General features: G+C 69.8%; 49 protein-coding genes (2 of these 49 cut by a window edge). 16 read left to right on the forward strand and 33 right to left on the reverse strand.

The window, feature by feature from the left end; all coding sequences use genetic code 11:
• A protein-coding gene (locus AC1DCT_RS09475) for a GlcG/HbpS family heme-binding protein (protein WP_441977959.1) crosses the window boundary here: on the forward strand, positions 1-17 show its final stretch. Its footprint begins 415 nt before the window's first position; the window shows 17 of its 432 coding nt (coding positions 416-432); the start codon falls outside the window, past its left edge; its stop codon occupies positions 15-17.
• Entirely contained in the window at positions 14-2,194 is a 2,181-nt protein-coding gene (locus tag AC1DCT_RS09480; RefSeq protein WP_477428774.1) for a malate synthase G, read from the forward strand. The genes AC1DCT_RS09475 and AC1DCT_RS09480 overlap by 4 nt, the downstream gene beginning before the upstream one ends.
• A gap of 86 nt (positions 2,195-2,280) precedes the next feature.
• Here AC1DCT_RS09480 and AC1DCT_RS09485 read toward each other — a convergent pair whose 3' ends face one another.
• Positions 2,281-2,808 carry a DUF6611 family protein gene (locus tag AC1DCT_RS09485; RefSeq protein WP_477428776.1) on the reverse strand — a complete coding sequence of 176 codons (528 nt, stop codon included), beginning with the start codon at positions 2,806-2,808 and terminating at the stop codon, positions 2,281-2,283.
• A gap of 219 nt (positions 2,809-3,027) precedes the next feature.
• Between AC1DCT_RS09485 and AC1DCT_RS09490 the strand changes: the two genes are divergently transcribed.
• Both AC1DCT_RS09490 and AC1DCT_RS09495 read left to right on the forward strand, forming a co-directional pair.
• Positions 3,028-3,879 carry an exodeoxyribonuclease III gene (locus AC1DCT_RS09490; RefSeq protein ID WP_477428778.1) on the forward strand — a complete coding sequence of 284 codons (852 nt, stop codon included), beginning with the start codon at positions 3,028-3,030 and terminating at the stop codon, positions 3,877-3,879.
• Positions 3,879-4,751, forward strand: coding sequence for an HAD family hydrolase (locus tag AC1DCT_RS09495; protein ID WP_477428780.1), 873 nt, complete (start codon positions 3,879-3,881; stop codon positions 4,749-4,751). Before AC1DCT_RS09490 ends, AC1DCT_RS09495 begins: the two co-directional genes overlap by 1 nt.
• Positions 4,752-4,756: 5 nt before the next feature.
• Here AC1DCT_RS09495 and AC1DCT_RS09500 read toward each other — a convergent pair whose 3' ends face one another.
• The 8 genes from AC1DCT_RS09500 to AC1DCT_RS09535 form a co-directional block, all read right to left on the reverse strand.
• The gene (locus AC1DCT_RS09500) at positions 4,757-5,521 is read right to left on the reverse strand and encodes a hypothetical protein (protein WP_477428782.1); all 765 of its coding nucleotides are present in this window, start codon (positions 5,519-5,521) and stop codon (positions 4,757-4,759) included.
• Positions 5,522-5,610: 89 nt separating this feature from the next.
• Positions 5,611-6,924, reverse strand: coding sequence for a C2 family cysteine protease (locus AC1DCT_RS09505; RefSeq protein WP_477428784.1), 1,314 nt, complete (start codon positions 6,922-6,924; stop codon positions 5,611-5,613).
• Positions 6,924-7,205 (reverse strand): hypothetical protein, encoded by a 282-nt coding sequence (locus AC1DCT_RS09510; protein WP_477428786.1) that lies wholly within the window; start codon positions 7,203-7,205, stop codon positions 6,924-6,926. Before AC1DCT_RS09510 ends, AC1DCT_RS09505 begins: the two co-directional genes overlap by 1 nt.
• A gap of 193 nt (positions 7,206-7,398) precedes the next feature.
• Positions 7,399-9,450 carry a carboxypeptidase regulatory-like domain-containing protein gene (locus AC1DCT_RS09515; RefSeq protein ID WP_477428788.1) on the reverse strand — a complete coding sequence of 684 codons (2,052 nt, stop codon included), beginning with the start codon at positions 9,448-9,450 and terminating at the stop codon, positions 7,399-7,401.
• A 288-nt stretch (positions 9,451-9,738) separates the two neighbouring features.
• A complete protein-coding gene (locus tag AC1DCT_RS09520) occupies positions 9,739-10,356 on the reverse strand; it encodes a dihydrofolate reductase family protein (protein ID WP_440734383.1) in 618 nt (205 codons plus the stop codon).
• A gap of 93 nt (positions 10,357-10,449) precedes the next feature.
• Entirely contained in the window at positions 10,450-11,130 is a 681-nt protein-coding gene (locus tag AC1DCT_RS09525; protein WP_477428790.1) for a winged helix-turn-helix transcriptional regulator, read from the reverse strand.
• Between the two features lie 18 nt (positions 11,131-11,148).
• On the reverse strand, positions 11,149-11,589 hold the full coding sequence (locus AC1DCT_RS09530; protein WP_477230192.1) for a VOC family protein: 441 nt from the start codon (positions 11,587-11,589) through the stop codon (positions 11,149-11,151).
• 92 nt (positions 11,590-11,681) lie between these two features.
• Positions 11,682-12,878, reverse strand: coding sequence for an MFS transporter (locus AC1DCT_RS09535; RefSeq protein ID WP_477428792.1), 1,197 nt, complete (start codon positions 12,876-12,878; stop codon positions 11,682-11,684).
• An 87-nt stretch (positions 12,879-12,965) separates the two neighbouring features.
• Between AC1DCT_RS09535 and AC1DCT_RS09540 the strand changes: the two genes are divergently transcribed.
• The 6 genes from AC1DCT_RS09540 to AC1DCT_RS09565 all read left to right on the forward strand — a co-directional run bounded on the left by AC1DCT_RS09540 (position 12,966) and on the right by AC1DCT_RS09565 (position 19,451).
• Entirely contained in the window at positions 12,966-14,318 is a 1,353-nt protein-coding gene (locus AC1DCT_RS09540) for a sensor histidine kinase (RefSeq protein ID WP_477428794.1), read from the forward strand.
• On the forward strand, positions 14,315-15,019 hold the full coding sequence (locus AC1DCT_RS09545; RefSeq protein WP_477428796.1) for a response regulator: 705 nt from the start codon (positions 14,315-14,317) through the stop codon (positions 15,017-15,019). The genes AC1DCT_RS09540 and AC1DCT_RS09545 overlap by 4 nt, the downstream gene beginning before the upstream one ends.
• A gap of 218 nt (positions 15,020-15,237) precedes the next feature.
• On the forward strand, positions 15,238-16,467 hold the full coding sequence (locus tag AC1DCT_RS09550; protein ID WP_477428798.1) for a benzoate/H(+) symporter BenE family transporter: 1,230 nt from the start codon (positions 15,238-15,240) through the stop codon (positions 16,465-16,467).
• A gap of 120 nt (positions 16,468-16,587) precedes the next feature.
• Entirely contained in the window at positions 16,588-17,472 is an 885-nt protein-coding gene (locus AC1DCT_RS09555) for an ABC transporter ATP-binding protein (protein ID WP_440734439.1), read from the forward strand.
• On the forward strand, positions 17,469-18,572 hold the full coding sequence (locus AC1DCT_RS09560; protein ID WP_477428800.1) for an ABC transporter permease: 1,104 nt from the start codon (positions 17,469-17,471) through the stop codon (positions 18,570-18,572). The genes AC1DCT_RS09555 and AC1DCT_RS09560 overlap by 4 nt, the downstream gene beginning before the upstream one ends.
• Positions 18,573-18,866: 294 nt before the next feature.
• On the forward strand, positions 18,867-19,451 hold the full coding sequence (locus tag AC1DCT_RS09565; protein ID WP_440734391.1) for a nitroreductase family protein: 585 nt from the start codon (positions 18,867-18,869) through the stop codon (positions 19,449-19,451).
• A 77-nt stretch (positions 19,452-19,528) separates the two neighbouring features.
• Here AC1DCT_RS09565 and AC1DCT_RS09570 read toward each other — a convergent pair whose 3' ends face one another.
• From AC1DCT_RS09570 to AC1DCT_RS09580, 3 genes are all read right to left on the reverse strand, one after another.
• Positions 19,529-20,257, reverse strand: coding sequence for a hypothetical protein (locus AC1DCT_RS09570; RefSeq protein ID WP_477230186.1), 729 nt, complete (start codon positions 20,255-20,257; stop codon positions 19,529-19,531).
• Positions 20,258-20,339: 82 nt separating this feature from the next.
• Positions 20,340-20,930 carry a hypothetical protein gene (locus AC1DCT_RS09575; RefSeq protein ID WP_477428802.1) on the reverse strand — a complete coding sequence of 197 codons (591 nt, stop codon included), beginning with the start codon at positions 20,928-20,930 and terminating at the stop codon, positions 20,340-20,342.
• A 138-nt stretch (positions 20,931-21,068) separates the two neighbouring features.
• The gene (locus tag AC1DCT_RS09580; RefSeq protein WP_477428804.1) at positions 21,069-22,931 is read right to left on the reverse strand and encodes a glycoside hydrolase family 15 protein; all 1,863 of its coding nucleotides are present in this window, start codon (positions 22,929-22,931) and stop codon (positions 21,069-21,071) included.
• 92 nt (positions 22,932-23,023) lie between these two features.
• On the opposite strand from AC1DCT_RS09580, the gene AC1DCT_RS09585 reads away from it, so the two are divergent.
• Positions 23,024-24,397 carry a glucose-6-phosphate dehydrogenase gene (locus AC1DCT_RS09585; RefSeq protein ID WP_477428806.1) on the forward strand — a complete coding sequence of 458 codons (1,374 nt, stop codon included), beginning with the start codon at positions 23,024-23,026 and terminating at the stop codon, positions 24,395-24,397.
• Positions 24,398-24,611: 214 nt separating this feature from the next.
• On the opposite strand, the gene AC1DCT_RS09590 is transcribed toward AC1DCT_RS09585, so the two are convergent.
• The 3 genes from AC1DCT_RS09590 to AC1DCT_RS09600 form a co-directional block, all read right to left on the reverse strand.
• Complete coding sequence (locus AC1DCT_RS09590) at positions 24,612-25,979, reverse strand: 8-oxoguanine deaminase (protein WP_477428808.1); 1,368 nt, start codon at positions 25,977-25,979, stop codon at positions 24,612-24,614.
• Positions 25,980-26,280: 301 nt separating this feature from the next.
• Positions 26,281-27,768: a nucleobase:cation symporter-2 family protein gene (locus tag AC1DCT_RS09595; RefSeq protein ID WP_477428810.1), complete on the reverse strand. Its 1,488-nt coding sequence runs from the start codon at positions 27,766-27,768 to the stop codon at positions 26,281-26,283.
• Between the two features lie 287 nt (positions 27,769-28,055).
• On the reverse strand, positions 28,056-30,278 hold the full coding sequence (locus tag AC1DCT_RS09600) for an ATP-dependent Clp protease ATP-binding subunit (protein ID WP_477428812.1): 2,223 nt from the start codon (positions 30,276-30,278) through the stop codon (positions 28,056-28,058).
• A 266-nt stretch (positions 30,279-30,544) separates the two neighbouring features.
• Here AC1DCT_RS09600 and AC1DCT_RS09605 point away from each other — a divergent pair, with 266 nt between their 5' ends.
• Complete coding sequence (locus AC1DCT_RS09605; RefSeq protein ID WP_477230179.1) at positions 30,545-32,203, forward strand: NCS1 family nucleobase:cation symporter-1; 1,659 nt, start codon at positions 30,545-30,547, stop codon at positions 32,201-32,203.
• Positions 32,204-32,452: 249 nt separating this feature from the next.
• On the opposite strand, the gene allB is transcribed toward AC1DCT_RS09605, so the two are convergent.
• The 11 genes from allB to AC1DCT_RS09660 form a co-directional block, all read right to left on the reverse strand.
• Positions 32,453-33,664: an allantoinase AllB gene (gene allB, locus AC1DCT_RS09610; protein ID WP_477428813.1), complete on the reverse strand. Its 1,212-nt coding sequence runs from the start codon at positions 33,662-33,664 to the stop codon at positions 32,453-32,455.
• Between the two features lie 88 nt (positions 33,665-33,752).
• Positions 33,753-34,478: an aspartate/glutamate racemase family protein gene (locus AC1DCT_RS09615; protein WP_477428815.1), complete on the reverse strand. Its 726-nt coding sequence runs from the start codon at positions 34,476-34,478 to the stop codon at positions 33,753-33,755.
• A 17-nt stretch (positions 34,479-34,495) separates the two neighbouring features.
• Positions 34,496-36,025, reverse strand: coding sequence for an NCS1 family nucleobase:cation symporter-1 (locus tag AC1DCT_RS09620; protein WP_477428817.1), 1,530 nt, complete (start codon positions 36,023-36,025; stop codon positions 34,496-34,498).
• 176 nt (positions 36,026-36,201) lie between these two features.
• Entirely contained in the window at positions 36,202-37,215 is a 1,014-nt protein-coding gene (locus AC1DCT_RS09625) for a LacI family DNA-binding transcriptional regulator (RefSeq protein WP_477428819.1), read from the reverse strand.
• A 126-nt stretch (positions 37,216-37,341) separates the two neighbouring features.
• Positions 37,342-38,490 (reverse strand): glycerate kinase, encoded by a 1,149-nt coding sequence (locus AC1DCT_RS09630; RefSeq protein WP_477428821.1) that lies wholly within the window; start codon positions 38,488-38,490, stop codon positions 37,342-37,344.
• 60 nt (positions 38,491-38,550) lie between these two features.
• Positions 38,551-40,338 carry a glyoxylate carboligase gene (gene gcl, locus AC1DCT_RS09635; RefSeq protein ID WP_477428823.1) on the reverse strand — a complete coding sequence of 596 codons (1,788 nt, stop codon included), beginning with the start codon at positions 40,336-40,338 and terminating at the stop codon, positions 38,551-38,553.
• A gap of 129 nt (positions 40,339-40,467) precedes the next feature.
• Positions 40,468-41,346 (reverse strand): 2-hydroxy-3-oxopropionate reductase, encoded by an 879-nt coding sequence (locus AC1DCT_RS09640; protein ID WP_477230172.1) that lies wholly within the window; start codon positions 41,344-41,346, stop codon positions 40,468-40,470.
• Between the two features lie 31 nt (positions 41,347-41,377).
• Positions 41,378-42,178 (reverse strand): hydroxypyruvate isomerase family protein, encoded by an 801-nt coding sequence (locus tag AC1DCT_RS09645; protein ID WP_477428825.1) that lies wholly within the window; start codon positions 42,176-42,178, stop codon positions 41,378-41,380.
• 397 nt (positions 42,179-42,575) lie between these two features.
• Positions 42,576-43,397 (reverse strand): bifunctional allantoicase/(S)-ureidoglycine aminohydrolase, encoded by an 822-nt coding sequence (locus AC1DCT_RS09650; RefSeq protein ID WP_477428827.1) that lies wholly within the window; start codon positions 43,395-43,397, stop codon positions 42,576-42,578.
• Positions 43,394-44,668: a DUF6986 family protein gene (locus AC1DCT_RS09655; RefSeq protein ID WP_477428829.1), complete on the reverse strand. Its 1,275-nt coding sequence runs from the start codon at positions 44,666-44,668 to the stop codon at positions 43,394-43,396. The genes AC1DCT_RS09650 and AC1DCT_RS09655 overlap by 4 nt, the downstream gene beginning before the upstream one ends.
• Before the next feature lie 5 nt (positions 44,669-44,673).
• Positions 44,674-46,065, reverse strand: coding sequence for an NAD-dependent malic enzyme (locus AC1DCT_RS09660; protein WP_477428831.1), 1,392 nt, complete (start codon positions 46,063-46,065; stop codon positions 44,674-44,676).
• A 191-nt stretch (positions 46,066-46,256) separates the two neighbouring features.
• Between AC1DCT_RS09660 and AC1DCT_RS09665 the strand changes: the two genes are divergently transcribed.
• Positions 46,257-47,057, forward strand: coding sequence for an IclR family transcriptional regulator (locus AC1DCT_RS09665; RefSeq protein WP_477230169.1), 801 nt, complete (start codon positions 46,257-46,259; stop codon positions 47,055-47,057).
• A 281-nt stretch (positions 47,058-47,338) separates the two neighbouring features.
• Here AC1DCT_RS09665 and aceE read toward each other — a convergent pair whose 3' ends face one another.
• Complete coding sequence (gene aceE, locus AC1DCT_RS09670; protein WP_477428833.1) at positions 47,339-50,044, reverse strand: pyruvate dehydrogenase (acetyl-transferring), homodimeric type; 2,706 nt, start codon at positions 50,042-50,044, stop codon at positions 47,339-47,341.
• Positions 50,045-50,157: 113 nt separating this feature from the next.
• On the opposite strand from aceE, the gene AC1DCT_RS09675 reads away from it, so the two are divergent.
• On the forward strand, positions 50,158-50,904 hold the full coding sequence (locus AC1DCT_RS09675; RefSeq protein WP_477428835.1) for an SDR family oxidoreductase: 747 nt from the start codon (positions 50,158-50,160) through the stop codon (positions 50,902-50,904).
• Positions 50,905-51,157: 253 nt separating this feature from the next.
• Here AC1DCT_RS09675 and pucL read toward each other — a convergent pair whose 3' ends face one another.
• From pucL to coaBC, 6 genes are all read right to left on the reverse strand, one after another.
• Positions 51,158-52,051 carry a factor-independent urate hydroxylase gene (pucL, locus tag AC1DCT_RS09680; RefSeq protein WP_441977923.1) on the reverse strand — a complete coding sequence of 298 codons (894 nt, stop codon included), beginning with the start codon at positions 52,049-52,051 and terminating at the stop codon, positions 51,158-51,160.
• 12 nt (positions 52,052-52,063) lie between these two features.
• Positions 52,064-52,405, reverse strand: a complete 342-nt coding sequence (gene uraH / locus AC1DCT_RS09685) for a hydroxyisourate hydrolase (protein WP_441977922.1) — start codon at positions 52,403-52,405, stop codon at positions 52,064-52,066.
• The gene (uraD, locus tag AC1DCT_RS09690; RefSeq protein ID WP_477428836.1) at positions 52,402-52,905 is read right to left on the reverse strand and encodes a 2-oxo-4-hydroxy-4-carboxy-5-ureidoimidazoline decarboxylase; all 504 of its coding nucleotides are present in this window, start codon (positions 52,903-52,905) and stop codon (positions 52,402-52,404) included. The genes uraH and uraD overlap by 4 nt, the downstream gene beginning before the upstream one ends.
• Positions 52,906-53,141: 236 nt before the next feature.
• Positions 53,142-53,609 carry a thioredoxin-dependent thiol peroxidase gene (bcp, locus tag AC1DCT_RS09695; protein ID WP_441977920.1) on the reverse strand — a complete coding sequence of 156 codons (468 nt, stop codon included), beginning with the start codon at positions 53,607-53,609 and terminating at the stop codon, positions 53,142-53,144.
• A gap of 20 nt (positions 53,610-53,629) precedes the next feature.
• Positions 53,630-54,502 (reverse strand): HpcH/HpaI aldolase/citrate lyase family protein, encoded by an 873-nt coding sequence (locus AC1DCT_RS09700; RefSeq protein WP_477428837.1) that lies wholly within the window; start codon positions 54,500-54,502, stop codon positions 53,630-53,632.
• Between the two features lie 90 nt (positions 54,503-54,592).
• Positions 54,593-55,810 carry a bifunctional phosphopantothenoylcysteine decarboxylase/phosphopantothenate--cysteine ligase CoaBC gene (coaBC, locus tag AC1DCT_RS09705; protein WP_477428839.1) on the reverse strand — a complete coding sequence of 406 codons (1,218 nt, stop codon included), beginning with the start codon at positions 55,808-55,810 and terminating at the stop codon, positions 54,593-54,595.
• A gap of 188 nt (positions 55,811-55,998) precedes the next feature.
• On the opposite strand from coaBC, the gene AC1DCT_RS09710 reads away from it, so the two are divergent.
• Positions 55,999-56,685 (forward strand): NRDE family protein, encoded by a 687-nt coding sequence (locus AC1DCT_RS09710; protein WP_477428841.1) that lies wholly within the window; start codon positions 55,999-56,001, stop codon positions 56,683-56,685.
• Between the two features lie 35 nt (positions 56,686-56,720).
• Positions 56,721-56,994 carry the beginning of a lipoate--protein ligase family protein gene (locus AC1DCT_RS09715; RefSeq protein WP_441977916.1) on the forward strand. 386 nt of this gene lie beyond the right edge of the window, so the window shows 274 of its 660 coding nt (coding positions 1-274); its start codon is at positions 56,721-56,723; its stop codon lies beyond the right edge, outside the window.

Raw genomic sequence — 56,994 nt, forward strand, 5'->3', positions numbered from 1 at the left:
AAGGAATGGAACTATGACCTCGTACCTCTCCCGCGCAGACCTGTCGGTCGCCGCGCCGATCGTCGAGTTCGCTGAAGCGTCGCTTGCCGATTCCGGTCGCGACGCCTCGGCGTTCTGGGCGGGCGTGAGCGAGATCGTGCACGACCTCGTGCCCCGCAACGCCGCGCTGCTCGCCCGGCGCGACGAGCTGCAGCAGCAGATCGACGAGTTCCACCGGCAGAACCCGGGCCAGCCGGATCCGGCCGCCTACCGCGCCTTCCTCACCGAGATCGGCTATCTCGTGCCGGTGCCGGAACAGGTCGCCGTGACCACCGAGAACGTGGATCCCGAGATCGCCACCATGGCAGGCCCGCAGCTCGTCGTCCCGCTGCTGAACGCGCGCTTCGCCCTGAACGCCGCGAACGCGCGCTGGGGTTCGCTCTACGACGCGCTCTACGGCACCGACGCGATCGAGCGCACCGGCGAGCTCGCCCCGGGCAAGGAGTTCAACCCCGCCCGCGCGGCGGCTGTCGTGTCCTTCGGGCGCGAACTGCTCGACGAGATCGCACCCCTGGCCGAGGGCTCGCACCGCGACGCCACCGGCTACCGCGTCGATGCCGACGGCCTCGTTGTGGCGACCGCGACCGGCGACCGTCGGCTGGCGGATCCGGCCCGCTTCGTCGGTTACACGGGCGAGGCCGACGCGCCCGACACCGTGCTGCTGGTGCAGAACGGCCTGCACGCCGAGATCCTCATCGACCACGACGGCCCCATCGGCGGCACCGACGCCGCGGGCGTGCAGGACATCATCCTCGAGTCGGCGCTCACCGCGATCCTCGATCTGGAGGACTCTGTGGCGGCCGTCGACGGCGACGACAAGGCGCTCGGCTACCGCAACTGGCGCGGCTTCATGGACGGCACGCTCACCGAGTCCGTGACCAAGGGCGGCAAGACCTTCACCCGTGCGCTGAACCCGGACCGCGTGTACCGCACCGCCGACGGCGGCGAGGTGACGCTGCCCGGCCGCGCCGTACTCTTCGTGCGCAACGTCGGCCACCTCATGCGCACCCCCGCCGTGCTCGACCGCAACGGCGACGAGGTCTTCGAGGGCATCCTCGACGCGATCATGACGGCGCTCGGATCCCTGCCCGAGCTCGAGGGCGTGAACAAGGGCACCAACTCGCGCACCGGATCCATGTACATCGTGAAGCCGAAGATGCACGGCCCCGAGGAGGTCGCGTTCGCGGCGGAGCTGTTCGGCCGCGTCGAGGAGCTGCTGGGCCTGCCCGCGAACACGATGAAGATCGGCATCATGGACGAGGAGCGCCGCACCTCGGCGAACCTCGCCGCTTCGATCGCCGCCGCGAGCGACCGCGTCGTGTTCATCAACACCGGGTTCCTGGACCGCACCGGTGACGAGATCCACACCTCGCTGCACGCGGGCCCGTTCCTGCCGAAGGCCGGGATCAAGGCGCAGCCGTTCATGCAGGCCTACGAGGACCGCAACGTCGCGATCGGCGTCGCGAGCGGCCTGACCGGCCACGCCCAGATCGGCAAGGGCATGTGGGCCGAGCCCGACCTCATGCACGACATGCTGCAGAAGAAGATCGCGCACCCGCTGGCCGGCGCGTCGACGGCGTGGGTGCCGTCGCCCACGGCCGCCACGCTGCACGCGCTGCACTACCACCAGGTCGACGCGTTCGCCGCGCGCGCGGCGCTGCCCCCGGTCTCGGCCGAGGCGCTCGACCGGCTGCTGGTGCCGCCGCTCGCGGATCCCGCTGCGCTCACGCCCGAGGTCGTCGCGACCGAGGTCGACAACAACGTGCAGTCGATCCTCGGCTACGTCGTGCGCTGGATCGACCAGGGCATCGGCGTCTCGAAGGTGCCGAACATCCACGACGTCGGCCTCATGGAGGACCGCGCCACGCTGCGCATCTCGAGCCAGCTGCTGGCGAACTGGCTACAGCACGGCGTGATCACCGAGGAGCAGGTCGACGACAGCCTGCGCCGGCTCGCCGTCGTCGTGGACGCCCAGAACGCGGGCGACGAGAACTACGAGCCGCTCGCCTTCGCGGAGGGTGAGCAGCCCGGCATCGCGTTCACCGCGGCCCGCCGCCTGATCACCGAGGGCGCCGCGCAGCCGAGCGGTTACACCGAGCCGCTGCTGCACGGCCTGCGCCGCGAGAAAAAGGCCGAGCAGGCCGCCCGGGTCTGACCCCTCTAACGCTTTCGAAGCGCGCAAATGGCTGCATCCATGCCCTGGATGCAGCCATTTGCGCGCTTTGAACGGACCCGTTCGGGTTACGACGCCGCGTGTGAGTACGTCGCGCGCCAGATCTGCTCGAATCCCTCCGGGTCCAGCTCGCCCGCGCGGTAGGACGCGCTCGCGTGCTGCATCGTCTCGGCGAGTGCGTCGAGCCGGCGCTGGGCGTCATGGTCGGGTCCGTAGGCGAGCAGGAGGGAACCGCAGGCGGAGACCCGCGCCGCGCCCCGGCGCACCGCGCGGGTGCGACGGGCGAGCAGCACGCTCACCAGGATCCCGACCGTCGCGATCACCACGATGGCGACCAGCGGCGAGATGCCGGCCGCCGCGAAGCCGATCCACGCGAGCAACGCGACGCCGGCGGCGACAGCGCCGTAGGACCGGGAGGCGTCGGCCCAGCGCCGATCGCGCTCCGAGACGTCCGGCGAGTAGATGACGAGTTCGCTCGACACGACGCCGTACCGGCTGACCGAGCGCGACAGGTAGCCCCAGGCCGGACGGGCCCGGCGGGCCATGCCGGTTGGATGCCCGTGCTGCGAGGGCGTGAACCGCTGTTCGATGACCATGGCTCCACCCTGCGCCGCCCGTCGCCGGGCCGGAGCCGTTCCCTACGGAACGCAAACGGGCGCGGGCCGGATCCCTGCGCTTCCCGAACGCCCTGCCGGGTTCGGGGAGCGACGCGGATCCGGTTCCGCATCGAGTCACGGCAGACATCGCTCCCTGAACGCAGTGCTGGATCCGTGGCAGGGCCGGGCGACGTCCCCGCCCGCCCGTAGGCTGGATCCATGCGCCTGGCCACCTGGAACGTCAACTCCATCCGCACCCGTGTCGCCCGCACCGTCGAGTTCGCCGTGCGCGAGGACATCGACGTGCTCGCGATGCAGGAGATCAAGTGCAAGCCGGAGCAGTTCCCGTACGCGCCGTTCGAAGAGGCCGGCTACCACGTCGAAGTGCACGGCCTGAACCAGTGGAACGGCGTCGCGATCGCCAGCCGCGAGCCGATGACCGACGTGCGCACCGCGTTCGACGGGATGCCCGGCTTCGCCAAGGGCCACGAGGGCCCGGACGCGCCGCAGGAGGCGCGGGCGATCGGCGCGATCGTCAACGGCGTCCGCGTGTGGAGCCTGTACGTGCCGAACGGCCGCTCGCTCGACGACCCGCACCTCGCCTACAAGCTGCACTGGCTGGAGGCGCTGCGCACCGCGACCGCGGCTGAGCTCGCGGCCTCGCCCGGCCTCCCGCTCGCCCTCGTCGGCGACTTCAACATCATCCCGTTCGACCACGACAACGGGGATCCGGACATCGTCGTCGGCAAGTCCACGCATGTCTCCCCCGAGGAGCGCGCGGCGTTCTTCGCCCTGGAGTCGGCGGGCGTGCACGACGTGGTGCGGCCGCTGCTGCCCGAGGGTTACACCTACTGGGACTACCAGCGGCTCAAGTTCCCGCGCAACGAGGGGATCCGGATCGACTTCGTGCTCGGATCCTCGACCTTCGCCGACGCGGTCAAGGGCGCCTCGATCCACCGCAACGAGCGCAAGGGCGAGCAGCCCAGCGACCACGTGCCGGTGGTCGTCGACCTCGAGCTCGGCGCGGCCGACGAGGACGACGACGACGACATGCCCATGATCTTCGCCTGATGAGCACCGTCGCGGATCCGGCCGAGCGCGACTCGACAGCGACGTCGGCCGCTTCCGGATCCCGGATCCGCCTGATCGCGACGGATCTCGACGGGACCCTGCTGGACCCGTCCGGGCACGTCACCGCCCGCACCCGGGCTGCGCTCGACGCCGCACGTGCCGCGGGCATCGTCGTCGTGCCCGTCACCGCCCGCCAGCCGATCGGGCTGCGCGCGATCGCCGCGGAGGCGGGGTTCGAGGGCTGGGCGCTGTGCGGCAACGGCGCGTACGGCATCCACCTCGGCACGCACGAGCTGCTGTTCGCATCCGAGATCGCGGTGCCGGTGCAGCAGCGGATCGCGCGGGAGCTCGGCGAGCGGGTCCCGGATCTGCTGTTCGCGAGCGTGCGCGAGGGCGGCGAGGTGTTCGTCGCGCAGGACGGGTACGCCGCTGTCGCGACCCTCAGCGACCACAAGCGCGACCCGCGCACGATGGGTGCCGTGCCGCTCGCCGACGTGCTGGCGGCGCCGAGCCTCAAGCTCGTGATCCGGCACGCCACGATCTCCCCGGCGGAGATCTTCGCCGTGCTGGGCACCCTGGATCAGGCTGGCTTCGCGGCGACGCTGTCCGGAGCGCCGTTCGTCGAGGTGATGGCCGAGGGCGTCACCAAGGCCACCGGGCTCGCGCAGCTGTGCGCCCGGCTCGGCATCGACCGCACCGAGGTCCTCGCCTTCGGCGACGCTCTGAACGACGTGGAGCTGCTGGGCTGGGCCGGCCGCGGCATCGCCATGGCGAACGCCGAGCCCGAAGCACTCGCGGCCGCGGACGAGGTCACCACGTCGAACGCCGAAGACGGCGTCGCGGTCGTGCTGGAGCGAGTGCTCGCGGACTGACGCCGTCAGCCCCGCGGGATCCGGTTCTCGTTGATCTGGCTGGGCCTGGTCGTGTTGAGCACGGTTGGCGTGCCGCTGGAGGTGTCGATGAAGTAGATCCCGTCCTCGCCCGCCTCGGTCACGGGGAACGCCCACGTACCGCCGACCGTCTCCGGCTGAGGCCCCTGCACGACCTGCATCGGCGAGGTCATCGTTCCCTTCAGCACCTCGATCGGGGTGAGGGTGGCGGATGTCGAGAAGTCGGTCCGTGGCATGCGCAGCGTGACGTGGTCGGACGCGCCGCGGGCGGTCGCGAACACGATGATGTCGGCCCGGGCAGTCCAGTCCTTCAGCTGCGCCTCGGTCGCCGCGGGTACATGCTCGGGGTGCCCGGCGAGCACGCGCTGGAAGGCCGGCAGAGCCCCGGCATCGTCCTGCACGCCGGTGTTGCCGAACAAGACGTAGCCCTCACCGTCGCGCTTGAGGGTGAAGACCCCGGCCCACTTGGCGTCGTACGACTCCTCGGTCGTATCGGTGAGGAAGTACCAGGTGCCGGCGGGCTTCGTCACCGTGATCGTCGTGGGTGCATCGCCCTTCAGCACCTGCTCCACCGTCACGGTGGCGGTCTGCGCCGTGCGCGGACGCGGATGCTCGGCATCGATGACAACGTCGACGGAATCGACCTTTCCGAACACGACGAGATCGGCTTCCGCGAGCAACTCCGCAACCGGCTCCTGCGGATTCGGATCCGCCGCCGCGGCGGACGGCGAGGGCGTGGACGATGTGCGCATGGTTTCCTCCTCGGGATGTGCGCTGCACGCGGTCAGCAGAAGGCACGCGGCGATGACGACGACGCCGGTGCGAACGATGGGCCCGCGCATCACTTCTGGATCTCCACGGCGGTGAAAGCCTTCGCGAAGTCCGCGAACGACATCGTGAAATAGCCGTCATCCGGGTCGTGCAGAGTGCCGCCGGCGTCGCGGATGGCCCCCTCGTGCCCGTTGTTGCTGCCCCATGGATTGCGGATCTCAACCATCGCCACACCGTCCTTGTCATAGGACCGCGTCACGGTGAGGGCGTGACCGCCTCCGTCGAAGCCGAGCGCGCCGTCCGAGGCGATCGCGACGACCGGACGACCGTGCGAGAGGGCGTCCTTGATCTGGCCGCCGCTGTCGTCGATGTCGTTACCACCGGTCAGCCAGTCCCAGATGCCGCTCTTGTTGTCCTTGTAGTCGGCATCCCCGCCGTAGATGGCCTTCATCACAGCCGCGGGGTCGCCGCCGTTGTCGAACTCCTCGAAACTGCCCTCGTGCACCTGGTATGCGCCCTCGATGACGCGCACCCAGTCGGCCTGACCGTCGTCGGGCAGCTGGTCGACGCGCACCGTGATGTCGCCGTCCTTGAAATGGACCGTGTAGGTGCCATCCGCGTTGGCGGTGATCAGATGCTTGATCTTGTCCGGGTCGCCCTTCGCGATCCCTGCGAGCACCGACAGCAGATAGCAGTCGCCGACACTGCCCTGGTCCACATCCGTCGGATCCGGATCACCGTTGGGGAACAGAGTGAGCGGCGTGACCTCCGGAAGCTCTCCCTTGCGGATGGCCTCCAGTCGCGGATCCGAGAGGCTCGTCACCGCGGAGGTGTACTGGGCGAACCAACTGACGTAGGTGTTGTTCCAGAGCGTCGCATTGTGACTCCATGCGTCATACGCATCCATCACCTCGGTCTCCGCCTTGGAGCGCTCTCGCTGCTTCTGGTCGTAGTCGGGATCGTCCGGTGCCGGTGCGGTCGACGACTTGTACGCGGCGAGCAGCCGCTGATACGTACGCCACTGCTCCTGGCAGGTGAGCGCCAGTTTGTTGAGCTCGGTCTGATAGTCGCTCGTCTTGGTCCCGTAGATCTCCAGCGCCTGCCCGATGGGGGCGTAGAGAGCGCTGGCGATGGCGAGCATCTGTGCTGCCTCTGCCACTCCCGACCTCAGCTTGTCCGTGGCCTTGCCGGTAATCCGCCACTCCGCGATCTCGGAATCCTTGATCATCAGCAGCTGCTGACCGACCTCCGTCATCAGCCGGCCGTAGCCGGACATCGCGTGACCCGCCTTCTGGACGGTATCCGGCTCACCGACCATCGATCGGATCTCCTGCCCGGTGCTGACCGCGACGCCCGCGGTGCCGCCCTCGACCGATCCACCCATCAGAACCACCGGTCCAGTCCGTAGTACGAATCGATGACATCGCTGATGTATCCGGAGACGTCCTCGAGAGAAGTGATGAGATCTTCGCGGCGGGACTCCCATTCACCGCGGAAGTCCCCGGCGAGTGCCTGCAGCTGCGGCTGCTCGAAAGGACGGTCGATCGCGCCGGCCGCATCGTGCGCGTTCTCGGGCGCATCCTTCAATGCGGTGATGATCGTCCTGATCGACGTGCGCACACCGTCCAGCAGGTCGTAGTCGATGACGACTTTCTCCGCACTCATGGTTCCCCCCGGAAGCTCCTGTGCTCTCGAGGCTACTGACCCTTCCGGATCGACGCGACGGGGAGAACTCCCCATGTGCCGGCGAAGGGGTCCGGGGCGACGTACTGCTCCGGGGGACGTCGTCATGCGTGTCGATGCACCACGGGCGCCCCGCCGCCGAAGCATGCGAGGCGCCCGCGAGGCGTCGATCCGATCAGGCCTGCTGCCGACGGTGGATCCGTACGAGCGCGGCCCCGATGAGCAGCAGCAGGGCACCGAGCAGCAGAGCGGCGTCCGGGATCTCCGCGCCGGTCGCCGGAAGCTGCGCAGTGCCGGACCCCGACGACGCTCCAGAGGGGTCCGTTCCCGTACCGGCCGATCCGGTGCCTGTTCCGGGACCTTCGGATCCGCCGGGCCCCGCAACTCCCGGAATGGTCAGCGCAGCACCGCCTGTCAGCGTTGACATCTGGCCCTTGAGCACGATCCGGTGCGCTCCGGCGGGCGCGTCTGCCGGAATGGTGACGGTCGCGTCGATGGTGCCGTCGGCGCCGGCAGTGACCGATGCGAGCTGGACGGGTACGGAATGCAGTTCGATATCGACTGGCTCACCGTGCGCGAAGCCAGACGCAGTCACGTGGACCGTATCGCCCGGATGGGCCGTACCCGACGACAGCGCGACGCCCGCAGTGAGCGAGGACACGTCGAAGTCGATGCCCGTGACATCGCCGGTGCCGGAGACGACGACCGGGGTCGCGCCCGCCTCGGAAACCGAGTGCGAGTAGTACTGCGGCGCGATCGCGTAGGCGAAGCCCTCCGTGCCCTCGACGCGCACCGTGTAGGTGCCGGGTCCGATCGACAGGGCGTACGTGCCGTCGGGGTGGACATAGCTCATCCCGACGAACTGGCCGTCCGACTCGGCGATCACAGCGATGCTCGAGGAATGACCGCGCAGATCCGTCGATCCGTCGAGGAGCACGGAACCGCGGATCGCCACGGTCGCATCGAGGCTCGCATCGATGCCCGTGAGCTGCGAGCCCTCGAGGAGTGTGATCGGCGTCGCGTCCTGTGCACTGGCGGCACCACTCCACCACTGGGTGGCGAACGTCTGATAGTTGTCGCGGAACTCGACGGCGTACTGCCCCGGCGCGGCAGAGATCCGATAGGCGCCGGTGTCATCGGTGGTCGCCCAGTAGTACCCGCCGGTACCGCTCGCGCTCACCGAGATGCCCGCCACCGGCGTTCCATCGGATGCTCGCGTCACGGTGCCGCTGATCTGCGACGGAAGTGCCTGCAGCGCCGCGTCGATGCCGCTCACCGTCTGGCCGGCGGCGACGGTGACTGAGGTCGCCATGGCCGCTGTCGCGGCGCCGGCCCAATACTGCGGGAGCAGGCTCGAATCATTGGACGAGAACTTGACCTTGTAGTCGCCCGGGCGGATCCCGTCGATCCGATATGTGCCATCGATGGAGACACCCGCCTGGGCGACCGTATTGCCGTTCGCGTCCAAGACGGCGACCCAGCCATTGGTGACGGCGGAGCCGTCGGAGGCCTTCGTGACCATGCCCTGGACGGATCCGCCCGCCGAGAGCACGGCATCGATTCCGGTGACCGCGCCACCGGCCGCCACGGAGACCCTGGTCGCGGAGAAGTAGTCAGCCGCGTTGTTCCAGTACTCGCCGACGAGCCCGTCCCAGGTCCCCTGGAACTGGACCACGTAGGAATCGGCTGCGAGGCCCGGAATCGTGTAAGCGCCCGAAGAGTCGGTGAACCCGCTGCTGAAACCCCCATTCGCGCCGTTCGCCCAGACAGGACTACTCGCGACGGGCATGCCGTCTTCCCGAGTGACGACCCCGCTGATGGAGGCGCCGGCGCTGAGCCCCGCGTCGATCCCGGCGACGACGGCGCCTTCCTGCACGTCCACCGTCGTCGAGCCGAAGTAGCTCGACGAGTTGTTCCAGTACTCGCTGATGTACGGCGTGCCATAGGTCAGGAAATGCACACGATGCGCACCCGCGCGCAATCCATCGATTCGATAGGTGCCGTCCGGGCCGGTCGTCGCCCCGGCGAGGGAGGAGGCGTCATTGTTCTGCGCCTCGACGTACACGCCTGCGATCGGGGATCCGTCGACGTCGCTCGTGACGACACCCGCGATCGACCCACCAGTTCCCGGCGTCGGATCGGCATTAGCTGCCCCTACTCCGGTGAACATCAGCGCCGCGGCAAGCAGCGCGACGAGTGCGCCCTTCCAGCCGCGACGTGCAGACACGCCTGTAGACATCCTGGTCCCCCTCGGGTCAGCGACCGTTGCCCTTCGTCGGGCGCGGCCGGAGCCTGAAGAACCAGGCGTCGATGCAATCTATCGTCACAGGGTTCTCTCAGGAAAGAGGAAATTCCTGCGACCGGATCCGCACATGGGAACACCCGCACTCCCCAGAGTGCGGGTGTTCGGGTCAACATCCCCACGCGTTACGGATGACTGTAGTTTCGCGACCGACTCCCGGAAAGACGGATCCGCGATATTCCGGTCACGAATGCGACACGCGGTCTCGCGGGCTCACATCGTGCCGGTGGTGGGCTCCCCGGGCAGCGGCGCGTAGCGCAGCAGCAGTGTGCCGCCGTCGCCCGACTCGGCGTGCACGAGGCGCAGATTGTGCGGGGTCGCCCCATCGGGGAACACCTTCTTGCCCTGGCCGAGCACGATGGGATACACCCACAGCTGCAGCTCGTCGTAGAGCTGCTCGGCGAGCAGGGTCTGCACGAAGTCGACGCTGCCGATCACGTGCACGTCCTGGTGCTTCTCGCGCAGCGCCGCGATCTCGGCCGGAAGATCGGCGCCGACCCGGCTGCTGCCCTCCCAGTCGAGTTCGATGTCGGCGTCGCGCGACGCCACGTACTTGGGCACGCGATTGAACAGCTGCCCGATGAAGCCCTCGGGGCCCGTGGTGTGCTCCGGCCAGTAGCCCGCGAAGATGTCGTACGTGCGGCGCCCGAGCAGCAGCGCGTCGAGGGTCTCCATGCCCTGGGTCACGCTGCGCATGACCGCCTCGCTGGGCAGCGTGGCCTGCCAGCCCCCGAAACGGAAGCCGTCGCTGGTGTCCTCCTCGGGGCCGCCCGGCGCCTGGGCGACGCCGTCGACGGTCGTGAACAGGTCGATGATGATGCGTCCGGTCATGATCTCCTCCTTCGGGGGTCGGGCCCTTCGACCGGTTGCTGAGCCTGTCGAAGCACGGGGACCGACGTTTCGGCGTAGCGTCCCACGGCGACGCTACGCCGCGAGCCGGTCGATGTGGAAGGTCTGCGCGAAAACGCCCAGGATCCGCTCCTCGCCGCGCACGACGGCGACCAGATCCTGCGCGATCGCCTCGTGCGGCGTGACCTCGCCGCCGATGAGGTGCCGGATGCCGGGGCCGGCGACGAGGACGGCCTCGGGGTCGCCCGGCGGAAGCACGCCGCCCACGGGCGGGGCGGACGGGGCGATCTGCGCGACCGACAACACCCCTCCGCGGACCACCGCCCGCAGCGCGACGTCTCCGACGTGCAGCTCCACATCGAGGTCCTTTGCGCGGTCGGCGCGGAACGCGGTTCGCAGCGCCATGGTGAGCGAGTCAGCCGTGACGACGTCGCCCTCGCCGGGATCGCCCATCGTCTGGAAGCCCCAGCGCCCGAGCGCGAGCACCACCGGTTCGAGCGCCCGACCGTATGGCGTGAGCTCGTACACGAGCCCGCAGCCGTGCAGCGGCACCCGGCGCACGACCCCGCCCTCCTGCAGCTCCTTGAGCCGGGTGGACAGGATGTTCGTCGGAATCCGCGGCAGCCCCTGCTTCAGGTCCGTGTAGCGGCGCGGGCCGACGAGCAGATCGCGCACGATGAGCAGCGCCCACCGCTCGCCGATCAGCTCGACGGCGGTGGTGACCCCGCAGTACTGGCCGTAGCTGCGTGCGGCCATGTCAGCGCCCGCCCCGCATCAGACCCCGGCGTTCTGGGTCGCCGGCTGCGCGTCGGCGTCCTGCCGGGCATCCTCCGGCACCGAGTACAGGAAGCCGAGGGCATTGCCGTCGGGATCGTTCAGATCGCGCATGTACATGAAGCCGTAGTCCTGCGCGGGCTGCGGCTCGGTGCCGCCCGCGGCGACGCCCTTCGCGATCATCGCATCCACGTCCTCGCGCGAGTCGCGGGAGAAGTTGATCGAGACCTGCACCGCGGTGTGCGGATCCACGATCGGCTTGTCCGTGAAAGTCGCGAAGAACTCGCGTGTGATGAGCATGAGGAAGACGTTGTCGTCCCACGCGAAACACGTGCCGTTCTCGTCCGAGAAGTCCGGACGGAACTCGCAGCCGAGCGCACCGTAGAAGGCCTTCGCGCGCTCGAGGTCGGACGTGGGCAGGCTGATGAAGACGTTCGTCACGATGACTCCTCTGTCGGCGGATCCCGGATCGGGTCCGATGCGACTAGCTTGCTTTTTGCAAGTTCGCTTGTCAAGAGCAAGTAAGGTCGTGGTCAGCTCCCGGCGGGCGGGCGGCGGAACCCGAGAGCGGCGAGGATCCCCGCGCCTGCTGTCAGACCGGCCACGACGACGAGGCCCACGCCGGGGAGCGTCACGGTCGCCACGGCACCGGCGACGAGGGGTCCGCCCGCGTCGCCGAGTTCGCGGCCGAGCTCCGCGGAGCCCATCGTGCGCCCCATCCGGTCCGACGGCGTGGTGGCGGCCAGGTGCGAGAACGCGAGCGGCGTCGCCAGCCCCACACCCGCGCCGATGAGCACAGCCGCGACGACGAGCGTCGGCAGCAGCGGCCACAGTCCGGCGACCAGGATCCCGGCCGCCAGCAGCGCGAGCCCGCCGACCGCGCCGGAACGCACCGGAAGCCGTCCGCGGTCGTGCAGGGATCCCGCCAGCGGCTGCACGACACTGCTGACGACGGCCAGCACGGTGACGAGCGCCATGCTGCCGACCGTGCCGATGCCGGTCTCGCGGCCGAGCAGGGGGAGGAACCCGACCGCGACCGCGAGGCCGCCTGTCGCCGCCGCGAGCACGAGGGTCGGCACCAGGAACCCGCGTGCGGTGACCTCGCGCGCGAGATCCGCGAGGGTCACGCGCTTTCGGGGCAGCACCGACACCGCCGGCACGCCGAACCGCACCCACGCGGCCGCGACCAGGGCGACCGCGGCGAGCGCCCAGAACAGCGCGGGCAGGCCCGCCCAGACGACGAGCCCCGCACCCAGCAGCGGGCCCAGCGCATAGCCGAGACTCTTCCAGGATCCGTAGCGTCCGAAGTAGCGACCGCGGGAGGCGTCGTCTGCGAGCCGCGCGACCGCGGCCGACGACGCCGGAGAGAACGCCGAGGCCGCCGCACCCTGCCCGAACCTCGCCACGATGAGCCCGACGGTGCCGGGCACGAGCGCGCCGACCACGGAGAACACGGCGAACGCGAGCAGCCCTGCGACGATGACGGGTCGCACCCCGATCCTGTCGCTGAGCGCGCCGAACACGGGTTTGAGCAGCACCTCGGCGAGGTCGTACAGCGCGAGCGTGAAGGCGAATGCGAGGAGGGTCCAGCCGATGTCCTCGGTCTCCGCCCCCAGAGCAGCCGCGATCCCGTGCGCGCCGAAGGCGGTGGTGAATCCCGCGAGATACAGCGGGGCGAGGCGCGGGCGCGGCGGTACCGGCGAGGGCGAGGTCACGTTCCAGTCTCGCATCCGCGGATCCGCCGTACGGGGTCGCATCGAGCCGGATCCGTCGTACGGGGGATGCTCTCCGGCCGGGGCCCGCCCTACGGTGGAGGGATGCCGCCGTTCACCCGCACCCCGACCCCGCGCGAACTGCGGCAGGACGTGCTCCTGGCCGGCGTCATGCTCGTGGGAGGGATCCTCAGCGCCGGGCTCTCCTCGATCGCGAAGGTCTACGGCGCGGACCAGGCCGAGCTGTGGACGGCCATGCCGTACGTCATCGTCATCTCCGCGGCGCTCGCGGTGCGGCGCCGGTGGCCGGCCGCGGTCGCGATCGTCGTCTCGCTCACCTTCGTGGTGGCTACCTCGCTGAAGGTCCCCGAGATCTACGCCGGCAACATCGCGATGTTCATCAGCCTCTACACGGTCGGCGCCTGGATGAACACGCGCCGCAGTGCGTTCCTGGTGCGCACCGGGATCATCGTCGTGATGGCCGTCTGGCTCGTGATCGAGATGTACCGGCAAGCGATCGATCAGGCGCACAAGGCGGACGTCGTGGCCGGGATGTTCTCCCCGCTCGTGGCGTTCCTCATGCTGCAGGTGCTGCTGAACGTGCTGTACTTCGGCGGCGCCTACTACTTCGGCGAGCGCAGCTGGAGCGCCGCCCGACAGCGAGCCGCCCTCGAGCAGCGCACGGCCGAGCTCGAGCGCGAGCGCGCGCTCAGCGCGGCTCAGGCGGTGGCGCTGGACCGTGTGCGCATCGCCCGGGAGCTGCACGACGTGGTGGCGCACCACGTCTCGGTCATGGGCGTGCAGGCGGGAGCGGCGCGCATGATGATCCCGCAGGATCCGCAGGCGGCGACGGCGATCGTCGCCGGCATCGAGACCGCCGCGCGCGACGCCATCCGCGACTTCCACCAGCTGCTCGACACGCTGCGGGCGCCCGGCGACAGCGACGACGGATCCTCGACGGTCGGTGTCGACGACATCGCCGAGCTCGCGGCAGCGTCGACGGCGGCGGGCCTGCCCACGCGGCTGCAGGTGATCGGCGAGGCCGCGCCGGTGCCGCGCCTGACCGCGGTGAACCTCTACCGGATCGCCCAGGAGTCGCTCACGAACGCCCGCCGCCATGCCGGCCCCGACGCCGAGGCGGATGTGCGGATCCGCTACGAGCCGGGATCCGTCGAGCTCGAGGTCGTGAACACGGGGCGGCTCGTCACCGGACTGCGGCCCGGCCTGGGCCAGCTCGGCATGCGGGAGCGTGCGACGGCATCCGGCGGATCGATCGAGCTCGTGCCGCGGCCGACCGGCGGGTTCCGGGTGCGGGCGACGCTGCCCGTGGGCGCTTCCGGCCCTGGCCCGGTGCCCGCGCCCGCGCCCGGTTCCACGCCCGCGCCCGATTCCACGCCCGCCGGCGCCCTGGCGGAGTCGGGATCCGGTGCGCCGGGCCGCGGCGAGGAGTCCTTGTGAGCGCTCCGATCCGCGTGCTGATCGTCGACGACCACGCCATGCTCCGTGCGGGGTTCCGCACGATCCTCGACCTGCAGCCCGACATCGAGGTCGTCGGAGAGGCCGGCACCGGATCCGAGGCGGTCGACCTCGCCGGCTCCCTGCTTCCCGACGTGATCACGATGGACGTGCAGATGCCCGACATGGACGGGCTCGAGGCGACCCGGCGGATCACGGCGGACGGGCGGATCCGCTCATCGATCGCGATCGTGACGACCTTCGACCGCGACGACTACCTGTTCGACGCGCTGGATGCCGGAGCCAGCGGGTTCCTGCTCAAGAACGCCGGACCGGAGGAGCTCGTCGCCGCCGTGCGCGCACTCGCCGCCGGGGACGGCATGCTCGCGCCCGAGGTCACCCGCCGGGTGCTGCAGCGGTTCGCGGCGCAGCCGGCGGCGGTCCGGCCCGCCCTCGAGACGCCCGCGATCACGCTGACCGGATCCGCCGCCCTGCCCAGCGCCGAACTGCCCGACCCGCTCACCGAGCGCGAGGCCGAGGTGCTGCGCCTCGTCGCCGAGGCCTGGAGCAACGCCGAGATCGCCGCAGAGCTGTTCATCGGCGAGGCGACCGTGAAGACGCACGTGTCGCGGATCCTGCAGAAGCTGGGCGCCCGCGACCGGGTGCAGGCCGTGGTGCTGGCGCATCGGCTGGGTCTGGCGTAAAGCATCACGCCGGGTACCGGCCCGCTCGGGATCCTCGCCCCATTTCACAGGACGTTTGCAACTCTGCAGGAGGATCCCGCGAGCTTCGTCCTGCGGAGTTGCAAACGTCCTCCGGAGTTGAGACCGCAGACCGCCGCGAAGTGTCGGCCCGCTCCGCCCGTCGCTCCGCCAACACCCCGCGTGCTCGGCGCACCCGCGCACCCCGCTAGCCTCTCCCCATGCCCGAAACGTCGAGCCCGCCGGTCCCCCGCCCGTCCTCGTCCCGGCCGATCATGGCCGGGGTCGTCACGGCGCTCGTCGGATTCACGAGTTCGTTCGCGGTCGTGCTCACCGGCCTCGCCGCCGTCGGAGCGACCCACGCCCAGGCCGCGAGCGGGCTGCTCGCCCTCTGTCTCACCATGGGCATCGCCTGCATCGTGCTGGCCTGGCGGTACCGCATGCCGATCACCGCGGCGTGGTCGACCCCGGGCGCGGCGCTGCTCGCCGCCTCCGGCTCGATCGAGGGAGGGTGGCCGGCGGCGGTCGGCGCCTTCCTCATCGTGGCCGGTCTGATCCTGCTCACGGCGCTCGTCCCGCAACTCGGATCCCTCATCGCCGCGATCCCGCCGTCGATCGCGCAGGCGATGCTCGCCGGCGTGCTGCTGCCGCTGTGCCTGGCCCCGATCGTCGGTCTCGGGAAGAACCCGTGGGGCGTGGTCCCGGTCGTGCTGACGTGGCTGGTGTTCGCCCGGCTCGCACCCCGGTGGGCGGTACCGCTGGCCTTCCTCACGGCGACCGTCGTGATCGTTGTGGGGATCGTGACAGGCGGTCCTTCGACGGGCGCGGGGACCGGGACGGGCGCGGGCGCGGTCCTGGATCCGATCTCCCTGCTGCCGCACGTCGAGCTGACGATGCCGACCTTCACCGTCGGGGCGCTGGTCGGCATCGCGCTGCCGCTGTTCATCGTGACGATGGCGTCGCAGAACGTACCCGGCGTCGCGGTGATGCGCAGCTTCGGCTATGCCGTGCCATGGCGCCCCGCGATGCTGGTGACAGGCATCGGGAGCGCGCTCGGCGCCCCCGCGGGCGGGCACGCGATCAACCTCGCCGCCATCAGCGCCGCCCTCGCCGCCGCACCCGACGCGGAGCCGGATCCGAAGCGCCGCTGGATCGCCGGCGTCTCGACCGGGGTGTCGTACCTGGCGCTGGGCGGATGCTCGGCCGCGTTCGCGGCGCTCGTGGTGCTCGCCCCGGTCGCAGTGATCCCGGCCGTCGCCGGGCTTGCTCTCTTCGGCGCGTTCGGATCCGCCGTGCAGCAGGCGATCGACGACCCGGGCGAGCGCACCCCGGCTGTGGTGACGTTCGTCGCCGCCGCCAGCGGCATGGCCTTCTGGGGCGTGAGCGCAGCGTTCTGGGCGCTGCTCGCCGGACTGCTCGTCCGCGGCGTCCTGCACCTTCGGCGGCGCTGAGCGCACGTCCGTCCCGCGAAGGACGCCGCCGGATCCACCGCAGGGGGGATGCCCCGCGCCTCCGCGGTGAATAGCGTTGCTCTCATGACCACAGTGCTCACCCGCACCCCGACCACGGGGCTGCTCGAACTCGATGGCCTCACCAAGAGCTACGGTGCCCGGCGCGTGCTCGACGACGTCTCGTTCCGCGTCGAACCCGGCCGGCTCACGGGCTTCGTCGGCGGCAACGGCGCCGGCAAGACCACCACGATGCGGATCGTGCTGGGTGTGCTCGGCGCCGACGGCGGCACGGTGCGCCTGGGCGGGCACGACGTCGCGGCCGCCGACCGCCGCCATTTCGGATACATGCCCGAGGAACGCGGCCTGTATCCGAAGATGAAGGTGCTCGAGCAGGTCGCCTACCTCGCGCGGCTGCACGGGTTCGGCAAGTCCGAGGCGACCGCCCGCGGCGAGGCGCTGCTGACCGAGCTCGGCCTCGGCGAACGGCTGCACGACACCATCGAGTCGCTCTCGCTCGGCAACCAGCAGCGCGCCCAGATCGCCGCCGCCCTGGTGCACGACCCCGAGGTGCTCATCCTCGACGAGCCGTTCTCGGGACTGGATCCGCTCGCCGTCGACGTCGTGGCCGGGGTGCTGCAGGCCAGGGCCGCGCAGGGCGCGTCGATCCTGTTCTCCTCGCACCAGCTCGACGTCGTCGAGCGACTCTGCGACGACCTCGTCATCATCGCGGGTGGCACGATCCGGGCCGCCGGCTCCCGCGAGCAGCTGCGCGCGCAGCACTCCGCCCCGCGCTACGAACTGGTCTCCGACGCCGACGCGGGCTGGATCCGCTCCGAGCCCGGAATCACCGTCGTCGACTTCGAACGCGGCACCGCCGTCTTCGACGCCGACACCCCGGAGGACGCCCAGCGCGTGCTGCGCACCGCGCTCGGCCACGGCGTCGTGCACTCCTTCTCCCCGCAGCATCCCACCCTCGCCCAGATCTTCAAGGAGGTCATCCAGTGAGCACCGCAACCCCGCAGAGCGGCGCACTCTCCGTCTCGAGCGGCATCTTCCTCGTCGCCGAGCGCGAGATCGGATCCAAGCTGCGCAGCAAGGCGTTCCTGATCTCCACGGGGATCCTGCTGCTCATCGCCCTCGCCGGTGTGCTCATCGGCGGATTCATGAGCAAGAACACCTCGGAGACCAAGATCGCGGCAGTTGACGGGACTCCGCCGATCACGCTCTCGATTGACGGATTGGCCGTGATCGGCGTGAAGGACGTGGCCACCGCCGAGAAGGAGGTCCGCGACGGGAAAGTCGCGGCCGCACTGGTCCCTTCGTCCGATTCGACCTTCGGCTTCGAGGTCGTGGTGCTCAAGGACACGCCCAGCGGTCTGCTCAACGCGCTCGCGAAGACGCCCAAGGTCACGATCCTCGAACCGGACACGACCAATCCGCTGCTGCGGTACCTCGTCGCCATCGGCTTCGGCGTCGTCTTCCTGATGGCGGCGTCCACGTTCGGAATGACCATGGCGCAGAGCGTGGTCGAGGAGAAGTCCACCCGCGTGGTCGAACTGCTGCTCGCGGCGATCCCCGCGCGGGTGCTCCTGGCCGGCAAGGTCCTCGGCAACACGGTGCTGGCGATGGCGCAGATCCTCGCGCTCGCCGCGATCGCGATGGTCGGGCTCATCGTCACCGGGCAGAACGCCGTCTTGGAGGGGCTCGGAGCGCCGCTCGTGTGGTTCGCCGTGTTCTTCCTGTTCGGCTTCGTGCTGCTGGCCTCGTTGTTCGCCGCCGCCGCCGCACTGGTGTCGCGTCAGGAGGACATCGGATCCACCACGATGCCGATCACGATGCTGGTGATGGCGCCGTACATCCTCACGATCATCTTCAACGACAACCCGGTCGTGATGACGATCCTGTCCTACATCCCGTTCTCCGCCCCGGTCGCGATGCCGGTACGGCTGTTCGTCGGCGATGCGCAGTGGTGGGAGCCGCTCCTGTCGCTGGTGATCCTGCTCGTCGCCTGCGTGGCCGCGATCCTCGTCGCCGCGAAGATCTACGAGAACTCGCTGCTGCGCATGGGCGGCAGGGTCAAGCTGTTGGAGGCGCTGAAGGGCTGACCGGATCCGGGTCGCGCCTCGGCGCGTCCGGGGCCTCGGCGGGTTCCCGTCTACCTACCCGCGAGACTGCATCTTCGTCTCGAGACAGCATGAATGGACTGCAGTCTCGAGACAGAGATGCAGTCTCGCGGTCGTGGAGGGCGCGATCCGCGGGTCCGGGTTCGGGTTCGGGTCTGGCGCTCTCCGAACGGATCCGAACCCGCTCGGAATATTCACGTGCATGGATCGTTAACCCCTGCTGTACGGACGATGAGGTCCGGCAGCAGACAACCCGATCCGAAAGGCCTCATCGCCATGAGCACGCCCGCCATCGACCGCACCGCGGTCACCGACGCCCCAATCCTCGACGTCCTCGCCGAGCGCTGGAGCACCCGTATCTTCGACGCCACCTCCGCCATCGACGAGGCCGCGCTGGCCAGCGCACTCGAGGCCGCCCGCTGGGCGCCGACCGCCGTGAACTTCCAGCCCTGGCGCGCGATCGTGGCGCGCCGCGGTTCCGAGGCGCACGCGAAGATCGTGGCGACCCTGGCCGGCTTCAACAGCGGCTGGGCCCCCGACGCTGCGGCACTCGTGGTGTTCGTCGCCGAGACGACCCGCGACGGGGAGCCCATGACCTGGGCCCTGTACGACACCGGCCAGGCGGCCGCGCACTTCACCGTGCAGGCGCACGCCAACGGCCTGTCCACCCACCAGATGGGCGGCTTCGACCGCGACGCCATCGCGGCCGCGTTCGACCTGAGCAGCGACTTCACCCCGATCTCGGTCATGGCCGTCGGCGAGCTGGGCGACATCCGCACCGCGTCGGAGGAGCTGCAGCAGCGCGAGAACGCGCCGCGCACCCGCCGTCCGATCGCCGAGACGCTGCTCGTCAACGACTGATCCGACCGGATCCGAACGCCCTCTCCGCGCACGGAGGGGGCGTTCGTCGTCCCGGCCACGGTCGCCCGCATTCCGCGTCAGGGCGCGTCCGTCGCTACTCGGTCGAATGCCCAGGCGACCACGATGTTGCGCTGTGATCGCCCTTCCGGGTCGTCCGACTCGCGCAGGCAGCCGATTGTGAGGAGGCGTCCGGGCTGCGCGCCGGTGCCCCAGATGTCCGTGGAACCGGAAAGCGAATCCGGCCCGTCTCCGTACTTCAGCGGGCGGAAGAAGTCCGCGGCGCGGTAGACGAGCCAGTTCGCCCCCGAGGTCGACGTCCGGATCCAGATCTCATCACCCGCGTGCACGGTGAAATGCGGATCCGGCTCATCCCAGTCGTAGAGCGCGTTGAACGCCGCCGTGCCGATGTTGCCTTGCCAATCGGCACCGTTTCGCGCCCAGGTGTGGCCGGCGATCGCGGCCAGGTCTGGAGCGCCGGTCGAGGGCAGCGCATACGGTTTGCCCTCCACGACGAGGGTGCACGCCTCCTCCGGGGTGTCGATATCCGGCGTGATCATCCCGTCGACGAGGGGGCACGGATCCGCGGCGACTTGCACGGTCAGCCCTATGGCAGGGATGCGCATCTCCTGCGGCATGCCCGGTCCCACCTCGACCGGAGCGGTGCTCGCGGAAGGCACCGGGTGCTCCCCCCTGGTCGGAGCACCCGAGCTCGGAGCCCCGGTGGACGAGCCGGCCGTGGGGAACCCGATACTGCATCCGGCGAGCACCATCACCCCGAGCACCGCAGCGACCATGACGAGCGCCACGCGCGGCCGGCTTCTCCCCGGCCGACGCGTGGCCCTCGTCAGATGCGCGGCGCCCCGCCGCTCGTGGTCGCAGCCCGCGTGCTCAGCGACGCCGGAGCCCATCGCGCGAGAGACGGCGCCACAGGAGCAAGACGCCCGCGGAGAACCCGGCCGCGCCGAGCAGCAGACCGGCGACAGCGCCGAGGTCGGGGGCGGGCTGCGCAGTGCGCGCCGATCCTGTGATGCCCGTGTCGACGCCGATGCCGCGATCCGGAACGACGGACTCGTCCGAATCCGGGCACGCCTGCGTCGGCAGGTCGGCGGAGATATAGCTCCGTCCGGTCATGCCGTGCGTGCCTCCCGCCAGTTCGAACCAGACAAGTCGAGTTGCATCGTCCCAGTCGCTCTCCGTCAGCGTCGTCACGATGCTGCCGCCGGCGTTCACCGGCACAGGGTCGGGGCGCTGATCGCCCAGCGCGAAGTGCATCTCATACTCGGGAGATTCCGGCCATCCGGAGGTCAGATAGTCGAGCCGATACGCGCCGTCCGGTAGCACGCAGAATGCGAGATCCATCGTCGTGTCGGGAGGCGGCGGTGCCGGCTCTGCCGCAGCGGGAACCGCAGAGAACAGCGCGGACACCGCGATGAGAGCTCCGGCGGCGGTGATGGCGATCGCTCGCCCGGGATTGGTCATGACGGCCTCCAGTCCGGGGATCCGTAGGTCCCGGCATCGATCCTGGCAGACATCTCCCGCCCGTGACCAGTACATCCTCCTCGGTGTGGTGGGACCGGAGTATCGGCGCGCGGATCTGGATCTGCGACACCGCGCGGATCACCGTTCGCGGTGGGCCGAGCCGGCGAGCGCGTCGGCGGCCCGCACGAGCGACAGGTGCGAGAACGCCTGCGGTGTGTTCCCGACGTGCCGATGCCCCACCGGGTCGTACTCCTCGCTCAGCATGCCGACGTCGTTGCGCAGCGCGCACAGCCGGTCCATGAGCTCCCGCGCCTCCGCCATGCGCCCGGTGACCGCATACTGCTCCACGAGCCAGAACGAGCACGCGAGGAACGTGTGCTCACCGCCGGGCAGACCGTCCACGCCCGACCCGGTGCGGTAGCGGTTCACCAGCCCGCCGTGGATCAGGGTCTGCTCGATCCGCTCCACGGTCGCCAGCATGCGAGGGTCGTCGGGCGCGCAGTACCCCGTGCGCGGGATGAGCAGCAACGATGCGTCGACCTCGTCCGTCTCGCGGTGCTGCACGAAGCGGCCCCCGCGGACGCCGTGCGCATCGATCTCGGCGCGCAGCCGATCGCGCACCTCGCGCCAGCGATCCACCTCGCCGTGCTCGCCGTCCTCCTCGACCGCACGCACCCCGCGGTCGAACGCCGCCCACAGCATCACCCGGGAGTGGGTGAAGAACTGCGGATCCCCGCGGATCTCCCACATGCCGTTGTCCGGCCGATCCAATCGCTGCTCGGCGTGCCGCAGCAGCACCCGCTGCAGCGACCAGGAGCGCGCGGAGTCGTCGAGGCCCGCCCGGCGCGCGGCGGCGAGCGTCACCATCACCTCGCCGACGACGTCCGCCTGGAACTGCTCCGCCGCGGCGTTGCCCACGCGCACCGGAGCGGATCCGGCGTAGCCGGGCAGAGAGCGCATCTCGCGCTCGTGCAGATCTCGCTCCCCCGCCAGTCCGTACATGATCTGCAGATCGGCCGGATCCCCCGCGACCGCCCGCAGCAGCCAGTCGCGCCACGCGCGCGCTTCGTCCGCGAGGCCGTGCGCCAGCAGGGCCTCGAGCGTGAGCGCCGCGTCGCGCAGCCAGACGTAGCGGTAGTCCCAGTTGCGCGCACCGCCGAAGTCCTCGGGCAGGGACGTCGTCGCCGCGGCCGCGATGCCGCCGGTCTCGCGGTTCGTGAGCGCGCGCAGGATCAGCAGCGAGCGCCGCACGTCGTCCTCGTGCGGACCCTCGTGGGCGATCCCGTCGGCCCAGTCCTGCCACCACGCCCGGGTGGCCCGCTCCGCGGCCTCCGCGTCGAGCGGCGCCGGAGCCGGGCGGTATGACGGGAACCAGGTGAGAGCCAGGTCCACGCTCTCACCCGCGGCGACCTCGACCGTGCCGACGTGACTGTGCCCGTGCGGCTGCAGCGCGGTGCCGCGCACCACGACGGCGTCGGGGCCGGCGGTCGCGGTCAGCTCCGGGGATTCCGGGCTGCCGGTCTGGCGCACCCACGGCAGCGCCCTGGCATAGTCGAACCGCAGGCGCAGCTCCTGCACGAAACCCACGCGCCCGGTGATGCCCGTGATCCGCCGGATGATGTCGGTGCGATCTGCGCCCAGCGCGGCCCGCGCTCCCTCGAGCGACCCCGCATCCTTGGGAAGCGGGATCGGCATCCACTCGGTCACCTCGGCGACGCCGTCGGCGGTGGACCACCGGGTCACGAGGCAGAACGTGTCGCCGTCGTAGTGCCGCGTCGCGGTCGCGTCAGGATCCGCCGGGCGCAGACTCCAGTGCCCCTGCTCGACCCCGCCGAGCAGGGCGCCGAACAGCGACGCGGAGTCGAGGCGCGGCGCGCAGAGCCAGTCGATGCTGCCGGCCCGCGACACGAGCGCGGCGGTGCGCCCGTCGCTGAGCAGCGCGTAGTCCTCGATCGGCACGGCCGGCACGTCACCCTCACCCATGGCCGCAGTCTCGCACATGCGTTTCTCCGCCTCCCCCATTCGAGTCACAGGATCCGGGGCCAGCCCGGGTCACCGACAGGAAGGGCGCGGCGCGGCCTATCGTGGGGGCTATGACCACCCCGACGACGCTGCTCATCCTCGGCGCTTCCGGCGACCTCACCTCCCGCCTGCTGCTGCCCGCGATCGCGCAACTCCTGAAACGCCAGCCCGACCGCGCTCTGGTGCTCCGCGGCGCCGGATCCGACGACTGGTCCGATGAGCGCTGGCAGGAGGCCGTAAGCACCGCATTCGCCACGGTCGACGGCACGGATCAGCTGCCGCGGATCGCCGGGACCACGTACGTCAAGGCCGACGTCACCGACCGCGATTCGCTGGCGGGGCTCATCGCGGGCACCGAAGGCTCGCTCGTGATCTATTTCGCGCTCCCGCCCGCCGTGGCCGAGGCCGCGTGCGAGAAGCTCGTCGACATCCCCCTGCCCGCGGGCACGGTCCTGGCGCTGGAGAAGCCGTTCGGTCATGACGAGCAGAGCGCCGCCGCGCTCAACGCTCTGGTCACCCGGATCGTGCCGGAGAACCAGGTCTTCCGCGTCGATCACTTCCTGGGCCGCTCCACGATCCTCAACGTCATGGGCGTGCGCTTCGCGAACCGGCTGGTCGAGCCGGTCTGGTCGGCGGATCACGTGCAGTCGGTTCTGGTGCGCTACGACGAGTCGCTGGCCCTGGAGAATCGGGCCCGCTACTACGACAAGGCCGGGGCGCTGGTCGACATGATCCAGAGCCACCTGCTGCAGGTGCTCGCGATCCTCGCGATGGAGCAGCCGGCGGATCTGGACGAGATCGACCTGCGCGACGCCATGGCCGCCGCCCTGCGCGCGACCCGGATCCTCGGCGACGACCCGGTCGTGTCGACCCGCCGCGCCCGCTACACCGCCGGCACGAGCGGCGACCGCGCCGTGCCGTCCTACGCGGACGAAGAGGGCGTGGATCCGGCGCGCAACACCGAGACCCTCGCCGAGATCACCTGCGAGGTCGACACGGCGCGTTGGGCGGGCGTGCCCTTCACGCTGCGCAGCGGCAAGGCCCTCGGCGAGCGCTGCGCCGAGATCGTCGTCACGTTCCGGCCGGTGCGGCACATCCCCGGCGGGCTCACCGGGACGCCGACCGACGGCGGCGTGCTGCGCTTCTCGCTCGGCCCCGACCGGATCGCGCTCGAGCTGAACGTGAACGGCGGCGACGACCCGTTCGCCCTGCGCCGCGACGTGCTGTCCACCGAACTCGGCAAGGGCACGCTGCTGGCCTACACCGAAGTGCTCAGCGAGATCCTCGACGGCGATGTGGCGCTGTCCGTCCGGGGCGACGCGGCGGAGCAGTGCTGGCGGATCATCCAGCCCGCCCTCGACGCCTGGCGCTCGGACGCGGTGCCGATCCAGGAGTACCCGGCCGGATCCACGGGTCCCGAGGACTGGGCGACCACGCGACGCTGAGGTGCCCGGCCCGGATCCCGCCTCCGGCCCGGATCCGCCCCGGACCCGGATCCGCCCTCGGCCCGGATCCGCCTCGGACCCGGATCCGCCCTCGACCCGGATCCGCGCCCGGCCCTGCTCACTGGTCGCGAATTGCGGCATTCGAGCTCGCGAAGCCGCAATATGCGACCAGTGAGCAAGGGGGTCGGCGGCCCGGGGCGCGGCGGCCCGGGCCTCAGCCGTGCCGGGCGAGCAGCCGGCGGGCCGCGGCGCTGTGCTCGGCGATGAGCTGCGGCACGTCCAGGCCGACGATCTGCCCGTCGAGCACGCGCCAGGCGCCGCCCACCATGACCCGGTCGGCGCGCTCGGCGCCGCACAGCAGCAGGGCGGCGAGCGGGTCGTGGCTGCCCGAGAAGCGCAGCTCGTCGAGGGTGAACATCGCCAGATCCGCCTGCTTGCCCGGCGCCAGAATGCCGATGTCGTTGCGGCCGAGGGCGCGCGCCGAGCCCTGCGTCGCCCAGTTCAGGGCGTGCTCGGGCGTGACGGCGGCGGCGCCGTAGCGCAGGCGCTGCAGGTACAGGGCCTGGCGCACCTCCATCATCATGTTGGAGCCGTCGTTCGACGCGGATCCGTCCACGCCCAGGCCGACCGGCACGCCCGCTGCCTCGAGCTCGACCGCCCGTGCGATGCCCGAGGCGAGCCGCATGTTCGAGGTGGCGCAGTGCGAGACGGCGGTGCCGGCCGCGCCCAGGCGCGCGATCTCGGCGTCGTCGAAGTGGATGCCGTGGGCGAGCCAGGTGCGGTCGGAGAGCCAGCCGACGCTCTCGAGGTAGTCGACCGTGCGCAGCCCGAAGGTCTCGCGGCAGAAGTCCTCCTCGTCGATCGTCTCGGCGAGGTGGGTGTGCAGGCGCACGTCGAGGCGCTCGGCGAGGGCGGCGGTGTCGCGCATCACGCCCGTGGTGACCGAGAACGGAGAGCATGGCGCGAGACCGATCTGCACGAAGGCGCCGTCGCCGCGCTCGTGATACGCGCCGACGAGGCGCTCGCTGTCGGCGAGGATGACGTCGGCGTCCTGCACGGTGCTCTGCGGCGGCAGCCCTCCGTCCTTCTCGCCCAGCGACATGGATCCGCGGGTCAGCGTGGCGCGCATGCCGAGGCGCTTCACGACATCGACCTGCACGTCGATGCCCTCCTCGAGCCCGTTCGGGAAGAGGTAGTGGTGGTCGGCGGCAGTCGTGCAGCCCGAGAGCAGCAGCTCCGCGAGCGCCGCGGTCGTCGCGAGCTCGAGGTCGCGCGGGGTGAGCCCCGCCCAGACGCCATACAGCCCCTTCAGCCAGGGGAACAGCTCGGCGCTGACCACGGGCGTCCAGGCGCGGGTGAGGGTCTGGTAGAAGTGGTGGTGCGTGTTGATCAAGCCGGGGATGATCACGTGCCGCGAGGCGTCGTAGACCTCGTCGACCGGCTGCGACGGGGATCCGCCGGCGGGCACCGCCTCGAGGATCGTGGAACCGGCGACCACCAGGCCGCCGCGGGCGTCGGCGGTGTCGCCGGTGTGGATCGCGAGCGGGTTCTTCAGCCAGACGGTGCGAGTGGATTCGGACATTGCGCAGACTCCCTGTGGATGAGGCGGAGCCGGATCCGGCCCCGCGGGGGCCAGCTCAGTGTTGACCTGTCTGCTGATCCAGGTGCGTCCCCGATGAGGGAGACAGTTCAGATCTATCACTGCTCCGATGTCGAGGTCAATGCTTTTCCGGATCCCGGATCCTGATTTCCGCTATTCGGATTGCGGATCCCGAGCGCCATCCGCCTCCGACTGTCCGAACCCGCGAGACTGCAGCCCCGTCTCGAAACTGCAGGATTGTGCCGCAGTTTCGAGACTCAGTTGCAGTCTCGCGGGTCCAGGGTCAGTGCGACGGACGCTCGACCGCGACCTCGTTGCCGTCGCGGTCGACGATCTTGCCGTCGATGATCGAGTCGCCGTCTTCGAAGGCGTCCAGGTACGCGACCGGGATGCTGCGCGTCGGCGCCGACACGAAGGCGTTCTTGCGCTTGGCGCTGCCGAGGTGGTTGAACAGCAGGTTCAGCAGGATCGCCGTCACCGCGGCCGAGCTGATTCCGGAGTGGAAGATCGTCACGAACCAGGCCGGCATCTGCGCGTAGATCGACGGCACGGCGATCGGGAGCATGCCCACCGCGAGCGACGTGGCGACGATCACGAGGTTCATGTTGTCCTTGTACTCGACCTTGGCGAGCGTGCGGATGCCCGATGCGGCCACGGAGCCGAACAGCACCAGGCCGGCACCGCCGAGGACCGGCGACGGGATGGCGCCGACGACACGGCCGAGCACGGGCAGCAGGCCCAGGATGACGAGCACCCCACCGCCGGCGGTGACCACGAAGCGGCTCTTCACGCCGGTGATCGCGACCAGGCCGACGTTCTGCGCGAACGCGGACTGCGTGAACGTGCCGAAGATCGGCGAGACGGCGCTGGAGAGCATGTCGGCGCGCAGGCCGGCGGCGATGCGCTTGGAGTCGACCTTGGTGCCCACGATCTCGCTCACGGCAAGGATGTCGGCGGTGGTCTCCGTCAGCGTCACCAGGATCACGATGAACATCGAGATGATGCCGGCGAGCTCGAACGTCGGCATGCCGAAACCGAAGATCCGCGGAAGGGCGAAGATGTCGCCCTGCCCGACCTTGCTGAAGTCCGCCTTGCCGAGGAAGACCGCGACGATGGTGCCGAGCACGATCGCGAGCAGGATCGCGAGCCGCGAGATCGCGCCCACCGGGATCTTGCTGAGCACGAGCACGATCACGAGGGTGATGGCCGCCAGCAGCAGGTTCTCCGGCAGCGCGCCGTCCGCCGGGTTCGCACCGGGACCGTAGATCCAGCCGGCGGCGACGGGCAGCAGGCTGAGACCGATCGTGGTGATGACCGTTCCCGTCACGACCGGGGGGAAGAACCGGATGATGGTGGCGAACACCGGGGCGATCAGCAGACCGATCACCGACGCGGCGATGACGGATCCGAACACCGCCGGCAGCCCGCCGCCGCTCGTGACGATCGCCCCCATCGTGGCGACGCCCGCGAACGAGACGCCCTGCACGAGCGGAAGCTGCGATCCGAAGAACGGCACGCCGACCGTCTGCAGGATCGTGGCGAGTCCGCCCATGAACAGGCACGCGGCGATGAGCACGCCGATGTCAGCCGGCTTGAGGCCCGCGATCTGCCCGATGATGAGCGGCGGGGCGATGATGCCGCCGTACATCGTGAGCACGTGCTGGATGCCGTAGCCGATGGTCGCGCCGATCGGCAGTCGCTCGTCCTCGGGGCGGACGAACTCCTTCTTCTGCTTGGTAGTCAATTCGACCTCTTCGTCGGGTGCAGGCACCGGGTGAGCCGAGCGCCGGCCGGCATGCATCGCCGGTGTGGCGACGCGGTGCGGGCGCTCCGTCCGCCTCGCGAGCGGGGCGGATGCTGTTGGTCCAGGTGCATCTCCAGCTCTGGAGACCCCCTCAGGCTAAGGGGAGCACTCGTCCAGAGTCAAGACTTTTTTCCGAATCTCGGATGGTACTTTCCGTAATGCGGATAAGTGCAGCATCCCATCGCGGTCGTGCAAGCACGAAAAAGGGGCCCGGATCAGGAAGATCCGGGCCCCTGGCGTGACGGCGCCGCGTGTCAGTCGTCGAGCAGCTCGGCCTCGATCGTCTCGTCGTCCGAGCCCGTGTCCGCCTCCCGCGGCGCAGTGGGGCCATCACTGGTGAGGACCAGCGAGGATCCATCGGCGGCGACATCCACCCGCACGATGTCGCCGTCGTGCACGCGGCCGGAGAGCAGCGCCGACGCCAGCCGGTTCTGCACCTCGTTCTGGATCAGTCGCCGCAGCGGCCGGGCTCCGAACACCGGGTCGTAGCCGCGCTCGGCCAGCCAGGCGCGCGCATCCGGGGTGACGGCGAGCGTCAGCCGGCGGTCGGCGAGGCGGCGCTGCAGCTGGTCGATCGTGAGCTCCACGATCTGGGCGAGGTCGTCCTCGGTGAGAGCCTGGAACATCACGATGTCGTCGAGACGGTTGATGAACTCGGGCTTGAACGCCTGCCGCACGAGCGCCATCACGGCCTCGCGCTTCTCGTCGGGCGAGAGCGTCGGGTCGATCAGGATCGGGGATCCGATGTTGCTGGTGAGGATCAGGATGACGTTCGAGAAGTCGACCGTGCGGCCCTGGCCGTCGGTGAGGCGTCCGTCGTCCATGACCTGCAGCAGCACGTCGAACACCTCGGGGTGCGCCTTCTCGACCTCGTCCAGCAGCACCACGCTGTACGGGCGCCGCCGCACGGCCTCGGTGAGCTGGCCGCCCTGCTCGTACCCGATGTACCCGGGAGGGGCTCCGACGAGCCGGGAGACCGAGTGCTTCTCGCCGTACTCCGACATGTCGATGCGCACCATGGCGTGCTCGTCGTCGAAGAGGAACTCGGCGAGCGCCTTGGCCAGCTCGGTCTTGCCGACGCCGGTGGGGCCGACGAACAGGAAGGATCCGGTCGGACGACCGGGGTCGCTGATGCCGGCGCGCGAACGGCGCACCGCGTCGGAGACGGCCGCCACCGCCTCCTTCTGACCGATGAGGCGACGGCCGAGTTCGCGCTCCAGGTGCAGGAGCTTCTGGCTCTCGCCCTGCAGCAGCCGGCCCACGGGGATGCCCGTCCAGGCTGCGATCACGGCCGCGATGTCCTCGTCGGTGACCTGCTCGTTGACCATGCGCGGCTCGTCGCTCACCGCGTCCGCCTGGCGCTCGGCCTCGGCGAGCTCGGCCTGCAGTTGCTTGATCGTCTCGTACTCGAGCTTCGACGCCTTCACGTAGTCGGCGTCGCGCAGAGCCCTGTCGCGCTCGGTGAACGCCTCGTCGAGGCGCTTCTTGAGTTCGCCTACCCGGTTCAGGCCGCCGCGCTCGCGCTCCCAGCGGGCCTCGAGGCCGGCGAGCTCGGCCTCTGCCTCGCCCATCTGCTCCCGCAGCTTCGCGAGGCGCTCCTTCGAGGCCGCATCCTTCTCCTTCTTCAGCGCGAGCTCTTCGAGCCGCATCCGGTCGACCGACCTCTTGAGCTGGTCGATCTCGACGGGGCTCGAGTCGATCTCCATCTTGAGCCGGCTCATGGCCTCGTCGATGAGGTCGATCGCCTTGTCCGGCAGCTGGCGGCTCGGCAGGTAGCGGTTCGACAACGAGGCGGCCGCGACGAGTGCGGAGTCGCTGATGGTCACCCCGTGGTGCGCCTCGTAGCGGCCCTTGAGCCCGCGCAGGATCGCGATCGAGTCTTCCACGGAGGGTTCGCCGACGTAGACCTGCTGGAAGCGCCGCTCGAGCGCCGCGTCCTTCTCGATGAACTCGCGGTACTCGTTGAGAGTGGTGGCGCCGATGAGGCGCAGCTCGCCGCGGGCGAGCATGGGCTTGAGCATGTTGGACGCGGCGACGGATCCCTCTCCCCCACCCGCGCCCATGAGCACGTGCAGCTCGTCGATGAAGGTAATGACCCGGCCGTCGGACTCGGTGATCTCCTTGAGCACGCTCTTCAGGCGCTCCTCGAACTGGCCGCGGTACATGGCGCCGGCGACGAGGGCGGAGATGTCCAGCGACACCAGCTCCTTGTCCTTGAGCGACTCGGCCACGTCGCCGGCGACGATGCGCTGCGCGAGGCCCTCGACCACGGCGGTCTTGCCGACGCCGGGCTCGCCGATCAGCACCGGGTTGTTCTTGGTGCGGCGGGTGAGCACCTGGCTCACGCGGCGGATCTCCGCATCGCGTCCGATCACCGGATCGAGCTTGCCCTGGCGGGCGCGATCGGTGAGGTTGATGCCGAACTGCTCGAGCGCCGACTGCTGCTCGTCCTGCTGTGCCGTCTGAGGGGTGGCCATTCGTCCTCCTGGGTTCTCCTTGCATGTGAGGCGCAAGAGCCGGATCGGATCCGACCCTTGAAAGTTGAGTTGATAAGACTCAACTTTACCGGATCGAACGTTCCCGGGCAAGAGACCGGGCGGGCGAACTTAACGTCGCCGTTACACGGAGGAAACCCGTGACGGAGAGCGCATCAATAGCTTCATCTCAAGGTCTCGAAGGCGCGATCCCTGCATCACCCGCGGCGCCGACGGACTCGGCGGACCTTCCCGAAAGGCACCCCGAGATGACTCCTCCCCCTCCCCCTTCCGCGAGCTCTGCCGCCCCCGAGACCAAACCGCACGACATCGTCGAGGCGGCCGGCCTTCCGGTCGGAGCAGGCAATATGAAGCCCGAGTACGACCTCCGTCTCGCCAACGAGGATCTCGCGCCTCTGCGCAAGCAGGGCTGGAGCGCGTACAACATCTTCGCGTTCTGGATGTCCGATGTGCACTCGGTAGGCGGCTACCTCACGGCCGGCTCGCTGTTCGCGCTCGGCCTCGCCAGCTGGCAGGTGCTGGTGGCGCTCGTCGCAGGCATCGTCATCGTCCAGGTGTTCGCCAACCTCGTCGCCAAGCCCAGCCAGAAGACCGGCGTGCCCTACCCCGTGATCAACCGCGCCATCTTCGGGATCCGGGGCGCGAACATCCCCGCCATCATCCGCGGTCTCATCGCGATCGCCTGGTACGGGGTGCAGACCTTCCTCGCCGCCGAGTCGTTGAACATCGTGCTGCTGAAGTTCGTGCCGGGCACCCACGACCTGGTGAATCACTCGTTCCTCGGCCTGTCGGCACTGGGCTGGATCTCGTATGCGATCCTCTGGGTTGCTCAGGCGGCGCTGTTCTGGCGCGGCATGGAAGTCATCCGGCGCTTCATCGACTACGCCGGGCCGGCGGTGTACGTCGTGATGATCGTCCTTGCGATCTACCTGGTCTCGCAGGCGGGATGGGGCCACATCAGCTTCGACCTCTCGGCCGGCAAGCCGCTGGACTTCTGGTCTTCGTTGCCGGTCATGGCCACCGCGATCGCGATCGTGGTGTCGTACTTCTCCGGCCCGATGCTGAACTTCGGCGACTTCGCGCGGTACGGCCGCTCGTTCGCCGCCGTCAAGCGCGGCAACTTCCTCGGTCTTCCGATCAACTTCTTGTTCTTCTCGCTGCTGGTCGTGATCACCGCCTCGGCCACCGTGCCGGTGTTCGGCGAGCTCATCACGGATCCGATCAAGACCGTCGAGAAGATCGACAGCGTCTTCGCGATCCTGCTCGGCGGGCTCACCTTCGTGATCGCCACGGTGGGCATCAACATCGTCGCGAACTTCATCTCCCCCGCCTTCGACTTCTCCAATGTCGCTCCGCACCGCATCTCCTGGCGGATGGGCGGCATGATCGCCGCCGTCGGATCGGTGATCCTCACGCCGTGGAACTGGTACTCCAACGACACCGCCATCCACTACACGCTCGGCGTGCTCGGCGCACTGATCGGCCCCCTGTTCGGCATCCTCATTGCCGGCTACTACGTGGCCGCTCACCAGCGGATCAAGGTCGACGCGATGTACACGATGGACGCGAAGGGTCCGTACTGGTACCGCAACGGCTACAACCCCAACGGCGTGAAGGCGATCCTGATCGCCGGTATACCCACCGTGATCCTGGGCGTGTTCCCCAAGCTGTTCGCCGACCTCGGCGCCTTCGACGTGGCGTGGATCGGGAACTACACCTGGTTCATCGGCTGCGCGCTCGGATACTTCTCCTTCGTGCTGCTCGAGAAGCGCGACCCGCAGGTGCCCGTGTTCGAGGGCGAGGCCGAGGGTATCTCGGACGGCACGATCGACGGCGCAGCCGCGACGCCCGCGTCGGAACCGGCCGCGATCTCGCAGGAGATCCCGGTTCTGCAGGAGAAGCTGTGAAGACGGCGCGCGTCTGAGCCGCATTGCGCGGCGCCCCGCCCGGTTGGGTGCGACAACTCGGGTCTCGCGGGACAAGACCTGGGAGCGCGCGAAAATGCCGGCCCGATACAGAATCGGGCCGGCATCCGCCGTTCAGGATCACCAGGATCCGCCGACGATGAGGGACGCCGTTGTCCGCACACCGTCGACGAGCTTCGAAGCGCCTCCCACTTCCGAGTCGTCCCCGTGAGCGCGGCCTATGGCTCGCGCTCACGGGGACGAGAAGTCCGCGTCGTAGCCGGGCGCGATCCGCCCCTTGCCCGTGAGACCGGCGAACTGCGCCGGCTTCTCGCTCATCCAGCCCACCACCGTCTCCAGCGACAGGCCGCGCTGACGCGCCTCGGTCCAGATCAGCGACAGCCCGAGCTGCAGCGACGCGACGCCGCCCCAGGCCACGGCGAAGTCGCCGTTCTCGAGGTCCTTGAGGTCGAGGGTCGAGGGCGAGTGGTCGGACACGATGAAGTCGATCGTGCCGTCCTCCAGGCCCTGCCAGAGCAGTTCGCGGTTGCCGGCCTCGCGGATCGGGGGGCAGCACTTGAACGCGGTCGCGCCGAGCGGGATCTCCTCCGCAGTGAGCGTGAGGTAGTGCGGGCAGGTCTCGACCGTGAGCTTGATGCCGTCGTGCTTGGCCGAGCGCAGCATCGGCAGCGCGTCCGAGGAGGACAGGTGCAGGATGTGCGCGCGGGCGCCGGTCCAGCGGGCGCGCTCGATGACCTCGGCGATCGCGAGGTTCTCCGCACCGCGGGGGCGCGAGGCGAGGAACTTGGCGTAGTCGTCGCCGTCGGGCTTGGGCGCGCGGTCGATCGCGCGGGAGTCCTCGGCGTGCACGATCATGACCGAGTCGAACGTGGCGAGCTCGCGCATGTCCTCCTCGAGCTGATCGGGGTCCAGCGGCGGGAACTCGTCCACGCCGCTGTGCAGCAGGAAGCACTTGAACCCGAATGCGCCCGCGTCGTGCAGGCCCCGCAGCTTGTCGATGTTGCCCGGCACGGCGCCGCCCCAGAAGCCCACGTCGACGTGCACCTGATCGCGGGCGACGTCGCGCTTGATGTCCAGCGCCTCCACGTCGATCGTCGGCGGGATGCTGTTCAGCGGCATGTCGAGGATCGTGGTGACGCCGCCGGCCGCGGCGGCCTTGGTGGCCGAGGAGAAGCCCTCCCATTCCGTGCGGCCGGGCTCGTTCACGTGCACGTGCGTGTCGACCAGCCCCGGGATCAGGGTCTCGTCGTCGGCGAGCTCGATGATCTCGTCGCCCCGGAGCCCGTTGCCGAGCGGCTGCATCGCGATGATGACGCCGTCGCGGACGCCGACCTCACGGGGCCGGATCCCGGAGCTGGTGAGCACCCGCTCGCCGCGGATCACCAGATCGTAGTGCTCACCGGTCGGGTCGAGCGAGGCGTGTTCTTCGGTCTCCTGGGACATGTCCGCGGATTCCCTTCTGCCGGCGACGTCGCCGGCGTTGTGAGGTGGTTGACGGGTGGGTGTGGGGTGATTCGATTGTGCTCCGGAATCAGCGCGCCGTCGCCGGGAAACCGGTGACGCGCTTCGGTCGGGGCGGGGCATAGGTGCGGACCTTGGAAGTGGTGAGCCCCAGGCGCACCAGGCTCTCGGCGACCTGGACGGCGGCCTGCACACCGTCCACGACCGGCACGCCGCACAACTCGACGACGCGGTCCTTGAGCTCGGCCATGCCGCCGCAGCCGAGGACGATGACCTCGGCGCGGTCGATCTCGACCGCCTTCTGCGCCTCGGCGGCGATCGCCTCGACCGCGCGCTCCGGATCCGACTCCAGCTCCAGCACGCCGAGACCCGAGGAACGCACCGAGGCGCACCGGCCGTGCAGTCCGGCGAGGATCAGCCGGTCCTCGATGAGCGGCACCGTCCGGTCGAGGGTCGTCACCACGGAGTACGAGCGACCGAGGTACATCGCGGTGGATGCGGCCGCCTCGGTGATGTCGACGACGGGCACGGTGAGCAGCTCCTGCAGGCCTTCGCGGCCGTGCTCGCCGTAGCCGGCCTGGATGACGGCGTCGTACTCGCCCTCATAGCGGACGACCTTGTCCATGACCGCGATCGCGGCGAGGTAGCTCTCGAAGTTGCCTTCGCAGCTCTCGGCGCCGAAGTCGGGCGTCAGGCCGATGATCTCCGTACCCGGTGACGCGGCTGAGCGTGCCGCCTCGGCGATGGCATCGGTCATCGCCTCGGTGGTGTTGACGTTCGCTATGAGAATGCGCATGGTGTTCCTCCTCGCGCTCAGTGGGTGACGTCCACCGCGATCGCGGTGCCGTCGACATCGTGGAACGGGCCGCGCCGGTCGGCGATGATCGCGTAGATGATCGCGGCGGATCCGGCGGCGACGAACCAGGAGAAGTCGCTGATGGCGTGGAAGACCGGCAGGAACGTGAACAGCAGCGACAGCGCGCCGGCGATGATCAGTGCGATCACGGCACGCGGGTTGAAGCCCTTGGTGTACGCGTACTCGCCCATCGGGGACTCCGAGTAGAGCTGGGGCACGTTGACCCGCTGCTTCTTGATCAGCCAGTAGTCGACCATGATGATGCCGAACAGCGGGCCGAGCAGGGCTCCGAGGCCGCCGAGGAAGACGCCGATCACGACCGGGGAGTTGTACATGTTCCAGGGGGTGATCACGATCCCGATCACGGCCGAGATCAGCGCGGCGCGGCGGAAGTTCAGATGCCGCGGGAACAGGTTGTTCAACGCATAAGTGGGAGCCACGAAGTTCGCCATCAGGTTGACCGCGATGGTCAGGGCGATCAGCGCCAGCGAGGCGAGTACCAGCAGGAACGTGTTCGGGATGGCGGAGACGATCTCGGAGGGCGATGTGATGAGCGTGCCGTTGATCTTGAAGCTGCCACCGGTGAGGATGACGACGATGACGCCGAAGAACAGCATGTTGATCGGGATGCCCCAGAAGTTGCCCTTCACGATCGCCTTGCGCGACTTGGCGCCGCGGGTGAAGTCGCAGAAGTTCAGCACGAACGTGCCGTAGATCGAGACCCACAGGGACGCCGCGCCCAGCATGTGCAGCCAGCTGTCGGCGCCTCCGGCGGACTTCGTGGGCGCCCAGTCGACCTGGAATCCGGACTGCACGAGAACCCAGACCGCGAGGATCACGAAAGTGGCGAGGATGATCGGGCCTGCGAAGGCCTCGTACTTGCGGATCATCTCCATGCCGTAGCTGACGATGATCACCTGGATGATCCACAACGCGACGAACGTGATCCAGCCGAGCGCCGACAGCCCGAGGAAGGACCCGCTCTGCAGGTTCGTGAGGCCCGGGGCGATCGCGATCAGCACGACCTGCAGCACCTGGGAGGCGAGGTAGGTCTGGATGCCGAACCAGGCGATCGCGACGCCGCCGCGGAGCAGGCCGGGGATCTGCGCGCCGTGGATGCCGAAGGCGACCCGGCTCATCACCGGGAACGGCACGCCGGTCTTCTCGCCCATGAATCCGGAGAAGGTCAGCAGCAGGAAGAGGAACAACGCGCCGAAGCCGAGCGCGCCCAGGATCTGCCCGCCGGACAGGCCGAGGGTGAACAATCCGATCGCGAATGCGTAGTTGCCCAGGCTGTGCACGTCGTTCGCCCAGAGGGTGAAGATGCTGTACGCGCTCCAGTGGCGGCTCTGGCGGTTGGTGGGAGCGAGGTCCCGGTTGTACAGGCGCGGACTGATTCCCGCCTGCACCGCGAACACGCCGGAGGGAGCCTCATCGAGCCCCTCAGAGCTCCGGCTCGGGACGTGGACGTAGTCATTGGACGTCATTGTGATTTGAACCCCTCTCGACGGCGACAGTGCCGTCGACACTCGATTTCACAATCCGGAATGAAGGTTTCGGATGCAGATATCGTCGCGCTCGGACGCGGAGGCGACAACACCGTTTGCACAATTTGGACAGGCACCCTCGCGTGCCGCGCCATCGGCGCTCCACCGGCGCGGGATCACGGGGCCGACTCGCCGCCTGACCCCGGCCGCCGTGTCGACGCACGTTCCACCAGATCGAACTCCAGTCGCAGATGCGACGTGAGCGGAGCGGCGCTGTTCAGCCGGCGCTCCAGCAGCCGCGTCAATTGCGACGCCCAGACCTGCATGTTGGCCTTCATCGCCGTGATCGGCACCGCGGCACGCTCGGCGATGACGCTGTCCATCATGTTCGCGACGAGCACGTCGTCGGGAACGCGAAGCCCGCGCGCCTGAACCGCCTCGATCGCTCCCACCGCGAACACGTCCGATGAGGTGAGGAATGCGTCGGGCGGGGTCGGCGTGCGCAGCAGCGACTCGGCCGCCGCCGCTCCGCCCTGCTGTCCACGCACCGGCTCCAGCTCCCTCACCAGCACGGGCAGCCCCCGCGCGCGCATCTCCTGGACGTAGACGCCGGCGATCGACTCCAGATACGTGTTCTGCGTCGATCCGACGATCAGCGCCGGGCGCTGCGCCCCCCGCTCCAGCAGGTGACCGAGGAGAATGCGCGCGTTGGCGACGTGGTCGGCGCTGATCCACCACGGGAAGTCGTCGTCGTCCGGATCCCGATCCAGCGTCACGGTCGGGATGTCGCGCTCGATGAGCGCACGGAGCACCTCGTCGCCACGGCGGGGATGCAGCAGCACGAAGGCGTCGAGCCGGCCGACCTGGGCGCCGATGTCCTCGAGCGTGAGGAACGAGGAGACGGAGAACCCGGCGCTCAGCAACGCGACCAGCACTGCGCCGGCGACGGAGGTGAAGGCGTCGGAGCCGGACGCGAACCCGCGGATGGCCTCGGGCGGGCGCAGCAGCAGGCCGACGGTGCGCTGTCCCGCATCGCGCTCCATCACGAAGCCGAGGTCGAACGCGGCCTTCAGCACCGCGGCCTTCGTCGCGGCCGATACCGGGCGATGCCCGCTGAACGCGTGCGAGGCCGTCGTCGGCGAGACACCGGCGAGGGCGGCCACGTCACGCAGACGCGGGCGCTCCGTCATGTGTCCACCTCGTCTGCGAGACCGTTCACCACATCCTCGGTATCGTTCACCGACCTCCGATCCTACGCGGCGGTGACGTCGGCGCCGCTGCCACGACGACGGATCCCGGCGATGACGGGCGGGCGCTCAGCGCCGCGGCACGAGCTCGCCGACCTCGGCGCCGATGCGGCGGCCCACCTCCGTGAGGAGAGCTGTGGCCTCGGCCATGCTGCGGGCCGGATCCGGCTCGAGCTCGCTGAGCGCGTACACGCGCTCGAACCCGGCCGACCTGGCCGCCTCGGCGCTCAGCGTGGAGCGGCCGCACACGGCGATGACGGGGATGCCCGCCGCGCGCGCAGCCGCGGCCACGCCGAGCGGGGTCTTGCCGCCCAGGCTCTGGTCGTCCAGGCTGCCCTCGCCGGTGATGACGAGGTCGGCCCGGGAATCGCCGGCGCCCAGCGCGTCGGCGAGGCCGGTGAGGCGCTGCACGACCTCCACGCCGGGCTCGCGCCGGGCACCGAGTGCGGCCAGGGCGGCATAGCCCACCCCGCCGGCGCCGCCCGCTCCGGGCAGTGTCGTGGCGGCGCGGATTCCGGGCTGCTGCTCGAGCAGCGCGGCGTAGCGGGCGAGGGCCGCGTCGAGCACGGCCACGTCCTGGGGGCTCGCCCCCTTCTGCGGGCCGAACACCGCCGGAGCGCCACGCTCGCCGAGCAGCGGGTTGTCGACGTCGCTCGCGAGCACGATCTCGACCCCGGCGAGACGCGGATCCAGATCCGACACGTCCACCGCGGCGATGCGCGCGAGCGCCCCGCCGCCCCCCGGCAGCTCCTGCCCCTCGGCATCCCGCAGCGAGACGCCGAGCGCCTGCAGCATCCCTGCACCGCCGTCGGTGTTGGCGCTGCCGCCGATGCCGAGCACGATGCTGGTCGCGCCGTGGTCCAGCGCCGCCGCGATCAGCTCTCCGGTCCCGCGGCTGGTGGCGCCGAGCGCATCCTTGACGCCGCCGGGCAGCTGGTCCAGTCCGCTCGCGGCGGCCATCTCGATGATGGCCTGCTCCCCCCGCACGCCGAAGCGCGCCTCGACGGGCTGCCCCGTGGGCCCCGTCACCGTCGCGGTGACCGCCTCGAATCCGGCGGCGAGGGCGGCGTCGACCGTACCCTCTCCGCCGTCCGCGACGGGGACCGCGTCGATGGCGGTCCCCGGCGCGGTCGCGGTGATCCCGGCCGCGAGTGCGGCCGCGACCTCGGGTCCGGTGGCGGAGCCCTTGAATTTGTCCGAGGCGATCAGGATGCGCATGGCCACCTTTCTGGTTTCCGGTCGGCTACGCCTACAGGCTACGGCTCAGCGGGCGCCGGCTCAGTCCAGCAGCGCGTAGATCGCCTCGGGAGCGTCGGCGGGCGACGTCGCGAGGTCCTCGAACTCGTTCATGGTGTCCAGATCCGCACCCATCGCGATGTTGGTGACGCGCTCGAGGATGACCTCGACGACCACCGGCACCTGGAACTCGTCGCGCAGACGCTGGGCCTCCGCGAAGCCTGCGGCGAGGTCCTCGGGGCGCTCGACGCGCAGCGCCTTGGCACCCAGACCCTCAGCGACCTTGACATGGTCCACGCCGTAGCCCGTGGCGATCGAGGACGAGTCCTGCGGAGTGTTCACGTTGTCGAATGCCAGCGACACCTCGTAGTCCATCTCGAAGCCGCGCTGCGACTGACGGATCAGGCCCAGGTAGCTGTTGTTCACGACGACGTGGATGTAGGGCAGCTTGTGCTGCGCGCCGACGGCGAGCTCCTCGATCATGAACTGGAAGTCGTAGTCGCCGCTCAGCGCGACGACCTGCTCGCCGGGCTTGCCGCGCACGACGCCGAGAGCCGCGGGACCGGTCCAGCCCAGCGGGCCGGCCTGGCCGGCGTTGATCCACTTTCGCGGACCGTAGGCGTGCAGCAGCTGCGCGCCGGCGATCTGGGAGAGGCCGATCGTGGTGACGTAGGTGGTGTCGCGGTCGAACGCCGAGAGCATCTCCTGGTAGACGCGGTGCGGCTTCATCGGCACGTTGTCGAAGTTGGTCTTGCGCTGCAGGCGCGCCTTGCGGTCGCGGCACTCCTCGGCCCAGGAGTTGTAGTCGGGCAGCTCGGCGACGCGCTCGCGGGCGGCCTCGAGCAGCACGTCGATGAACGCGCCGGCGTCGGAGACCACGCCGTAGTCGGGTGCGAACACGCGGCCGATCTGGGTGGGCTCGATGTCGACGTGCACGAACGTGCGGCCCTTGCGGTAGGTGTCCAGGCCGCCGGTGTGACGGTTGGCCCAGCGGTTTCCGATGCCGAGCACGAAGTCGCTCTCCAGGAAGCTCGCGTTGCCGTAGCGCTGCGAGGTCTGGATGCCGACCAGGCCCGCGGCGAGCGGGTGGTCGTCGCCGATCGCGCCCCAGCCCATCAGGGTCGGGAACACGGGCACGCCCAGGGTCTCGGCGAGCTCGACGAGCTTCTCCGAAGCGCCCGAGTTCACGATGCCGCCGCCTGCGATGATCGCCGGGTGCTTCGCTGCCACGAGCAGGTCGAGCACCTTCTCGGCCTGCGCGCGGGTCGCAACGGGCTTGGCCACGGGCAGCGGCTCGTAGGTGTCGATGTCGAACTCGATCTCGGTCATCTGCACGTCGAACGGCAGATCGATCAGCACCGGGCCGGGGCGGCCGGAGCGCATGATCTGGAACGCCGACTGGAAGACGCCGGGCACCTGCGCACCCTCGAGGACGGTCTTGGCGAACTTCGTGACCGGCTTCGCGATCGACGCGATGTCGACGGCCTGGAAGTCCTCCTTGTCGAGCTTCGCCACCGGCGCCTGACCGGTGATGCAGAGCATCGGGATGGAGTCGGCGATCGCGGCGTAGAGGCCCGTGATCATGTCGGTGCCGGCGGGGCCGGAGGTGCCCAGGCACACGCCGATGCGGCCGTCGCCGGTGCGGCTGTAGCCGTCGGCCATGTGGCTCGCGCCCTCGACGTGGCGGGCGAGGGTGTGCCGGATGCCGCCGTTGGCGCGGATCGCGGAGTAGAGGGGGTTGATGGCGGCGCCGGGGAGGCCGAACGCCTCGTCCGCGCCTTCCTTGATCAGGATCTGGACGATCGCGTCGACTGCACGCATGCGGGTCATGGGAGTTTCCTTAAGTCTGGGTTGTGGTCGTTGAGCGAGCGAAGCGAGACGAAACGCGGTGCCCCGTCAGTGACGCCGTTTCGTCTCGGTCGCCTGCGGCGTCCTCGCTCAACGACCCCGAAAAATGGGTCAGTTCTTGCCGGAGAGCTCGGTGGTGAGCTTGAACAGGCCCGAGTGATCCAGGCCCCCGTCGCCGCGGGCGACGAGCGCGTTCACGAGCTGTGCGACAGCGGCGCCGAGCGGGACGGTGACCCCGACCGAGCGTGCCGCGGAGGTGACGATGCCCAGATCCTTGTTGTGGAGGGCGAGGCGGAAGCCGGGCGCGAAGTCGCGGTTCAGCATCTTCTGGCCCTTCTGGTCGAGGACCTTGGATCCGGCGAGTCCCCCGCCGAGGACCTTGAGTGCGGCGTCCGTGTCGACGCCGAACGCCTCGAGGAACGTGACCGCCTCAGCGAGCGCCTGGATGTTGACGGCGACGATGAGCTGGTTGGCGGCCTTCACGGTCTGGCCGGCACCGGCGGGACCGACGTGCACGATGGTCTTGCCGATCGCGTTCAGGACCGGTTCGGCCTTGGCGAAGTCATCCGGGGATCCGCCGACCATGATCGACAGGACGGCATCGATCGCGCCCTGCTCGCCGCCGGAGACGGGGGCGTCGACGACGCCGAGGCCGGCGGCGACCGCCTCCTCGGCGAGCTCCTTGGCCACGTCGGGGCGGATCGAGGAGTTGTCGATCCAGAGCGCGCCGGCCTTCGCGTTCGCGAAGACCCCGTCCGGGCCCTGCACGACACCGGCCACGTCCGGGGAGTCCGGGACCATCGTGATGATGACGTCGGCGTCCTTCACGGCGTCGGCGATGCCTGTGGCACCCGTGCCGCCGGCGGCGACGAGCTTGTCGATCGCCTCCTGGCTGCGGTTGTAGCCCGTGACGTCGTAGCCGGCGGTGACGAGGTTCTTGGCCATGGGCAGGCCCATGATGCCGAGGCCGATGAATGCGATGCGGGTCATGTCTTCGCTCCTTCGCGGGAAATCTGGTGGGTCAGGCCTGGGCGGCCGCGGTGGTGATCCAGGCGAAGGGATCCGCCTGGGTGGCCTTGTACTCGAGACCGATGACGCCGTCGTAGCCGCCGGCCTGAGCGTCGGCGATCCACTGCGCGAGCGGCAGCTCGCCGGTGCCGGGCTCGCCGCGGCCGGGGGCGTCGGCGATCTGGATGTGGCCGAACTCGGCGGCGTGGCCGGCGATCACCGCGGGCACGTCGTCGCCGTTGACGGCGAGGTGGTAGAAGTCGGCCAGGAGCTTGACGTTGTCGACGCCCTCCTCCTGCTGCACGCGCTCGATGATCGCGAGCGCGTCGGCCGCCGTCTTCAGCGGGTAGGTCTCCATGCCGCTGACCGGCTCGAGCAGCACGACGCCGCCGAGCTCGGCGACCGCGCGACCCGCCGCGGCGAGGTTGCGCACGGCCAGGTCGTCCTGCGCCTTCGGGTCGACGCCCTCGAGGCGGTTGCCGTACAGGGCGTTGAAGGCCTTGGTGCCGAGGCGGTGGCCGATCTCGACGACGACGTCGATGTTCGCGGCGAACTCGTCCTCACGACCCACCCACGACACCAGGCCGCGGTCGCCGCCCGGCATGTCGCCCGCGAAGAAGTTCAGACCCGTCAGCTGCACGCCGGCGTCCTGGATCGCGGCGACGAACGCGTCGACCTCGTCCTGCGCGGGAACGGCGACGGAGAACGGCCACCAGTACTCCACGGCGTCGAAGCCGGCGGCCTTCGCGGCGGCCGGGCGCTCCAGGATCGGCAGCTCGGTCAGCAGGATCGAGGCGTTGACGGTGTAGCTCATGAGATCGTCCTTGATGTCTGTCTCGGGTTTCGGGCTATTTCCGAATTGTGGAAATAAAATCTTGATTGATGAAAGTTTAGGCTGGGAGGGTGCGGTTGTCAACGGGTCGCGGGACCCGGATCCGCGTCCTCTTCGGCTCCCCTCGGCTCTCCCTCGCCGTGAAGATCGATTTCGTCGCTCCCTGAGCGCTGGGAGAGGCGTTTTCCATCTCTCCGGCCGGTGCGCGTCCGAAGAGAGATGGATTTCGCCGCTCCACGCCCGCTGGGAGAGACGTTTTCCATCTCCACAGTGGATCCGAGGGGCGTTTTGGGCGCCGCACTCACGGGGACAACGAACGCCGCCCACCCGAGGGCGAGCGGCGTTCGAGGGGCCTTTCGACAGGCCCGCTTCCCGAGCGTCAGGTGAGCTTGATCTGACGGTTCATGTCCTTGTACAGCAGGTAGCGGAAGTCCTCGGGGCCACCGGCGTAGCAGGCCTGCGGGCAGAACGCGCGCAGCAGCATGTAGTCGCCGGCCTCGCACTCCACCCAGTCGTCGTTGAGCCGGTAGACGGCCTTGCCCTGCAGCACGAACAGGCCGTGCTCCATGATGTGCGTCTCGGCGAACGGGATGGATCCGCCCGGCTTGAACGTCACGATGTTGACCTGCATGTCGTGCGCCATGTCGCTCGCGTCGGAGAAGCGGGTGGTGGCCCAGACATCGTCGGTGTCCGGCATCGAGACGGGCTCGATGTCGTTGTCGCTCGTGACGAAGGACGCCGGAGCGTCGACGCCCTCGAGGTACTCGTAGGCCTTGCGGATCCAGTGAAAGCTGGTGATCTCGGATCCCTCGTTCGCGAGCGACCACTGCGCGCCCGGCGTGATGAAGGCGTAGCCGCCCGCCTCGAGCACGTGCCGCTCGCCCTCGAGCGTGAGGGTGAGCTCGCCGGTCGTGACGAAGAGCACGCTCTCCACTCCGGCCTCCGGCTCGGGCTTGGCCGCCTCTCCCCCGGGCGCGATCTCGACGATGAGCTGCGAGAACGTCTGCGCGGAGCTCGGCGTGGGACGCGCGATGATCCATGCCCGCGTGTTCGAGAACCCGGGCAGGCTGCTGGTGACGATGTCGCGCATCACGCCCTTCGGGATGAAGGTGTAGGCGAGCTTGACGACCGCGCGGTCGGTGAGCAGGTCGGTCTGCGGGGGCAGCCCGCCGGCGGGCGTGTAGTAGGTGCGGGTGCTCAAGAGACGGCCTCCTTGGTTGCGAGTTTCGGGTGTGCGAGGCGGACCAGCTCTGCGGGCTCGGATCCGGTCGCGGAGCGGACCTCGTCGGCCGTGAGCGCGCCGCACTCCAGGCCGCGCACGACGAACCGCGCCAGGGCACGGGCCGTGGCCGGCTCGTCCATGATCGTGGCGTCGCTGCCGTGCAGGTAGTTGTCCAGGCGCTTGGCGGCCGCGGCGAACCCCTCGCGGTAGAACGCGTAGGTCGCGAGGTACCGAGTCGGCAGTTGGGCGGCGTGCAGGTCCCAGCCCTGGTAGTAGCCGCGCTCGAGCGAGCGCCGCACCAGGCGGGCGTGCAGCTTCCACGCCTCGATGACGTGGTCCGGATCGCCGACGGGGATCACGTTCGTGGATCCGTCCGAGATCCGCACGCCGGTCTCGGCGACCGCCACCTGCATGACCTGCTTGGCGAAGTCGGCGGCGGGGTGCTCCATGGACTGGTAGGCCGCGGCGATCTGCAGCGAGGAGCTGTAGTCGTAGGTGCCGTAGTGCAGCGCACTCACCCGACCGTCGGCGCGGTGCAGCAGCGTCGCGACCGGAACGGATCCGTCCGCGGCGACGATGAGCTGCGGCGTCTCCATCTGCACCTCGAAGCGCAGCCGGCCCGCGGGCAGCCCGAGGCGCTCCTCGAACCGCTCGCACAGCGAGACCATCGCCTCGACCTGCTCGACCGTGGTGACCTTGGGCAGCGTCAGCACCAGGCCGTCCGGCAGCGGACCGTTCGCGGCCAGCGTCGACAGGAAGAGGTCGAGCGTGCGGATCCCGCGCCGGCGCGTGGGCGCCTCGAAGCACTTGAACCGGATCCCGATGAACGGGGGCGCGACGCCGGCGGCGACGGCCTGAGCCACCCGCTCGGCGGCGAGGACCGCATCCGCGTCCTCCTCGTCGTCACCGCGAGCGCCATAGCCGTCCTCGAAGTCGAGGCGCAGATCCTCGATCGGCTCGGCGACGAGCTTGGCGTCCACGAGAGGCGCGAGCTCGTCGGCGAGCGCACCGAGGCCGACAGCCTGGGCGAGCGCCACGGTGCCGCCGAAGTCCGCCACGGCCTGTGCGGCCGTCTGGCCGAACTGCGCCGGCAGGTCGAGCCGGAACCGGTCGGCGGGTACGTACAGGGTGTGCACGGGCTGGCGGGATCCGTCATCGCCGGGGTACTCGGTCTTCAGCAGCGTGTCGGTGCCGGAGAGGCGGGCGTCGATGTCGGCGAGGTCGGCCTCGCCCAGGGTGCCTGCGGACAAAAGGCTCACTCCTTCGACGACTCGACGACGCGCACGATCGCCTCGGCGACGGCGCCGGCCACGAGCGGGTCGAAAACGCTGGGGATGATGAAGCTCGCGTTGAGCTCGTCCTCACCGACCCGCTCCGCGATCGCCTGCGCAGCTGCGACCAGCATAGGCGGGGTGATGTCCGACACGCCCGCGTCGAGGAGGCCGCGGAAGAACCCGGGGAACGCCAGCACGTTGTTGATCTGGTTCGGGAAGTCGCTGCGCCCGGTGGCGACCACGGCCGCGTGCTTCGACGCCACGATCGGGTCGACCTCGGGGGTGGGGTTCGCCATCGCGAACACGATCGCGTCGTCGGCCATGCCGGCGATGTCGTTCTCGTCGAGCACGTTCGGAGCGCTGACGCCGATGAACACGTCCGCGCCGACGAGCACCTCCTTGAGGGTGCCCTTGGCGTTACGGGGGTTGGTGGTGGCGGCGAGCTCGATGCGGTGCGCGTCGGTGTACTCCTCGTCGCGGTTGATCGCGCCGTTGCGGCCGCAGGCCACGATGTCGACGGCCCCCTCGGCGAGCAGCAGCTGCACGATCGCGTTGCCGGCGGCGCCGACGCCCGACACGACGATGCGCACCTCGCCGATCGTCTTGTCGACGACCTTGAGGGCATTCTGCAGGGCGGCGAGCGTGACGATCGCGGTGCCGTGCTGGTCGTCGTGGAAGACGGGGATGTCGAGCTCGTCGCGCAGTCGCGCCTCGATCTCGAAGCAGCGCGGGGCGGCGATGTCCTCGAGGTTCACGCCGCCGTAGACCGGGGCGATCGCCTTGACGATCTGAATGATCTCCTCGGTGTCCTTGGTGTCGAGGCAGACCGGCCAGGCGTCGACGTTCGCGAACTGCTTGAACAGCGCGGCCTTGCCCTCCATGACGGGCAGCGCGGCCTCGGGTCCGATGTCGCCCAGACCCAGCACGGCCGTGCCGTCGGTGACGACGGCGATCGTGTTGCGCTTGACGGTGAGCTGGCGGGCCTTGCTCTTGTCCTCGGCGATGGCCATGCAGACGCGGGCGACACCCGGGGTGTACGCGCGGGAGAGGTCGTCGCGGTTGCGCAGCGGCACGCGCGGCACGACCTCGAGCTTGCCGCCCAAGTGCATCAGGAACGTGCGGTCGCTGACCAGACGGACCGTGACCCCCTCGAGGGCATCGATCGCGTCGCGCACCTGATCGGCGTGCTCCTCGCCGGTGGTGTTGCAGGTCAGGTCGACGACGATGGTCGACGGGTGCGACTCGACGACGTCGAGCGCGGTCACGACGGCGCCGGCGGCCGCGGCCGCCGCGGCGAGCTCGCTCGTGACGGTGAAGTTGGACGGCGCGTCGATGCGCAGCGTGATCGAATTTCCGGGACCCGGGTTCGCCATGATTCCTCCTCATCGAGGCGTCCCGGGCGGAGGCCTCGGGCGCTGTTGCGGTGATGAACTGTTTACAAGTTTCGTATTGTGGACACTATTATCTCTATCGTGGAAGTTTCGCGCAAGATGAGATTCGGATCCTCTTGGATTTCCGGCTCGGGACTCTCGCATGATGGAATTACCCAAGGACGGGAGCTGACATGGCAGAGAATCCGAGCACCACAGGCGTGAAGGTCACGGAGCCGAAGACCGGCAGAAGCGCGGGATCGGGCGTGCAGTCGGTCGAGCGCGTGTTCGAGCTGCTCGAGCTCGTGACGGATGCCGGCGGCGATGTGACGCTCAGCGAGCTGTCCGCGTCGACGGACCTCCCTCTTCCGACCATCCACCGGCTGCTGCGGACCCTGGTCTCGCTCGGCTATGCGCGTCAGCTGCCGAACCGGCGCTATGCGCTCGGGCCGCGCCTGATCCGCATCGGCGAGGGCGCATCCCGCCAGTTCGGCGCGCTCGCCCGCCCGCAGCTGAAGAGCCTGGTGGACGCCCTCGGCGAGAGCGCGAACATGGCTGTGCTCGACGGCGACATGGTCGTGTACGTCGCCCAGGTGCCCTCGCAGCACTCCATGCGCATGTTCACCGAGGTCGGCCGCCGTGCCAACGTGCACGACACCGGCGTCGGCAAGGCGATCCTCGCCCAGCTCGATGACGACGTCGTGCGCGGCATCGTGGGCCGCACCGGCATGACCACCCCCACCGAGTACAGCATCGGCACCGTGGACGCGCTGCTGAAGGAGCTGGATCTGATCCGCGAGCGCGGATACTCGATCGACGAGCAGGAGCAGGAGATCGGCGTGCGCTGCTACGCGATGGCCGTGCCCGGCGCCCCCACACCGACGGCGGTGTCCGTGTCCGGTCCGATCGCGCGCGTCACCGAGGAGTTCGCCCAGCGCGCCGTGCCGCGGCTGCGCGAGGCCGCCGCCGCGATCGCCGCCGACCTGCAGGCCTAGCCGGCTCGGGGGCCCGCACCGGGGGCATCCCGGAGGTCCCTGAGGGCCCGCCCGGGGGTGACGTCCCCACAACTCCGAAGGACGGATGCAATTCCGCAGGACGGATCCACGGATCCTGTCCTCTGGAGTTGCATCCGTCCTTTTTCTGGATCGTTGAGCACGGGGTCGTTGAGCGAGCGCAGCGAGACGAAACGCGGCGCCCTCCCGAGGTCCGCTTCGAGAGGCACCGCGTTTCGTCTCGGTCGTGCTTCGCGCGTCCTCGCTCAACGACCCGGGACCGACTACTCCGCGTCGGTGCCGCTCGTGCCGGCGTTGACGTCGAGCAGGCGGTACTTCTCGGCGGCCCGGGCCGGGATCGACGCGTCGATCTCGCCGCGCTTCGCGAGCAGCTGGAGCGTCCGCACCACGACCGACGGGCCGTCGATCTTGAAGTACCGGCGGGCGGCGGCGCGGGTGTCCGAGAAGCCGAAGCCGTCGGCGCCCAGGGTGGCCCAGTCGTTCGGGACGAACTGGCGGATCTGGTCCGGCAGATCCTTCGCGTAGTCGCTCACCGCGACGATCGGGCCGTGGGATCCGGCCAGCTGCGAAGCGAGGAACGACGTGCGCGCACCGCGTCCGAGGAACTCGTCCTCCTCGGCGGCGACCGCGTCGCGACGGAGCTCGGTCCACGAGGTCACCGACCACACGTCGGCGTCCACACCCCAGTCGTCGCGGAGCAGTTGCTGCGCCTCCTGGGCCCAGGTCACGCCGATGCCCGACGCGAGCAGGTGCGCCTTGGGCGCCTCGACCGGGGCGATCCGGTGGATGCCGCCCAGGATCCCGGCCACGTCGACGCCCTCGGGCTCGGCCGGCTGCACGATCGGCTCGTTGTAGACCATGAGGTTGTAGATGTAGTTGCGGTCGGTCGAGTCCGCGCCGTACATGCGCTCGATGCCGGCGCGCATGATGTGGCCGATCTCGTAGCCGAATGCCGGATCGTACGTGATCACCGCGGCGTTCGTCGCCGCGAGAAGCGGCGAGTGCCCGTCGGCGTGCTGCAGCCCCTCACCGGTGAGCGTGGTGCGCCCGGCGGTCGCCGAGATCAGGAAGCCGCGCGTCATCTGGTCGGCGGCCGCCCACAGCGAGTCGCCGGTGCGCTGGAAGCCGAACATCGAGTAGAACACGTACACCGGCACAAGCGGCACGCCGTGGGTCGCGTACGCGGTGCCCGCCGCAGTGAAGGCCGCGATGGATCCGGCCTCGTTGATGCCGACGTGCACGATCTGACCCGCCGTCGACTCCTTGTACGAGAGCACGATGTCACGGTCGACGGCGAGGTAGTTCTGCCCGTTCGGGTTGTAGATCTTCGCAGTCGGGAAGAACGCGTCCATGCCGAAGGTGCGCGCCTCGTCGGGGATGATCGGGACGATGCGCTTGCCGAACTCGGGGTCGCGCATGAGGTCCTTCAGCACCCGCACGAACGCCATGGTGGTCGCGGCCTGCTGCTTGCCGGATCCGCGAGCCGCCACCTCGTACGCCTTGGGGTCGGGCAGGGCGATCTCGCCGGAGGCGTTCGGGCGCCGCTCGGGCAGGTACCCGCCGAGCGCCGCACGACGCTCCTGCATGTAGCGGATCTCGGGGGCGTCGGCGCCGGGGTGGTAGTACGGCGGCTCGTAGGGGTTCGCCTCGAGCTGCTCGTCGCTGATCGGCACGCGCAGGTGGTCGCGGAAGTCCTTGAGGTCCTGCAGCGTCATCTTCTTCATCTGGTGCGTGGCGTTACGCGCCTCGAACCGCGGGCCGAGACCGTAGCCCTTCACCGTCTTGACGAGGATCACGGTGGGCTTGCCGTTGTGCTCCATCGACTGCTGATACGCCGCGAACACCTTGCGGTAGTCGTGGCCGCCGCGCTTGAGGCCCCAGATCTCGTCGTCGCTGAGGTGCTCGGCGAGCTTGAGCGCGCGCGGGTCGCGTCCGAAGAAGTTCTCCCGGATGAACGCGCCCGACTCGCCCTTGTACGTCTGGTAGTCGCCGTCCACGGTCGTGTTCATGACGTTCAGCAGCGCCCCCTCGGTGTCGGCGTCGAGAAGCGCATCCCACTCCCGGCCCCAGACGACCTTGATGACGTTCCAGCCCGCGCCGCGGAAGAAGCCCTCGAGCTCCTGAATGATCTTGCCGTTGCCGCGCACCGGGCCGTCCAGGCGCTGCAGGTTGCAGTTCACGACGAAGGTGAGGTTGTCGAGCTTGTCGTTGGCGGCGAGTTGCAGCAGCCCGCGGCTCTCCGGCTCGTCCATCTCGCCGTCGCCGAGGAACGCCCAGACGTGCTGGTCGCTGGTGTCCTTGAGCCCGCGGTTGTGCAGGTAGCGGTTGGACTGCGCCTGGTAGATCGCGTTCATCGGGCCGATGCCCATCGACACGGTCGGGAACTCCCAGAACTCCGGCATGAGCCGGGGATGCGGGTAGGAGCTCAGGGCATGCCCCTCGCGGGACTTCTCCTGGCGGAAGCCGTCGAGGTCCTCGTCGCTGAGGCGGCCCTCCATGAACGCGCGGGCGTACATGCCGGGCGAGGCGTGGCCCTGGAAGTAGATCTGGTCGCCGCCGCCGGGGTGGTCCTTGCCGCGGAAGAAGTGGTTGAAGCCGACCTCATACAGGGTCGCGGCGCCCGCGTAGGTGGAGATGTGGCCGCCGACGCCGATGCCGGGGCGCTGCGCGCGATGCACCAGGATCGCGGCGTTCCAGCGCATCCAGGCGCGGTAGCGGCGCTCGAGCTCCTCATCGCCGGGGTAGGCGGGCTCATCGGCGACCGAGATCGTGTTGATGTAGTCCGTGGTCGCGTTCGGCTCGTCGACCACGCCGGCGCGGGCGGCCAGCGTGCGCACGATGTGCTCGCCGCGCTCGGCGCCGCGCTGGGCGACGAGCGCATCCAGCGACTCGAGCCACTCGGCGGTCTCTTCGGGGTCGTGATCCAGGGTCTCGGATCCGAGGGCGGCGGAGCTGCTCTGTTCGTGCATCTTCGGCCTTTCTGTGGGATGTATCGGGAGGCTGCCGGTCGGGCAGCGGGGCTGATCTGCTAGATGTAGGTGGCTGCGGGTTGCGCAGCGGGTCTGAGGTTCGAGGAGTGACGATGAGCGGACGCATCGCCGTGGTGACGGGTGCAGGATCGGGGATCGGGCGCGCCGTGGCGCGCACGATGCTGGAGGCCGGCTACCGCGTGGCGCTGGCAGGGCGGCGCGAGGCTGCGCTGGCGGAGACGGCGGCCTGGCATCCGGACGCGCTGGTGCTCCCGACAGACGTGACGGTCGAGGCCGAGGTGGACGCGCTCTTCGACCGCGTGGTGCGGGAGTGGGGCCGCGTGGACGTGCTGTTCAACAACGCCGGCGCGTTCGGCCCCGCGGTCTCGGCGGCGGACATCGAGCTCGCCGATTGGGAGCAGACACTCGCGGTCAACCTCACCGGCGCGCTGCTCTGTGCACGGGGTGCGATGCGCGTGATGCGCGCGCAGAGTCCGCAGGGCGGCCGCATCATCAACAACGGATCCATCTCCGCCCAGGCGCCCCGCCCGCTGTCCGTGGCGTACGCCGTGAGCAAGCATGCGCTCACGGGGCTGACGAAGTCCGTCGATCTCGACGGCCGACCGTTCCGGATCTCCTGCGGTCAGATCGACATCGGCAACACCCGCACCGAGATCATGGACGAACTCGGTGTCGGATCCGGGGCGCTGCAGGCCGACGGCAGTCGCAGAGTCGAGCCCACCTTCGACGTCGAGGCCGCGGCGCGCACCGTGCTGCTCATGGCGGATCTGCCCACGGAGGCCAACATCGGCGCACTCACGATCACCGCGAGCGGGATGCCATTCGGCGGGCGCGGCTGAGGGATCGCGGGGGTTCGCGATCATCGGCGGACCTCCTCGTCCCTGCGCCCTCGTGTCGTGGCCGCGGGTTCGTGCTCGATTCCGGATCCGATTGATTTCAGATCGTGGAAGGTTTCTTTCAGATTGCGTAACTATTGTCCTCCCGCGAGGGACGCCTTGTCAAGGCTCCGAGGCATCCCGCTCGCCCGGAGACGACGAATGCGGGGCCCGGCGAACCGGGCCCCGCATTCTCGTGTCGGCAGTGGTGCAGCGCTCAGCAGAAGCCTGCGATGCCGTCCCACGACCAGTGGTCGGCGTCGGCGCCATCACGCAGGAACGACGCCTCGATGAGGCCGTAGGGACGGTCGGCGGCGAAGAACACCTCGTTCGGGTTCTCCAGGCCGAACGGCGACAGGTCCACGACGAAGTGGTGCTTGTTCGGGGTCGAGAAGCGGATCTCGTCGATCTCGGGGTGCGCCTCGAGCACGGCCTCGGCCATCTCCTTCAGCGTGTGCTGCAGGGCGTAGGAGTAGTTGCGCGAGAAGCCGGCGAGGAGCAGGCGACGGACGTCCGCGTAGACCTCGTTGAAGTCGAGGTCGTTGCGGTTGTAGCGCCACTTGGCCGTCACCGAGGTGGCGAGGATGCGGTCCTCGGTCTCGGGGAGGGTCGTGTACTTGTCGCGCGGGTAGCCGACGAAACCACTCGCGGTCGACTTGAGGACCGTGAGGTCCTGCAGGCCCGCGATGATCGTGGTGTCGTCGCCGTCGATCTGCACGACCGCGGTGCGGGTCTCGGTGCCGCCGCGCACGAACGCGTGGTCGTGCTCGCCGTTGTCGCCCTCGATGCGCAGCCAGGTGTACTGCTCCGCAGCCCAGCGTCCGCCGGTCACCCAGTCGAACTCGCCGGTGAAGTGACGACCCAGACGCACGAGGAACTCCTCCGGGCTGCCGATGCCGTCCTTGGCGAAGGCGTAGACCGTGTTCTTCTGGGTATCGGTGGCGACGACGTTCTCGTTGTTGCCGTCGAAGTGCGCGGAGGCGAAGTCGCCGCGCAGCTGCGAGGTGACGTTCAAGTCCTCGATCTCGTGGCGGTCGGTGTCGCGGGTGATGCGGACGACCCGGTTCTCGGCCTTGCCGTACTGGTTCTTGCCCAGGATGATGTTCGTCATTTCGGATCCCTCTTAGCTTCCTCGGTAGGTGGAATAGGCGAACGGACTGAGCAGCAGCGGCACGTGATAGTGCGCCTGCTCGGCGTCGACCTGGAAGGTCAGCACCACCTCCGGGAAGAAGGCGTCCGTCTTGATGCCGGCGAAGTAGGCCGCGGTGTCGAACCGGAGTCGGTAGGCACCGCTCTCCAGCCGCTCCGGGCCGAGCGCTTTCACCCGCCCGTCAGCATCGGTGAGGCCCGTACCGATCCCCGACCACCCGTCGCCGACTCGGGCCTCGAGTACGACGGCGACGCCGGACGCAGGGCGCCCGAGTGTGGTGTCCAGGATGTGGGTGGTCACGTGGGAGACGCTCATGCGCTCGCTCCTTCGGTCTCGATGGCCGCCGCGAGGCGCAGCGCTGCGATCTCGCGCAGCTGCTGGTCCACGACGGCGAGCTCCTGCTCGTCGGTGCTGCCGAGCCGCTCGCGCAGCAGGGCCAGGATGTCCTGGGCGCTGCGGCCGGCGGCGCGGATGAGGAAGACGCGGTCGAACCGCTCCTCGTAGGCGCGGTTCCCCTCGGCGAGGGCCGCGGCCGTGACCTCATCGACGCTCGGCTGCTCGCGACGCGAGTGCGCGGCCTCGGCGCTGGTGCCGTCGACCTTCGCGCCGATGCGGGGGTGGTGCGCGAGCGCCCCGTCCAGCTCGGCCTCGGTGAGCGGCGCCGCGGCCTCGAGGGCGGCGGCGGAGAGCGCGTCGACCGAGGGGTACGGGCGGCCGTCGACGATCGCGTCGATCCAGCGGGTGATGTCCAGTGCGGGCTTCACGACGGCGATGGCGTCGTCGCGGCCGACGGAGTTGAACTCCTCGAGCAACATCTTCGATCCTCAGACCATGCTGGCATCCGGCGTGTAAGGGCTATACGGACGGATCCTATCGACAGGATCCGATCTCATCCAAGGGAGGCGTTTCCGTATGCCGGAACTGTTGTTTCAGCATGTGTAACTAGTGTGCGGAGCGGATCCGCGGTTGTCAACCCCCATTTCGAGTCGTCCCCCTCAGCACGACCGATGGCTCGTGCTGAGGGGGACGACTCGCTGGTGGTGGATCGGATTCAGACGCCGAGCTCGGCGCGCAGGCGCGCCACGTGGCCCGAGGCGTCGACGCCGTACTCGGCGCGCTGCACGACGCCGTCGCCGTCCAGCACGAACGTGGAGCGGATGACGCCGTCGAAGGTGCGGTCGCCCACGGTCTTCTCCCCCCACACGCCCCACGCCCGCGCCACGGCGGCGTCGGTGTCGGCGAGCAGCGGGAAGGTCAGGCCCTCCGCCTCGGAGAACGCGCGGATGTCGGCGACCTCGTCGGGCGAGACGCCGATCACGGAGTAGCCGGCGGCGTCGAGCGACGACAGGTTGTCGCGGAAGTCGCAGGCCTCGGTGGTGCAGCCGGGGGTCGCAGCCTTGGGGTAGAAGTACACGACGACGTTGCGTCCGCGGTAGTCCTCGAGCGAGACACGAGCGCCGTCGGCGTCGTCGAGGGCGAAGGCGGGCGCGGTGTCACCGGGGGCGAGGCGAGTGGTCATGATGTCTCCGTTCGGATGGGTCAGCGGGTGGGCAGCACGCCGAAGGCCTCGGCGAGATGCATGATCTTGCGGGCGCGGCCGAGACGGGGCAGGTCGCTGCCGTCGCGGACGATGCGACCGCGCGCGTCGAAGTCCTCGAGGAACTCGTAGGCCCACTCGACATCGGTGCGGGTGGGGCTGATGACCTCGTTGACGACAGGGGTCTGGTCGGCCTGCAGGCAGAGCTTTCCGGTCATGCCCATCGACACGGTGATGGCCGACTGCTCGCGCAGGATCGGGTGACTGGATCCGACGGTCGGACCGTCGATCGGGCCTGGGAGCCCTCCCGCACGGCTGGAGATGACCAGGCGCGCCCGCGGGTAGGCCATGGCCTCCCGATCGGCGGACATGCCGGTGTCGCGGCGGAAGTCGCCGCTGCCGAAGGCGAGCCGGAACACGCCCTTGGCCCGGGCGATCTCCGTGGCGTTCTCGATGCCGATGGCCGACTCCACGAGCGCGACGACGGGCACCTTCGCACCCAGGCGGTTGAACGTGTCCATGACCTGGCCGCCGTACTCGGTCTTGGCGAGCATGACGCCTTGCAATCCGGGGGCGTCGCGCAGTCCGTCCAGATCCGGGGACCAGTGCTCGCTGGTCGCGTCATTGATGCGCACCCAGGCGCGGTGGGGGTTGCCGTCCTCATCGGCACCGTGCAGCCAGCGCACGACGTCATCCCGCGCGGAGTCCTTGTGGCTCGCATCGACGGCATCCTCGACGTCGAGGATCACGGCGTCGGCGTGCGAGCGGGCCGCGTCGTCGAACGTCTCCGGCCTCGTCGCTGCGACCAGGAGCCACGAGCGCGCCAGCTCCGGCGCGATCTCGCGCGGACCAGGGGTGGGCAGCGGAGCGTTCATGCTATTCCATTCTGTGAAACTCTACTTTTACAATACGAAAACTGTACTCCTGCGTGCAAGCGGGCGCCAGCCTGGTGCCCGGCGCGGGCCTCAGTCGCGCAGGGCGACCACAGCGTCCCACAGCGCCGCGGCGACGGTGCGCTTGGACCCGGCCACCGCCGCGACGACCGCTCCCTCGGGGCCGATGATCTCCACGGCGTTGTCGTGCTTCTCGAACCCGTGCTCGGCGTCGGCGAGGTTCACGCCGAGCAGATCGGCGCCCTTGCGCTCGCGCTTGCGGCGGGCGCGCTCGCGCCGCGCCTCGGGATCCGTCGCGGTCTCCGCGGCGAAACCGACGAGGACCTGCCCCTCCGGCGCCGCACCCGCGCGGCGGGCTGCGCCGAGGGCCGCCAGCACATCCTCGTTCTCGACGAGGTCGATCCGCTCGAGGATCCCGTCCTCCTTGGTGAGCTTGTGCGCGGCGGCCTGCGCGGGCCGGTAGTCGGCGACGGCGGCAGCCATGACCACGGCATCCGCACGGGTCGCGGCCTCCTTCACCGCGGACGCGAGCTGAGCCGCCGTGGCGACGGGACGGATCCGGATCCGCGGATGGCTCGCCGCCGCGAGGACGTCTCGCGCGAGGTTAGCCGCGACGAGCTCGACCTCGGCGCCTCGGGTCGCCGCCTCGACGGCGAGGGCCGCACCCTGACGGCCGCTGGAGCGGTTGCCGAGGTAGCGCACGGGATCGATCGGCTCGCGCGTGCCACCCGCGGAGACCACGACCGCCAGGCCGGCGAGGTCCTGCGGGGCGAGCAGGCGCAGCGCGGCCTCGGCGATCGCCTCGGGTTCGCTCATCCGGCCGGGTCCGCTGTCGCCGCCGGCGAGCTCGCCGTCGTCGGGCCCGATCAGGTGCACACCGCGGTCGGAGAGCGTGCGGATGTTCGCCTGGGTCGCGGGGTGCGCCCACATCTCGGCGTGCATCGCGGGGGCGATGAGCACGGGCGCGGTGGTGGCCAGCAGCGTCGTCCCGAGCAGGTTGTCGGCGATGCCCGCGGCCATGCGCGCGATCGTGTTCGCCGTGGCGGGGGCGACGACGACCAGATCGGCGCCCTGGCCGAGCGCGACATGGCGCACCTTCGCCACGTCGTCGTGCACGCTCGTCGTGACCGGGTTGCGGCTGATCGCCTCCCACGTCGGCGCGCCCACGAAGCGCAGCGCATCCTCGGTGGGGACGACTGTGACCGCGTGCCCGGCCTTCACCAGGAGCCGCACGAGCTGCACCGACTTGTAGGCCGCGATGCCGCCGGAGACCCCCACCACGATGTCCATCCCTCGATTCTGCCATTCGGCGCCGTGCCCGGGCCTGGAGCGCTCGTCGACCGGATCCGGATCCCATCGGGGTCGTTGAGCGAGCACGGAGCGCAGCGAGGAGCGAGACGAAACGCGGTCGTCTCGCGGGATGACGTAGGCGCGGCCCATCCGGATCCGGTGGCCCGCGCCCTGCCTAGACTGATCCCGTGTGCACGGTCGTGATCGAGGTCGACGGGACGGGGGCGCGGCTGCTGGCCGTGCGGGATGAGGATCCGTTGCGCGAGTGGGATGCGCTCGGCGAGTGGTGGCCCGAGCACCCCGGCGTCATCGGGATCCGCGACCGCCGCGCCGGCGGAGCCTGGCTCGCCGTCGACCCGGAGTCGCGCCGGCTGGCCGTGCTGCTGAACCGCGCCGACGTGCTCGACCTGCCCGACGAGCTGGCCGTCTCTCGCGGCACCCTCGCACTGGCGTCCGTGGCGGGCGTCTCGCCGAGCGGCTCGGAGCGCATGCACGGCTTCAATCTGCTCGAGGTCTCCCCCGCCGGTGCCCGCGTGCTGTCGTGGGACGGCACCACGCTGTGCGAGACCCCGGTGCCGACGGGCGTGCACATGATCGCGCACTCGGATCTGGACGATCCTGAGACCGCGCGCATCGCGCGCTGGCTGCCCGAGTTCCGCGCGCACCCGACGCAGGATGAGGACTGGCCGCAGTCCTGGATCCGGCTGCTCGCGACGACCGCGGAACTGGATCCGGCCGACGACCGCGCGATCATCCGCGACAACCGCCCGCACGGCTATCCCACGCAGTCGCTGCTCTACTGCACGGCTTCGGTCGGCGCGGAGGGCGTCGACGTGCGCGACCACGCCCTGCCGGCGCCGGCGCACTGGGGCTGACGGTGCCCGCGGGATCCTCCGATCGCCTCGTCCCCGTGCGCGGAGACGTCATCCGTCAGTCGTCCCCACGCACGAACGACCTCGAGCGATCCGTCGAACTCCTGCGCCAGGTCGCTTCCGGGGACGGTCCTGAGCGGGTGCTGCGCCTGTACACGCCGGCGCCGACGCTCGCGCTGACGCGGCGGGAGAGCCTGATGCCGGGCTGCCAGACCGCCGTGTCCGCGGCCGAGCGCCTCGGGTTCGCGCCGGCGATCCGCCCGACCGGCGGCCGCGCCGTCGCCTACGACGAGACGTGCCTCGTCTTCGACC

Source organism: Microbacterium sp. 10L49, from assembly GCF_056395125.1.

Excerpts from the sequence above, each read along its gene's own strand:
- AC1DCT_RS09480 (WP_477428774.1), top strand. The coding sequence starts at position 14 with ATGACCTCGTACCTCTCCCGCGCAGACCTGTCGGTCGCCGCGCCGATC.
- AC1DCT_RS09485 (WP_477428776.1), bottom strand. The coding sequence starts at position 2,808 with ATGGTCATCGAACAGCGGTTCACGCCCTCGCAGCACGGGCATCCAACC.
- AC1DCT_RS09490 (WP_477428778.1), top strand. The coding sequence starts at position 3,028 with ATGCGCCTGGCCACCTGGAACGTCAACTCCATCCGCACCCGTGTCGCC.
- AC1DCT_RS09495 (WP_477428780.1), top strand. The coding sequence starts at position 3,879 with ATGAGCACCGTCGCGGATCCGGCCGAGCGCGACTCGACAGCGACGTCG.
- AC1DCT_RS09500 (WP_477428782.1), bottom strand. The coding sequence starts at position 5,521 with ATGCGCACATCGTCCACGCCCTCGCCGTCCGCCGCGGCGGCGGATCCG.
- AC1DCT_RS09505 (WP_477428784.1), bottom strand. The coding sequence starts at position 6,924 with ATGGGTGGATCGGTCGAGGGCGGCACCGCGGGCGTCGCGGTCAGCACC.
- AC1DCT_RS09510 (WP_477428786.1), bottom strand. The coding sequence starts at position 7,205 with ATGAGTGCGGAGAAAGTCGTCATCGACTACGACCTGCTGGACGGTGTG.
- AC1DCT_RS09520 (WP_440734383.1), bottom strand. The coding sequence starts at position 10,356 with ATGACCGGACGCATCATCATCGACCTGTTCACGACCGTCGACGGCGTC.
- AC1DCT_RS09525 (WP_477428790.1), bottom strand. The coding sequence starts at position 11,130 with ATGGCCGCACGCAGCTACGGCCAGTACTGCGGGGTCACCACCGCCGTC.
- AC1DCT_RS09535 (WP_477428792.1), bottom strand. The coding sequence starts at position 12,878 with ATGCGAGACTGGAACGTGACCTCGCCCTCGCCGGTACCGCCGCGCCCG.
- AC1DCT_RS09540 (WP_477428794.1), top strand. The coding sequence starts at position 12,966 with ATGCCGCCGTTCACCCGCACCCCGACCCCGCGCGAACTGCGGCAGGAC.
- AC1DCT_RS09550 (WP_477428798.1), top strand. The coding sequence starts at position 15,238 with ATGCCCGAAACGTCGAGCCCGCCGGTCCCCCGCCCGTCCTCGTCCCGG.
- AC1DCT_RS09565 (WP_440734391.1), top strand. The coding sequence starts at position 18,867 with ATGAGCACGCCCGCCATCGACCGCACCGCGGTCACCGACGCCCCAATC.
- AC1DCT_RS09575 (WP_477428802.1), bottom strand. The coding sequence starts at position 20,930 with ATGACCAATCCCGGGCGAGCGATCGCCATCACCGCCGCCGGAGCTCTC.
- AC1DCT_RS09580 (WP_477428804.1), bottom strand. The coding sequence starts at position 22,931 with ATGTGCGAGACTGCGGCCATGGGTGAGGGTGACGTGCCGGCCGTGCCG.
- AC1DCT_RS09585 (WP_477428806.1), top strand. The coding sequence starts at position 23,024 with ATGACCACCCCGACGACGCTGCTCATCCTCGGCGCTTCCGGCGACCTC.
- AC1DCT_RS09590 (WP_477428808.1), bottom strand. The coding sequence starts at position 25,979 with ATGTCCGAATCCACTCGCACCGTCTGGCTGAAGAACCCGCTCGCGATC.
- AC1DCT_RS09600 (WP_477428812.1), bottom strand. The coding sequence starts at position 30,278 with ATGGCCACCCCTCAGACGGCACAGCAGGACGAGCAGCAGTCGGCGCTC.
- AC1DCT_RS09605 (WP_477230179.1), top strand. The coding sequence starts at position 30,545 with ATGACTCCTCCCCCTCCCCCTTCCGCGAGCTCTGCCGCCCCCGAGACC.
- allB (WP_477428813.1), bottom strand. The coding sequence starts at position 33,664 with ATGTCCCAGGAGACCGAAGAACACGCCTCGCTCGACCCGACCGGTGAG.
- AC1DCT_RS09615 (WP_477428815.1), bottom strand. The coding sequence starts at position 34,478 with ATGCGCATTCTCATAGCGAACGTCAACACCACCGAGGCGATGACCGAT.
- AC1DCT_RS09620 (WP_477428817.1), bottom strand. The coding sequence starts at position 36,025 with ATGACGTCCAATGACTACGTCCACGTCCCGAGCCGGAGCTCTGAGGGG.
- AC1DCT_RS09625 (WP_477428819.1), bottom strand. The coding sequence starts at position 37,215 with ATGACGGAGCGCCCGCGTCTGCGTGACGTGGCCGCCCTCGCCGGTGTC.
- AC1DCT_RS09630 (WP_477428821.1), bottom strand. The coding sequence starts at position 38,490 with ATGCGCATCCTGATCGCCTCGGACAAATTCAAGGGCTCCGCCACCGGA.
- gcl (WP_477428823.1), bottom strand. The coding sequence starts at position 40,338 with ATGACCCGCATGCGTGCAGTCGACGCGATCGTCCAGATCCTGATCAAG.
- AC1DCT_RS09640 (WP_477230172.1), bottom strand. The coding sequence starts at position 41,346 with ATGACCCGCATCGCATTCATCGGCCTCGGCATCATGGGCCTGCCCATG.
- AC1DCT_RS09645 (WP_477428825.1), bottom strand. The coding sequence starts at position 42,178 with ATGAGCTACACCGTCAACGCCTCGATCCTGCTGACCGAGCTGCCGATC.
- AC1DCT_RS09660 (WP_477428831.1), bottom strand. The coding sequence starts at position 46,065 with ATGGCGAACCCGGGTCCCGGAAATTCGATCACGCTGCGCATCGACGCG.
- AC1DCT_RS09665 (WP_477230169.1), top strand. The coding sequence starts at position 46,257 with ATGGCAGAGAATCCGAGCACCACAGGCGTGAAGGTCACGGAGCCGAAG.
- aceE (WP_477428833.1), bottom strand. The coding sequence starts at position 50,044 with ATGCACGAACAGAGCAGCTCCGCCGCCCTCGGATCCGAGACCCTGGAT.
- AC1DCT_RS09675 (WP_477428835.1), top strand. The coding sequence starts at position 50,158 with ATGAGCGGACGCATCGCCGTGGTGACGGGTGCAGGATCGGGGATCGGG.
- pucL (WP_441977923.1), bottom strand. The coding sequence starts at position 52,051 with ATGACGAACATCATCCTGGGCAAGAACCAGTACGGCAAGGCCGAGAAC.
- uraH (WP_441977922.1), bottom strand. The coding sequence starts at position 52,405 with ATGAGCGTCTCCCACGTGACCACCCACATCCTGGACACCACACTCGGG.
- uraD (WP_477428836.1), bottom strand. The coding sequence starts at position 52,905 with ATGTTGCTCGAGGAGTTCAACTCCGTCGGCCGCGACGACGCCATCGCC.
- bcp (WP_441977920.1), bottom strand. The coding sequence starts at position 53,609 with ATGACCACTCGCCTCGCCCCCGGTGACACCGCGCCCGCCTTCGCCCTC.
- AC1DCT_RS09700 (WP_477428837.1), bottom strand. The coding sequence starts at position 54,502 with ATGAACGCTCCGCTGCCCACCCCTGGTCCGCGCGAGATCGCGCCGGAG.
- coaBC (WP_477428839.1), bottom strand. The coding sequence starts at position 55,810 with ATGGACATCGTGGTGGGGGTCTCCGGCGGCATCGCGGCCTACAAGTCG.